This window comes from Stenotrophomonas sp. GQ19, from assembly GCF_059758695.1.
Genome location: NZ_JCAXES010000007.1, coordinates 57320 through 112860 on the forward strand (window position 1 = coordinate 57320; position 55541 = coordinate 112860).

At 68.1% G+C, this 55541-nt stretch carries 52 protein-coding genes and 1 riboswitch (2 of these 53 running past the window's edge); of the genes, 26 read left to right on the plus strand and 26 right to left on the minus strand.

Features of this window, described 5'->3' with window-relative positions:
* A protein-coding gene (locus AC6CHL_RS13820; RefSeq protein WP_447591737.1) for a DEAD/DEAH box helicase crosses the window boundary here: on the plus strand, window positions 1-476 show its end. The gene continues 928 nt to the left of window position 1, outside the view; the window shows 476 of its 1404 coding nt (coding positions 929-1404); its start codon lies beyond the left edge, outside the window; it ends in the stop codon at window positions 474-476.
* A 77-nt stretch (window positions 477-553) separates the two neighbouring features.
* On the opposite strand, the gene AC6CHL_RS13825 is transcribed toward AC6CHL_RS13820, so the two are convergent.
* From AC6CHL_RS13825 to AC6CHL_RS13835, 3 genes are all read right to left on the minus strand, one after another.
* Window positions 554-1684, minus strand: a complete 1131-nt coding sequence (locus AC6CHL_RS13825) for an alpha/beta fold hydrolase (RefSeq protein WP_498294851.1) — start codon at window positions 1682-1684, stop codon at window positions 554-556.
* Window positions 1685-2284: 600 nt separating this feature from the next.
* Window positions 2285-4867 carry a M14 family zinc carboxypeptidase gene (locus AC6CHL_RS13830; protein WP_498294853.1) on the minus strand — a complete coding sequence of 861 codons (2583 nt, stop codon included), beginning with the start codon at window positions 4865-4867 and terminating at the stop codon, window positions 2285-2287.
* A 108-nt stretch (window positions 4868-4975) separates the two neighbouring features.
* Window positions 4976-7621, minus strand: a complete 2646-nt coding sequence (locus AC6CHL_RS13835) for a TonB-dependent receptor (RefSeq protein WP_463602051.1) — start codon at window positions 7619-7621, stop codon at window positions 4976-4978.
* Window positions 7622-7809: 188 nt separating this feature from the next.
* Between AC6CHL_RS13835 and queD the strand changes: the two genes are divergently transcribed.
* The 3 genes from queD to AC6CHL_RS13850 all read left to right on the plus strand — a co-directional run bounded on the left by queD (window position 7810) and on the right by AC6CHL_RS13850 (window position 9916).
* On the plus strand, window positions 7810-8163 hold the full coding sequence (gene queD, locus AC6CHL_RS13840) for a 6-carboxytetrahydropterin synthase QueD (protein ID WP_038690662.1): 354 nt from the start codon (window positions 7810-7812) through the stop codon (window positions 8161-8163).
* A 186-nt stretch (window positions 8164-8349) separates the two neighbouring features.
* Window positions 8350-8706, plus strand: a complete 357-nt coding sequence (locus AC6CHL_RS13845) for a phasin family protein (RefSeq protein WP_038690664.1) — start codon at window positions 8350-8352, stop codon at window positions 8704-8706.
* Window positions 8707-9010: 304 nt separating this feature from the next.
* Entirely contained in the window at window positions 9011-9916 is a 906-nt protein-coding gene (locus AC6CHL_RS13850; RefSeq protein WP_038690666.1) for an Abi family protein, read from the plus strand.
* A gap of 46 nt (window positions 9917-9962) precedes the next feature.
* Here the strand turns inward: AC6CHL_RS13850 and AC6CHL_RS13855 are convergent, their stop codons facing one another.
* Together AC6CHL_RS13855 and AC6CHL_RS13860 are read right to left on the minus strand one after the other, a co-directional pair.
* Window positions 9963-11432, minus strand: coding sequence for a sensor histidine kinase (locus AC6CHL_RS13855; protein ID WP_498294855.1), 1470 nt, complete (start codon window positions 11430-11432; stop codon window positions 9963-9965).
* Window positions 11429-12148 (minus strand): response regulator transcription factor, encoded by a 720-nt coding sequence (locus tag AC6CHL_RS13860; RefSeq protein WP_159495648.1) that lies wholly within the window; start codon window positions 12146-12148, stop codon window positions 11429-11431. The genes AC6CHL_RS13855 and AC6CHL_RS13860 overlap by 4 nt, the downstream gene beginning before the upstream one ends.
* Before the next feature lie 148 nt (window positions 12149-12296).
* On the opposite strand from AC6CHL_RS13860, the gene msrB (AC6CHL_RS13865) reads away from it, so the two are divergent.
* The 4 genes from msrB (AC6CHL_RS13865) to AC6CHL_RS13880 all read left to right on the plus strand — a co-directional run bounded on the left by msrB (AC6CHL_RS13865) (window position 12297) and on the right by AC6CHL_RS13880 (window position 17088).
* The gene (gene msrB / locus AC6CHL_RS13865) at window positions 12297-12803 is read left to right on the plus strand and encodes a peptide-methionine (R)-S-oxide reductase MsrB (protein WP_038690671.1); all 507 of its coding nucleotides are present in this window, start codon (window positions 12297-12299) and stop codon (window positions 12801-12803) included.
* 35 nt (window positions 12804-12838) lie between these two features.
* On the plus strand, window positions 12839-14617 hold the full coding sequence (locus AC6CHL_RS13870) for a cytochrome c biogenesis protein DipZ (RefSeq protein WP_498294857.1): 1779 nt from the start codon (window positions 12839-12841) through the stop codon (window positions 14615-14617).
* 16 nt (window positions 14618-14633) lie between these two features.
* Window positions 14634-15374: a peptide-methionine (S)-S-oxide reductase MsrA gene (gene msrA, locus AC6CHL_RS13875; RefSeq protein ID WP_498294859.1), complete on the plus strand. Its 741-nt coding sequence runs from the start codon at window positions 14634-14636 to the stop codon at window positions 15372-15374.
* A gap of 295 nt (window positions 15375-15669) precedes the next feature.
* Window positions 15670-17088 carry an aminotransferase-like domain-containing protein gene (locus AC6CHL_RS13880; protein WP_498294861.1) on the plus strand — a complete coding sequence of 473 codons (1419 nt, stop codon included), beginning with the start codon at window positions 15670-15672 and terminating at the stop codon, window positions 17086-17088.
* A gap of 15 nt (window positions 17089-17103) precedes the next feature.
* Here AC6CHL_RS13880 and bioD read toward each other — a convergent pair whose 3' ends face one another.
* On the minus strand, window positions 17104-17781 hold the full coding sequence (gene bioD, locus AC6CHL_RS13885; RefSeq protein WP_498295045.1) for a dethiobiotin synthase: 678 nt from the start codon (window positions 17779-17781) through the stop codon (window positions 17104-17106).
* A gap of 74 nt (window positions 17782-17855) precedes the next feature.
* Here bioD and AC6CHL_RS13890 point away from each other — a divergent pair, with 74 nt between their 5' ends.
* Window positions 17856-18338, plus strand: a complete 483-nt coding sequence (locus AC6CHL_RS13890) for a free L-methionine (R)-S-oxide reductase MsrC (RefSeq protein ID WP_038690679.1) — start codon at window positions 17856-17858, stop codon at window positions 18336-18338.
* Complete coding sequence (locus tag AC6CHL_RS13895) at window positions 18335-18703, plus strand: TfoX/Sxy family protein (RefSeq protein ID WP_141058505.1); 369 nt, start codon at window positions 18335-18337, stop codon at window positions 18701-18703. Before AC6CHL_RS13890 ends, AC6CHL_RS13895 begins: the two co-directional genes overlap by 4 nt.
* A gap of 192 nt (window positions 18704-18895) precedes the next feature.
* On the opposite strand, the gene AC6CHL_RS13900 is transcribed toward AC6CHL_RS13895, so the two are convergent.
* Complete coding sequence (locus tag AC6CHL_RS13900; protein WP_498294864.1) at window positions 18896-19558, minus strand: histidine phosphatase family protein; 663 nt, start codon at window positions 19556-19558, stop codon at window positions 18896-18898.
* A 60-nt stretch (window positions 19559-19618) separates the two neighbouring features.
* Window positions 19619-19844, plus strand: a riboswitch (cobalamin riboswitch).
* A 125-nt stretch (window positions 19845-19969) separates the two neighbouring features.
* On the opposite strand from AC6CHL_RS13900, the gene btuB reads away from it, so the two are divergent.
* Complete coding sequence (gene btuB, locus AC6CHL_RS13905; protein WP_498294866.1) at window positions 19970-21811, plus strand: TonB-dependent vitamin B12 receptor; 1842 nt, start codon at window positions 19970-19972, stop codon at window positions 21809-21811.
* 121 nt (window positions 21812-21932) lie between these two features.
* Here the strand turns inward: btuB and gph are convergent, their stop codons facing one another.
* Together gph and AC6CHL_RS13915 are read right to left on the minus strand one after the other, a co-directional pair.
* Window positions 21933-22583: a phosphoglycolate phosphatase gene (gph, locus tag AC6CHL_RS13910; protein WP_038692545.1), complete on the minus strand. Its 651-nt coding sequence runs from the start codon at window positions 22581-22583 to the stop codon at window positions 21933-21935.
* A 189-nt stretch (window positions 22584-22772) separates the two neighbouring features.
* Window positions 22773-23675, minus strand: coding sequence for a LysR family transcriptional regulator (locus AC6CHL_RS13915; protein WP_463600304.1), 903 nt, complete (start codon window positions 23673-23675; stop codon window positions 22773-22775).
* A 97-nt stretch (window positions 23676-23772) separates the two neighbouring features.
* Here AC6CHL_RS13915 and AC6CHL_RS13920 point away from each other — a divergent pair, with 97 nt between their 5' ends.
* The gene (locus AC6CHL_RS13920) at window positions 23773-24411 is read left to right on the plus strand and encodes an NAD(P)-dependent oxidoreductase (RefSeq protein WP_498294868.1); all 639 of its coding nucleotides are present in this window, start codon (window positions 23773-23775) and stop codon (window positions 24409-24411) included.
* Between the two features lie 143 nt (window positions 24412-24554).
* Window positions 24555-25469 (plus strand): MBL fold metallo-hydrolase, encoded by a 915-nt coding sequence (locus AC6CHL_RS13925; protein ID WP_498294870.1) that lies wholly within the window; start codon window positions 24555-24557, stop codon window positions 25467-25469.
* A 419-nt stretch (window positions 25470-25888) separates the two neighbouring features.
* On the opposite strand, the gene dinB is transcribed toward AC6CHL_RS13925, so the two are convergent.
* On the minus strand, window positions 25889-26971 hold the full coding sequence (gene dinB, locus AC6CHL_RS13930; protein ID WP_038690694.1) for a DNA polymerase IV: 1083 nt from the start codon (window positions 26969-26971) through the stop codon (window positions 25889-25891).
* 239 nt (window positions 26972-27210) lie between these two features.
* On the opposite strand from dinB, the gene fabA reads away from it, so the two are divergent.
* Together fabA and fabB are read left to right on the plus strand one after the other, a co-directional pair.
* Complete coding sequence (gene fabA / locus AC6CHL_RS13935) at window positions 27211-27726, plus strand: 3-hydroxyacyl-[acyl-carrier-protein] dehydratase FabA (protein WP_038690696.1); 516 nt, start codon at window positions 27211-27213, stop codon at window positions 27724-27726.
* Entirely contained in the window at window positions 27726-28934 is a 1209-nt protein-coding gene (gene fabB / locus AC6CHL_RS13940; protein ID WP_498294872.1) for a beta-ketoacyl-ACP synthase I, read from the plus strand. Before fabA ends, fabB begins: the two co-directional genes overlap by 1 nt.
* Before the next feature lie 762 nt (window positions 28935-29696).
* Here fabB and AC6CHL_RS13945 read toward each other — a convergent pair.
* From AC6CHL_RS13945 to AC6CHL_RS13955, 3 genes are read right to left on the minus strand one after another with little or no spacing between them, the layout of a single operon-like run.
* Entirely contained in the window at window positions 29697-30374 is a 678-nt protein-coding gene (locus AC6CHL_RS13945) for an HAD family hydrolase (RefSeq protein WP_498294874.1), read from the minus strand.
* On the minus strand, window positions 30371-31075 hold the full coding sequence (locus tag AC6CHL_RS13950) for a pseudouridine synthase (protein ID WP_038690702.1): 705 nt from the start codon (window positions 31073-31075) through the stop codon (window positions 30371-30373). The genes AC6CHL_RS13945 and AC6CHL_RS13950 overlap by 4 nt, the downstream gene beginning before the upstream one ends.
* Window positions 31072-32193, minus strand: a complete 1122-nt coding sequence (locus AC6CHL_RS13955; protein ID WP_498294876.1) for a class I SAM-dependent methyltransferase — start codon at window positions 32191-32193, stop codon at window positions 31072-31074. The genes AC6CHL_RS13950 and AC6CHL_RS13955 overlap by 4 nt, the downstream gene beginning before the upstream one ends.
* Before the next feature lie 155 nt (window positions 32194-32348).
* Between AC6CHL_RS13955 and AC6CHL_RS13960 the strand changes: the two genes are divergently transcribed.
* Window positions 32349-32612, plus strand: coding sequence for a hypothetical protein (locus AC6CHL_RS13960; RefSeq protein ID WP_038690707.1), 264 nt, complete (start codon window positions 32349-32351; stop codon window positions 32610-32612).
* A 120-nt stretch (window positions 32613-32732) separates the two neighbouring features.
* Here AC6CHL_RS13960 and AC6CHL_RS13965 read toward each other — a convergent pair whose 3' ends face one another.
* Window positions 32733-33023, minus strand: a complete 291-nt coding sequence (locus AC6CHL_RS13965) for a DUF3247 family protein (protein WP_137191148.1) — start codon at window positions 33021-33023, stop codon at window positions 32733-32735.
* A gap of 29 nt (window positions 33024-33052) precedes the next feature.
* Window positions 33053-35023, minus strand: coding sequence for a hybrid sensor histidine kinase/response regulator (locus tag AC6CHL_RS13970; RefSeq protein ID WP_463600300.1), 1971 nt, complete (start codon window positions 35021-35023; stop codon window positions 33053-33055).
* A gap of 261 nt (window positions 35024-35284) precedes the next feature.
* On the opposite strand from AC6CHL_RS13970, the gene AC6CHL_RS13975 reads away from it, so the two are divergent.
* Window positions 35285-35854: a DUF3016 domain-containing protein gene (locus tag AC6CHL_RS13975; protein WP_498294878.1), complete on the plus strand. Its 570-nt coding sequence runs from the start codon at window positions 35285-35287 to the stop codon at window positions 35852-35854.
* 30 nt (window positions 35855-35884) lie between these two features.
* On the opposite strand, the gene alr is transcribed toward AC6CHL_RS13975, so the two are convergent.
* Both alr and AC6CHL_RS13985 read right to left on the minus strand, forming a co-directional pair.
* Window positions 35885-36961 (minus strand): alanine racemase, encoded by a 1077-nt coding sequence (gene alr, locus AC6CHL_RS13980; RefSeq protein WP_498294880.1) that lies wholly within the window; start codon window positions 36959-36961, stop codon window positions 35885-35887.
* Window positions 36940-38250, minus strand: a complete 1311-nt coding sequence (locus AC6CHL_RS13985; protein WP_141058517.1) for a D-amino acid dehydrogenase — start codon at window positions 38248-38250, stop codon at window positions 36940-36942. Before AC6CHL_RS13985 ends, alr begins: the two co-directional genes overlap by 22 nt.
* A gap of 149 nt (window positions 38251-38399) precedes the next feature.
* Here AC6CHL_RS13985 and AC6CHL_RS13990 point away from each other — a divergent pair, with 149 nt between their 5' ends.
* Window positions 38400-38879 (plus strand): Lrp/AsnC ligand binding domain-containing protein, encoded by a 480-nt coding sequence (locus tag AC6CHL_RS13990; protein WP_038690714.1) that lies wholly within the window; start codon window positions 38400-38402, stop codon window positions 38877-38879.
* 67 nt (window positions 38880-38946) lie between these two features.
* On the opposite strand, the gene AC6CHL_RS13995 is transcribed toward AC6CHL_RS13990, so the two are convergent.
* Window positions 38947-39114, minus strand: a complete 168-nt coding sequence (locus tag AC6CHL_RS13995) for a lana protein (protein WP_128097454.1) — start codon at window positions 39112-39114, stop codon at window positions 38947-38949.
* Between the two features lie 170 nt (window positions 39115-39284).
* The gene (locus AC6CHL_RS14000) at window positions 39285-39701 is read right to left on the minus strand and encodes a classical arabinogalactan protein 4 (RefSeq protein WP_498294883.1); all 417 of its coding nucleotides are present in this window, start codon (window positions 39699-39701) and stop codon (window positions 39285-39287) included.
* 141 nt (window positions 39702-39842) lie between these two features.
* Between AC6CHL_RS14000 and msrB (AC6CHL_RS14005) the strand changes: the two genes are divergently transcribed.
* From msrB (AC6CHL_RS14005) to AC6CHL_RS14025, 5 genes are all read left to right on the plus strand, one after another.
* A complete protein-coding gene (msrB, locus tag AC6CHL_RS14005) occupies window positions 39843-40310 on the plus strand; it encodes a peptide-methionine (R)-S-oxide reductase MsrB (RefSeq protein WP_038690718.1) in 468 nt (155 codons plus the stop codon).
* 92 nt (window positions 40311-40402) lie between these two features.
* Window positions 40403-41257 (plus strand): flagellar motor stator protein MotA, encoded by an 855-nt coding sequence (motA, locus tag AC6CHL_RS14010; protein ID WP_038690720.1) that lies wholly within the window; start codon window positions 40403-40405, stop codon window positions 41255-41257.
* A 9-nt stretch (window positions 41258-41266) separates the two neighbouring features.
* On the plus strand, window positions 41267-42211 hold the full coding sequence (gene motB, locus AC6CHL_RS14015) for a flagellar motor protein MotB (protein ID WP_038690722.1): 945 nt from the start codon (window positions 41267-41269) through the stop codon (window positions 42209-42211).
* A gap of 377 nt (window positions 42212-42588) precedes the next feature.
* Window positions 42589-43110 (plus strand): hypothetical protein, encoded by a 522-nt coding sequence (locus tag AC6CHL_RS14020; RefSeq protein WP_498294886.1) that lies wholly within the window; start codon window positions 42589-42591, stop codon window positions 43108-43110.
* 14 nt (window positions 43111-43124) lie between these two features.
* Window positions 43125-43400 carry a DUF4031 domain-containing protein gene (locus AC6CHL_RS14025; RefSeq protein WP_038690726.1) on the plus strand — a complete coding sequence of 92 codons (276 nt, stop codon included), beginning with the start codon at window positions 43125-43127 and terminating at the stop codon, window positions 43398-43400.
* A 117-nt stretch (window positions 43401-43517) separates the two neighbouring features.
* Here the strand turns inward: AC6CHL_RS14025 and AC6CHL_RS14030 are convergent, their stop codons facing one another.
* Window positions 43518-44060, minus strand: a complete 543-nt coding sequence (locus AC6CHL_RS14030; protein ID WP_038692549.1) for a DUF6630 family protein — start codon at window positions 44058-44060, stop codon at window positions 43518-43520.
* 138 nt (window positions 44061-44198) lie between these two features.
* Here AC6CHL_RS14030 and AC6CHL_RS14035 point away from each other — a divergent pair, with 138 nt between their 5' ends.
* Complete coding sequence (locus AC6CHL_RS14035; RefSeq protein ID WP_038690728.1) at window positions 44199-44450, plus strand: DUF3297 family protein; 252 nt, start codon at window positions 44199-44201, stop codon at window positions 44448-44450.
* 145 nt (window positions 44451-44595) lie between these two features.
* On the opposite strand, the gene AC6CHL_RS14040 is transcribed toward AC6CHL_RS14035, so the two are convergent.
* From AC6CHL_RS14040 to AC6CHL_RS14055, 4 genes are all read right to left on the minus strand, one after another.
* Window positions 44596-46239: a Na+/H+ antiporter gene (locus AC6CHL_RS14040; RefSeq protein WP_038690730.1), complete on the minus strand. Its 1644-nt coding sequence runs from the start codon at window positions 46237-46239 to the stop codon at window positions 44596-44598.
* Window positions 46240-46352: 113 nt separating this feature from the next.
* Entirely contained in the window at window positions 46353-47003 is a 651-nt protein-coding gene (locus tag AC6CHL_RS14045) for an alpha/beta hydrolase (RefSeq protein ID WP_498294889.1), read from the minus strand.
* Window positions 47000-47794: a dioxygenase family protein gene (locus AC6CHL_RS14050; RefSeq protein WP_498294891.1), complete on the minus strand. Its 795-nt coding sequence runs from the start codon at window positions 47792-47794 to the stop codon at window positions 47000-47002. Before AC6CHL_RS14050 ends, AC6CHL_RS14045 begins: the two co-directional genes overlap by 4 nt.
* A 37-nt stretch (window positions 47795-47831) precedes the next feature.
* Window positions 47832-48242, minus strand: a complete 411-nt coding sequence (locus AC6CHL_RS14055) for a DoxX family protein (protein WP_498294893.1) — start codon at window positions 48240-48242, stop codon at window positions 47832-47834.
* 96 nt (window positions 48243-48338) lie between these two features.
* Here AC6CHL_RS14055 and AC6CHL_RS14060 point away from each other — a divergent pair, with 96 nt between their 5' ends.
* Window positions 48339-49220, plus strand: coding sequence for a LysR family transcriptional regulator (locus tag AC6CHL_RS14060; protein ID WP_498294895.1), 882 nt, complete (start codon window positions 48339-48341; stop codon window positions 49218-49220).
* A 92-nt stretch (window positions 49221-49312) separates the two neighbouring features.
* Here AC6CHL_RS14060 and AC6CHL_RS14065 read toward each other — a convergent pair whose 3' ends face one another.
* Window positions 49313-52264: a bifunctional diguanylate cyclase/phosphodiesterase gene (locus AC6CHL_RS14065; protein WP_463600294.1), complete on the minus strand. Its 2952-nt coding sequence runs from the start codon at window positions 52262-52264 to the stop codon at window positions 49313-49315.
* Window positions 52265-52562: 298 nt separating this feature from the next.
* Between AC6CHL_RS14065 and AC6CHL_RS14070 the strand changes: the two genes are divergently transcribed.
* The gene (locus AC6CHL_RS14070; protein ID WP_038690742.1) at window positions 52563-54683 is read left to right on the plus strand and encodes a M13 family metallopeptidase; all 2121 of its coding nucleotides are present in this window, start codon (window positions 52563-52565) and stop codon (window positions 54681-54683) included.
* A gap of 246 nt (window positions 54684-54929) precedes the next feature.
* Here the strand turns inward: AC6CHL_RS14070 and AC6CHL_RS14075 are convergent, their stop codons facing one another.
* A protein-coding gene (locus AC6CHL_RS14075) for an oxygenase MpaB family protein (protein WP_038690744.1) crosses the window boundary here: on the minus strand, window positions 54930-55541 show its 3' portion. The gene runs 312 nt beyond the window's last position; only the last 612 of its 924 coding nucleotides appear in the window; its start codon lies beyond the right edge, outside the window — the gene reads right to left on this strand; its stop codon occupies window positions 54930-54932.

The following is a 55541-nucleotide window of genomic DNA, read 5'->3' on the forward strand; positions in this document are numbered from 1 at the left end:
TCGACATCAACGAGCTGCCGAAGGTCATCAACTATGACCTGCCGATGGTGGCCGAGGATTACGTGCATCGCATCGGCCGTACCGGCCGTAACGGCTCGACCGGCCAGGCGATCTCGCTGGTGGCCCAGGACGAAGCCAAGCTGCTGCGCCAGATCGTGCGCCTGCTCGACAAGGACATGGACATCCGCGACGTGCCGGGCTTCGAGCCGCAGACCCCGATCCGCTGGGGCAACAGCGCGCCGGGCAAGGCCGAACTGCCGGGTGGCGATCGCTCGCCGCGCAAGCACGCGCGTCGTCCGCATGCCGAGGCCCCGCGCCACGCCCATGCCGGTCCGAAGAAGACCGGTGGCGGCCAGCGTGATGGTGCCGGTCGCGGCGCCCCGCGTGGCGGCCAGCCGCAGGGCCAGCGCCGTGGCGGTGGCAATGGCGGCGGTGGTGGCCGCGGCCAGGGCGGCGGTGGCGCTCGCGCCAGCTGATCCGTTCGCGGACCGGTGAAACAGAAAAAGGCGACGCATCTGCGTCGCCTTTTTCGTTCAGGCGTGGGTAGCGGCGATCACGGCGGAACGTCGCCGGCACGCTCGGCGATCGGTCGCACGTCGCGCACCAGCGTGAGCAATGTCTTGCCCGGCTCCTCGATCATCACCTCGTGCGCGGACTGCTCGAACCAGACCAGTTCCTTGCGCGGTGCCTGCAGAGCCTGGAACCACGTCGCGCCCAGCGCCGAGGACACATTGTGGTCATGCCGGCCCAGCAACAGGAACACCGGCGTGCGCAGCTGGCGCACCGCCCCCATGTCGACGGTCAGCACGTCCGACAGCAGGTACTGCGTCGAAAAATCGTTGGCTTTCCACACACCGGCGACGTCCGCATCGGTGTATTCGGGTGACAGTGTGATCGCAGCGGCCTCGGCATCACCGCCCTTGCGGTTGTGGACCATGCCACCGTAGTAGTTGAGCCACTTGCGCTGCTTGAACAGATCCGCAAGCGCCACCGGCGCGTGGCCCGATGCATACGGCGCCAATGCCAACAGCTCGGCCTCGGCCTCAGCATTGCCGTCCCGACGCGCCCGTTCCAGCGTCCAGGCCCAGCCACGCCGCTCGCTTTCCGGCCCATTGGTGATCTGCCCGATGCCAATGTAGGCGTGCAGCCACTCGGGCCGCCGCTGCGCCAGTTCCAGGCCCAGATAGCTGCCCCAGGAATGCCCGAGAACGAAGATCCTGTCCTTGCCGAATTCGGTGCGCAGCCAGGCCACCATCTCCTCGGCGTCGGCCACCATGCGCTGGCGGGTCATGGTCGGCGCGATGACCTTGGGGTCGTTGGCACCGTAGGTCTTGCCTGCCCCGCGCTGGTCCCACTGCACCACCGTGAAGTACTCCTCCCACCCACGCTGGAAGTACCAGCTGGTGGGCATGGCGACCCAGCCCGGTCCGCCGTGCAGCATCAGCAGGACCGGGTTGCGCCGGTCGTTGCCGCGGATGGAGACCCATTGGTCGATGCCGCCGATGCGGACTTTCTCAAGCCGCTCCACGCCGTTGTCGGCCACCACGCGGCGCATGTCGGCCACGATCCGGACCGCGTCGCCACGACCGAAGGTGCTGGACGCAGGGCTGGCTGACGCCGGCACGGATACGACGGCCACGGCGGCCACGACGACAACCAGAAGACAGGAAACCAAGGCATTCATCAACGCGCTCGAACGAAGGTGCATTGGGTGCCGAGTGTGCCATGCACCCTGAGCACCCACCACTCTGCCCCGGAGGATGACGTAGAACCGACCGTTGGTCGGCTGCTCTCCGTTCGGGCATTGCGATGGCCGGCTCGAGCGGATGGGTGCAGCGTAGAGCCGACCGTTGGTCGGCTGCTCTCCGTTCGGGCATGGAGATAGCCGACCAACGGTCGGCTCTACCTCGGGGGCATTGCGATAGCCGACTCGAGCGGATGGGTGCAGCGTAGAGCCGACCGTTGGTCGGCTGTTTTCCGTTCGGGCATGGCGATAGCCGACCAACGGTCGGCTCTACCTCGGGGGCATTGCGATAGCCGACTCGAGCGGATGGATGCGGCGTAGAGCCGACCGTTGGTCGGCTGCTCTCCGCTCGGGCATGGCGATAGCCGACCAACGGTCGGCTCTACCCGGGAAGCATTGCGATAGCCGGCTCGAGCGGATGGGTGCAGCGTAGAGCCGACCGTTGGTCGGCTGCTCTCCGCTCGGGCATGGAGATAGCCGACCAACGGTCGGCTCTACCCGGGAAGCATTGTCGTAGCCGACCAACGGTCGGCTCTACCGTCAGCCGCGTTGTTTGGTCGGGTTGAGCTGGTTGCCGAAGAAGATGGCGTTCAACAGCAGGCGCTCGGTGCCGTGCCAGTACTTGCGGTGGGCCGGGTCGTCGGCGAACAGGACCACGTTGCCCTGCCCCTGCGGCGATACCAGCAGCCAGGCCGCACCTGCGACGCGGTTGCGGTTGGTCTCGGACAGGTAGCCGTTGACGCGCGGTGTTTCATCCACGCGCACGACCGTGGAGAACGGATTGCGGCTGGGCTTGAAGCGGATGCCGTTTTCCTTGTTGATCGCCAGCTGCGTGCGCGGCAGGCCGAAGCCCAGCGGATGGCTGGTATCCACCTGCGCACTGAGGATGTTGCCGCTCACCCGCTCGATGGCGGCAATGTCGCGCTGGTCGCCGAAGGCACGCCGCGCTGCGTCGGGTTCCTTCTCGTCTTCGCCCAGCACTTCATCGGCCAGCTTCTGTTCGATCGCCCAGCGCGCGGCGGTGCCGTAGGTCACCAGCGACCCGCCCGCGTTGATCCAGCGCTTGAGTGCGGCCACCGCTGCCGCGTCCACGCCGGTGTAGGTGCCACCGGCCAGCACGATCGTGGTGTAGCGATCCAGTTCCACCTTGCCGAGCTGGGCCGGATCAAGCTTGCTGGCCGGCAGCTGCACCTGCTGGTCGAGCACGAACCAGGCCGAGCCGATCTCGGTGGCACTGACGCCCTCGCCCATCACCAGCGCCACGGCCGGTTTGCGCAGCGCCTTGACGCTGTCGCTGCCCAGGTCGATGCCGCTGCGGCTCTGGCCACTGGCCAGCGCCTGCACACGCACACCGGCAGCACGTGCGGCCTCGTCGACCGCCGCCAGCAGCGCCGCGCCGGCCAGCGGTTGCCCGGCCACCGGGATCACCACGCTGCCGCGTGCGAACGCCTGCTCGCCATCGGCGGTGGCGGCGGTGAATGGCTGGAACGCGGCGCGGGTCAGCAGGCCCCGTGCCTGCAGTGCGTACAGCGCGCGGCTGGCGTTGTAGTCGCGCCAGTCCAGCACATAAGCGTAACCGGCCTGCCCGCCCACCACGCCGCCCTGGGCCGGCGCTACCGCTGCCACGCGCTGGCCACCGCCGATACGGCTGCGGCTGCCGGCAAACGCCACGCCGTAGGCCGGTGCGATCGCATAGGAGGTGCTGCCGTAGAACACGTCACCCTTGATCGGCGGCGTGTCGGCGAAGATCGAATGGACCAGCCGGAACTGCGGCTGCGCGGTGGGCACCACGTAGGCGCTGCCCGGCTCGAAGCGCTGCCCCTCCACGGTCACGGCGGTGCTCAAGGCCTCCACCGTGATCTGGTGCTGCAACAGCAGGTCCAACAGCTTGGCGGTCAGGCCCGGATCGTGCGCGTCGCCGAACACGAACGCCTTCACCGGCTGCTGGCCGGCCTGCTTCAGCGCCGACTGGAAGAACTCCTTCTGCAGTTTGAGCAGGCCATCGCGCTCGGTCACCGCGCCGCGGATGGTGCCCAGCCCGGTGGCCACCTGGTTGCGGATGGTGAAGGGGAAGGTCAACAGGCCGTTGACCGATTCCTGCACGCGACCGCGCGAACTGGCCTGTTCCACAGTGACGCCGACCGCGCCGTGGAAGTCCGGATAGGTGGAGCCGTACACCGGCGAGAAGTTGTCGAAGTTCTCGCCCGTGTAATACAGCGAACCCAGCGCATCCAGCGCCTGCGCGTGGTACTTGGCCAGCGTCTTGTTGAAGGCGTACGACGAGGCCGGCAACAGCGGGCTGTGCATGCTCGCCGGCGACGGTTCGAAGTAGTAGGTGCTGTCCTTGCCCATCTCGTGGAAATCGATCTGGACGTTGGGATACCAGCGGTGGAAGTAAGCGATCTTCGGCCGCGTGTCCTGCTGGGTCAGGGCCAGCCAGTCGCGGTTGAGGTCGGTGAAGTAATGATTGGTGCGGCCCTGCGGGAACGGTTCGACATGTTCCTTGTCGACCGGGTCGGCCGAGGCCGGCGAAGAGGCATAGGCGTTGTGCCAGCTGGCCGCGCGGTCGCGCCCGTCCGGATTCTGCGCCGGGTCGAACAGCACCACTGCCTGCTGCAGCCACTGCGCGGTGTCGGCGCTGCGGCTGGCCACCAGGTAGTAGGCGGTGAGCAGCGCGGCTTCGCCGCTGGAGGTTTCATTGCCGTGCACGCTGTAGCCCAGCCACACCACCACCGGGCTGCTGCCGGCCGCGCTCAGCGGCTGGGCCGGATCGGCCAGGGTGACGTGCTGGCGGCGCAGCGTTTCCAGCTGCTGCTGGTTCTGCGCCGAGGTCACCGTGGCGATCAGCAGCGGGCGGCCCTCGTAGCTGCTGCCGATCTGCTCGACCTTGATCTTGTCCGAGTGCCTGGCCAGTTCGTTGAAGTAGGCCACCAACTGGTCGTGCCGCGTGTAGCGGCTGCCGATCTCGTAGCCGAGGAACTGCTGCGGGGTGGGAATGGACGGGTCGAACTCGCCGCCCTGCGGGAAGAAATACGCGCTCTGCGCGAACGCTGGCGCGGCCAGCAACCACAACGCGCCCACCAGCCAGGTGATGGGACGTGACACGACACGATGCAAAGACACAGCAGTTCCCCATGAAGCGGGCCGGCCTCTCCGCCGGCCCCGTTGAATGCGCACGCTCCGGTGCAGCCAGGTGCCGGGCCGGCGCGCGAAGGCGACCGGCCCGCAGGTTCAGAAGCGGTAGTCGAAGCCCACCGTGAAGTAACGGCCGCGCAGGTCGTACTGGCTGAAGTCGTACGGCGCGCGGATACCCGGGAAGGACGCGTCGTACGGCGGTTCCTCGTCGGCCAGGTTCTGGATCTTGGCGTACACGGTCAGCTTCTCGATGCCGGTGTAGGCCAGGTACAGATCGAACTGGCTGTACGCATCCACGCGGTCCTGCACGGCAGTCGCCGCTGCGCTGGCTTTCTGGTCATACCCGCTGGTGTAGTACCAGGTCAGCGCGGTGCGGAAGTCGCCGTAGCTCCAGTCCAAGGTGGTGGTCGCCTTGTTCTTGGGCAGGGTCGCGCCGAGGTTGCTGCCGGCGTAGTCCACCAGCGGGCCACCGACCACCGTCGGGCGACTGTAGTTGCGCACGTGGGTGAAGGCGCTGCTGAGCGCGAAGTCACCGGCGCGCGCAGTCGGGAAGCGCTGGCGCAGTTCCACGTCGAAGCCGGAGGTCTTCAGCTCGCTCAGGTTCTGGTAGCGGTTGTAGACCGCCAGCAGCTTGCCGCGATCGTCGCGCAGCACCGCACCGGGTACATCGTCGGTGACCAGGGTCTGGGTGTTGTTGGTCCCGACCAGGTTCTCCAGCTCGATGCGGTAGTAGTCCACGCTCAGGCTGGTGTTGGACCACGGCGAGAGCACGATGCCGGCGTTGAAGCTCTTGGTGCGCTCGGGCTTGAGGTCGTTGTTGCCCACGGTGAAGAAGGTCGGGTTCTGGCGCGAGCCCGGCACGTCCGGATCACGCGGGTCGATCACGCTGCCGTAGGCGATGCTGGTGCTGTTGGAGTTCTCCGACAGCGACGGCGCGCGGAAGCCCTTGGAGGCGGCGGCACGCACCAGCAGGATGTCCCACGGCTGCCAGCGCAGGCTGAGCTTGGGCGAGAACGCATCGCCGAAGTCGCTGTAGTGGTCGGCGCGTGCGGCCGCCTGCAGCTCCAGGCGCTCGGCCAGCGGCACGTTCACTTCGGCATAGGCGGCGGTGACCTTGCGCTCGCCGTGCACTTCGGCGATGGCCGGGCGGATCTGCAGGCCGGCATCGATCTGCCACGGGTTGTTGGAGTCGAGCTTCTCGCGGCGCCATTCGGCACCGGCGGCGAAGCCGATCTCACCGGCCCAGGTGTGGCCCAGCGCGCCGGAAATCTTCGCGTCCACGCCCTGCAGCACCGACTCGGCCGGACGCAGCGTGCTGATGTTGATCGCGTTGAGCACCTCCGGCGCGGTGGCCGACGGATTGAGCAGGTTGTAGCTGCCGCTGGCCAGCGCATCGGCCAGCGCGTAACGGTTGGCGAAGCCGCCGGACACGGTCTCGCGCTCGCTGCTGCGTGCGCCGAACGCGCCCACTTCCCAGTCCCAGTTCTGCAGGCTGCCGCGCAGCCCGACCAGGCCGCGGTAGGCCTGCGAACGGTTGGTCTTGATGGTCGGGCCGAGGTTGAAGAAGGTGTACTCGATCGGCACCGCGCGGCCGTACGGGTTGTACGGGCTGCTCGCCGGCAGGTTGGACGACACCGGCTCGGCCAGGCCGGTATCGGCGTTGAGCGCGAAGCGGCCGCTTTCCAGGGTGAAGAACGGGCTGCTGCCGAACCAGGAGACACCCTTGATGTCGCTGTAGAGCACCTCGCCGAAGGCTTCGACGTTGTCGTTCACCCGGAAGGTGCCGTTGACGTAGGCCTGGTAGCGTTTGGTCGACGGGATCAGCGTGGTGTACGGCGCCTGGTTGAAACCGCAGGTGTTGCCGGCCAGGCCGTCGATCGGCGCGCTGGCCACCAGCGTGGTGCCCTGCGGGCAGTTACCGCTGGCGTCGAGCATCGGCACCGAGGTGCCGTTGACCAGATAGCGCGCGCCCTTGGCCGACCAGCCGTTCCAGCGGCCACCGGGCTTGTCGGTGTAGATGCCCGACTTGGTGAGGTCGCGCTGGTCCTGGTCCAGGCGTTCGCGGTTGTAGCCTTCCAGGCTGACCAGGATGTTGTAGCCGTCGGCGTCCAGGTCACCGATGCCGCCGATGAACTTCAGGTTCTGCTCGTCCAGTCCGCCCTGATCGGCGGTGCCCAGGCTGCCGCCCAGTTCGGCGCCCTGGAAATTCTGCCGGGTAATGATGTTGACCACGCCGGCCACGGCGTCCGACCCGTACACCGCCGAGGCGCCGTCCTTGAGCACCTCGATGCGTTCCACGGCCACGAGCGGCAGCGCGTTGAGGTTGACGAAGGTGTCCGACAGGCCGCCAGCCGGGAAGCCGTAGTTGGCCAGGCGGCGGCCGTTGAGCAGCACCAGCGTGTTCTTCTGCGACAGGCCGCGCAGGCCGATGCCGGCCGAGCCGGAGGCCCAGCCGTTGTTGGTGGTCTCGTTGTTGGCGTTGCCGGTGTTGGCCGAGATCGAGCGCAGCAGGTCGGCGACGGTGGCCTTGCCGGTCTCCTCCAGCTGCTGGCGGTCGATCACCTGGACCGGGTTGGCCGACTCGGTGTCGGTGCGCTTGATGTTGGAGCCGGTGACGCGCACGGCGGCAAGGGTCTTGCTGTCGCCGGCAGCGGTGGCATCGGTGGCGGTATCGGCAAACGCAGGCAAAGGCGTGGCCAGAGCAGCAGACAGCGCTGCTACAAGAAGGGTGTGCTTGGGCATGAACTTCAGTGGGGTGGTGGACGACAAGTTCCGCAGTAGTCCATGCCTGGCCATGAACCGGCCAATAACATCTCTTCATACGGATATAAGAGAAACTATCATCTCTTCATCCGGATGGATAGATTTGGTTTCGCCTGCATCCATGTCCCGCCCCCACGCCGGCATGGGCCGCCCGCTACAATGGCGGCATGGAAATCTTCAAAGTCTTTACCCTCGAAGCGGCCCACCGCCTGCCCAACGTGCCGCCGGGCCACAAGTGCGCGCGCCTGCACGGGCACTCGTTCCGGGTGGAACTGAAAGTGGAAGGCGAACCCGGCGAGCAGACCGGCTGGATCATGGACTTCGGCGACGTCAAGGCGGCCTTCCAGCCGATCTACGACCGCCTGGACCACCACTACCTCAACGACATCCCGGGCCTGGAGAATCCGACCAGCGAGCGCCTGGCGATCTGGATCTGGAACGAACTCAAGCCGGCCCTGCCGCAGCTGAGCGAAGTGACCGTCCACGAAACCTGCACCTCCGGCTGCCGCTACCGCGGCTGACCTGTCAGTAGCGCGGTAGAGCCGACCGTTGGTCGGCTCCCGACCCATCATCATCGCCCGCAAGCCTACGCAACCCATTGATTGGAAACCGGTTTAACTGAAACAGGACCACAACTGGCAACAAGATGTTGCAATGCAATATTTTCGGCGTATGCTGCATTGCATCAACGTTCTCGAGCCGCTCCCATGGCGTCCGCGTTCACCGATTCCTTCAGCGACTACACCCGCCAGCTGGCCGCCACGGCCACGCGTGCCAATCGGCTCGCACTGGAAAATGCCGAAAGCATGTTCGGCGTGCAGTTGAAGACGCTGGAAAAGAACATCACCGCCACCAGCGGGTTCTTCGGTGAAATCGCGCAGTCACAGGAACCCGGCACGCTGCTGCCCAAGGGCGCGCAGCTGGCCCGCGACAACCTCGCCCGTTGGACCCGTGCCCACCAGGACGTGGTCGACCTGGGGCTGAAAGCCTCCGAGGCGTTCAGCGAGCTGGTCCGGGGTCCGTCCGCGGATGCCCCTGCCAAGGCGGGCGCTGCCAAGCGCTGAGCCACACCCGCATCGAATTTGCGTGGGTCCCTCCCCCCACGCAATCCCAGACCCGACAGAACCCTCCCTCTGTCGGGTCTTTTTTTGGGCGCGGGGCATGGCCGCTAAAGCGCGCCTGAACCGGTGGCACCGCGCGCCGACATTTCATTACTGGCGTCACACTCCTGACGTGTCATTACTTGCGGGTAATCCATGCGATGGCTAGACTTGCCGTAACACACCCGCCACGCCTCTGACGCGATCTTTCGCGCCATGCTCAAATTGGCGGGTTTTTTTTTGCCGCTATCAGGGGGGCGGCGTCAGGATGACTCGATACCTCAAGCAAGCGCTAACGTTTCAGGCGCAGCTGCAACAACTGCAGTCGCGCGGATTAGGCATAGCGGACCTCGACACCGCCAATCGCTACCTGCAGCGCGTCGGCTACTACAGGCTGATGGGCTATCTATACCTGCAACGCATGCCCGGTAGTGACCAATTCTTGCGTGGCGCAACCTTCGAGGAAGCCGTCTCCCTGTATGAATTCGATCGCGGCCTGCGAGATCTCGTGATGGAGGCTGTTGGTCATATCGAGGTAGCAACCCGCACGCTGCTCACCTATCACTTCTCCCATGCCTACGGGCCTTTCGGGCACCTGGATCCCAGGAACTTTTCCTTCTCCCCAGCAGACCACCGTACGTGGGTGGATGGGATCAGCAAGGAGATCTCACGTTCCAAGGAGACGTTCATTCGTCACTATCAGGACACGTACTCCACTCCGGCGTTTCCACTGGTTCCCATCTGGATGGCGACGGAGGTGATGTCGCTGGGATCCCTCTCGCGCTTCTACAAAGCGCTACGGGCGGTGGAGCAGAAGGTGATAGCACGCGATGTTGAGATGGCCGCACCGGTGCTGCAGAACTGGTTGCATGTCACGAGCGTGGCGCGCAACGTGGTTGCACACCACGGACGCTTGTGGAACAAGGAACTTGGCGTCAGCGCGGCACGTCCACGATCTGCCGGCTGGTCTGAGCCAGAAGCACCGTTCCCTCCGGGCCGGGTCTTCTTTCTTCTCCTGCTGCTTCGCCGCCTCCTGAAGCAGACCACGGCAGATGCTGTTCTTTGGCGTGACCGGGTGGACACCCACCTTCAGAAGGGGCTGACCACTGATAGGCATATCAGCGGACTTGGCGCCACACACGCGTGGCAGACACACCGCCTCTGGAGATTGTGAGGGACCATCGCAGCAGGTCCCGTTGGCCAGTTCCGCACACGGTGCGTCAGCGCACCGCCACCGGCAGCGTAAACACGAACAACGCGCCTTCGCGGCTGTCCATCAGGCGGATCTGCCGGTGATGCAGTTGCAGGATGCGATGCACGATCAACAGCCCCAGCCCGCCGCTGTCCGGGCGCGCACTGCCCAGCGCCGGTGGCGTACTGAACAATGACGCGCGGCGCTCGGGCGCGATGCCCGGGCCGGTGTCGGCGATGGCCACCTGCACCTCGCCGTCCTGCGCGCGCAGCACCACCTCGATGCGGCCGCCCTCGGGCGTGTGCCGGATCGCGTTGTCCAGCAGGTTGGTCAGCACCCGCTCGATCAGCCCCAGGTCGGCCACGACCGCAGGCAACCCCGGCGGAATGTCGGCGGTGAGCGTCTGCCGGCGCGCCTGCGCGGCCAGCTCGAACTTCTGGAACACGTCCTGGACCAGGTCGGGCAGCGAGAACGCCTGCAGGTCCAGGCTGACCCCGCCGTGCTCCAGCCGTGCCAGTTCGAACAACGCCTGTGCCAGCGCGCCCACCTTGCGGCTTTGCGCCAATGCGATGCCCAGGTAGCGCTGGCGTTCGTCGGCGCCCAGCGTGGCGTCCTTCAAGGCCAGCGTTTCCAGGTAGCCATGCAGCGACGACAACGGCGTGCGCAGGTCATGGGAAATGTTGGCCACCAGCTCGCGCCGCTGCAGATCCTGTTCGCGCAGCTGCTGCCACTGTTCGCCCAGGCGCTGGCCCATGTGCCCGAAGCTGTGCTGCAGGATCGCCAGCTCGTCGCGCTCCCCGGCCCGCAGCGGGGTGGGTGGCAGCGGCGTGCCGGCACCGGCGGCGTCCACGTCGAAAGCCTGGATGCGCCGGGTCAGCTGGCGCAGGGGGCGGGTCACCCAGCGGAACGCGACCACGCCGGCCAGCAGCCCGACCACCGCCACGATGGCCAGCGACCACAGCGTGGTGCGCAGGGTCGCATTGGCGGCGATGTTGGCCGCCAGCGCCTCGCGCTGCTCGCCCACCAGCACCACGTAGATATAGCCGGCCTGGCGGCCCTGCACCCACAACGGTGCGGCATTGAACACCTTGCGGCCGGTCGCGCTGCGCGGGTCGTCGCCGAGGATAGGCAGGGGCTCGTCGTGCAGCAGCGCCTGCACCGGGGCCAGGTCCACGCGGTCGCGCTTGAGGTGGCCGTCGGGCGCGTCGTGGCCGAGGATGCGGCCTTCGTCGTCGAGCAGGTAGACCTCGACGCTGGGGTTGACCGCCATCAGCTTGCCGAACAGCGCGCGCACTTCGCCGCCGCGCATGCCGCGTGCGTCCATCAGTTCGCCGCTGCGTGCGATGTGCTCGGCCAGCCCGCGCGACAGCCGCTGCACGGTTTCCTGTTCGTGCATGGCGGTGCTGCGCATCTGGATCCACAGCAGCGCGCCGCAGCAGGCCAGCAGCAGCGCGCAGAACACCACCGACAGGCGCTGGGACAAGGTCAGGCGGATCATGCGGCGTCCCCGTCAGTGTCGACCAGCTTGTAGCCCCGCCCCCACACCGTCTGGATGCGCTGCGGCGTGGCCGGGTCGCGTTCGATCTTGTTGCGCAGCCGGTTGATGTGGGTGTTCACGGTGTGCTCGTAGCCGTCGTGCTGGTAGCCCCAGACCTGGTTGAGCAGGTCCATGCGCGAATACACCTGGCCCGGATGCCGGGCAAAGAAATACAGCAGGTCGAACTCGCGCGGGGTCAGTTCCAAGGGGCGGCCTTCCACCTGCGCGGTGCGTGCAACCGGGTCGATGCGCAGCCCGGCCACCTCGGTTTCACCGGCATCGATGCGGGCGTTCTGCGCCATGGCCTCCACGCGCCGCAGCAGCGCCTTCACCCGCGCCACCAGTTCCAGCATCGAGAAGGGTTTGGCCAGGTAGTCGTCGGCGCCCAGTTCCAGGCCCAGGATGCGATGCACTTCGCTGGCCCGCGCACTGGTGATGATGATCGGCGTATAGCGCGCCATCGCCCGGGCACGCTTGCAGATCTCCAGCCCGTCCACGCCCGGCAGCATCAGGTCCAGCACCAGCGCGCTCCAGGGCTGCGCTTCGAGCAGGGCCAGGCCCTCGTCGCCGGTGGCGGCGTGGGTGACCTCATAGCCTTCGTCGCGCAGGTGCATGCGCAGCAGGTTGGCGATATGGACATCGTCTTCGACGATCAGGACACGCTTGGCGCTGCTCATCGGTGCGGGCGGGCCGGTAGGGGGAACAGGCTGCATTGTCGGCCGATCGGGCTCCGGATGTGTCACGGAAAATTTAACCCTGCGTGAGGATTCGTTGACCGGCCCGGGCGCAGCATGGCCGCATCGTTTCCATCCCAGGAGATCGGCCATGCGTTACACCCGTCGCAATGTGCTCGGCATGGGCGCCATGACGGCCGCCGCCGGCCTGTTCGGCCTGACCGCATGCAGCGGCCCGGCACCGGCCGCACCGGCGGCCCCCACGCGCCGTTTCGAGGTGATGCGCACCGACGCCCAGTGGCGTGAACAGCTCAGCCCGGCCGCCTACGCCGTCCTGCGCCGCCAGAGCACCGAACGGCCCTACAGCAGCCCGCTCAACAAGGAGCACCGACGCGGCACCTTCAGCTGCGCCGGCTGCGCGCTGCCACTGTTTTCCTCGTCCACCAAGTTCGACAGCGGCACCGGCTGGCCCAGCTTCTGGGCGCCCCTGCACGGCGCCGTGGAAGAAGACCGCGACACCACGCTGGGCATGATCCGCATCGAGGCGCACTGCCGACGCTGCGGTGGCCACCTGGGCCATGTGTTCGACGACGGTCCACGCCCCACCGGCCTGCGCTACTGCATGAACGGCGTGGCGATGCGCTTCACCGCGGCCTGAGCGCCGCTCCCCCTGCATCCTGGAAGGATCTGACCATGTTCCTGATTGTCCTGGCCTATCTTGGCGGCGTACTTACCATCCTCAGCCCGTGCATCCTGCCGGTGCTGCCGTTCGTGTTCGCCCGCTCGGACCGCCCCTTCCTGCGCAGCGGCCTGCCGCTGCTGGTGGGCATGACGCTGATGTTCGCGGTGGTGGCCAGCCTGGCCGCGGTGGGCAGCCAGTGGGTGGCCCAGGCCAACCAGATCGGGCGCTGGATCGCGCTGGTGGTGATGGCGGTGTTCGCGCTGGCGCTGCTGTGGCCGTCGCTGGCCAACCGCCTGCTGTCGCCGTTCCAGCGGCTGGGCGCGCGGCTCAGTGCTTCGGCCGATGCGGCCAGTGATGCCGGGCGCGGCGGGGTGGGCACCTCGCTGCTGATCGGCATTGCCACCGGCCTGCTCTGGGCACCGTGCGCCGGGCCGATCCTGGGGCTGATCCTCACCGGCGCGGCGCTCAATGGCGCCAGCGTCGGCACCAGCGGGTTGCTGCTGGCCTATGCGCTCGGCGCCGCCACGTCGCTGGCCCTGGCGATCTGGATCGGCGGGCGCGTGTTTGCCGCGCTCAAGCAGCGCCTGGGCGTGGGCGAGTGGATCCGCCGCGCACTCGGCGTGGCCGCGCTGCTGGCGGTGGTCGCGATCGGCATGGGCTGGGACACCGGCGTGCTGACCCGCCTGTCCACGGTGAGCACGGCCAAGCTCGAGCAGGGCCTGCTGGATGTGCTGCCGGGGCAGGAACCGGCCGCGGGCGGTTCGATGATGATGATGGCCGCCAACGCGCCAGCCGGCGCGCCCTTGCCGGTGGAAGGCACCCTGCCCTCGCTGGCCGGCGCCACCGGCTGGCTCAACAGCCCGCCGCTGAGCGCCGAGGCATTGCGCGGCAAGGTGGTGCTGGTCGATTTCTGGACCTACTCGTGCATCAACTGCCTACGCGCCATGCCGTACGTGCGCGAGTGGGCCGAGCGTTACCGCGACCACGGCCTGGTGGTGATCGGCGTGCACGCCCCGGAGTTTGCTTTCGAGCGCAGCCTGGGCAACGTGCAGCGCGCGGTGAAGGACCTGAAGGTCACCTACCCGGTGGCGATCGACAACGACTTTGCGATCTGGCGCGGCTTCAACAACCGCTACTGGCCCGCGCACTACTTCATCGATGCGGAAGGCCGCATCCGTGCGCGCCACTTCGGCGAAGGCAATTACGCGCAGTCCGAGCAGATCATCCGCCAGCTGCTGCGCGACGCCGGCAACACCCTGCCCGACGAACCCGCCCAGGCCATGGCGATGGCCGGCGCCGCGCCGCGCGATGGCATCGAGCAGCAGGCCGACATGCGCAACCTGAAATCGCCGGAGACCTACCTCGGCCACGCCCGCGCGCAGAGCTTCGCCTCCCCCGGTGGGCAGCAGACGGACCGTGCCACCGAGTACACCGTGCCGGCCACCTTGCGCTTGAACCAGTGGGCGCTGGGCGGGCGCTGGACGGTGGGCGAGGAAGATGCACACCTGGACGCAGCCGGTGGCCGCATCGCCTTCCGCTTCCATGCCCGCGACCTGCACCTGGTGCTGGCCCCGGCCGTGGATGGCACCCCTGTGCGCTACCGCGTGCGCATCGACGGCCAGCCGCCGGGCGAGGCCGCCGGGGGCGATGTGTCGGCCGATGGCAGCGGCCAGGTCGGCGAGCACCGGCTGTACCAGTTGATCCGCCAGCGCGGCGATGTTCGTGAACGCACCTTCGAGATCGAGTTCCTTGATCCGGGCGTGCATGCCTATGCCTTTACGTTCGGTTGAGCCCTGGAGGCCTTCGATGAAGATCGCAATGGACAAACTGGTGGCCGGCAGCATCGCGGCGGTGATCGCGGCGATGACCATCACCGCGGTGGTCAGCCTGGATCGCCCGGCGCAGGCGGCCACGGCGCAGGCGCTGGTGACGCTGCCCGCGCCCAGCGCCGCAGCCGAGCTCAAACAGTCCGGCATCCACCGCGCCCAGGTGGTATTTGCGGGCGGCTGCTTCTGGGGCGTGCAGGGCGTGTTCCAGCACATCAACGGTGTGGACAACGCGGTGTCCGGCTACATCGGCGGGAGCGCGGGCGATGCCAGCTACACGCGGGTGGGCAGCGGCGGCACCGGCCATGCCGAGGCGGTGCAGGTCACCTACGATCCGTCGAAGGTGAGCTACGGGCAGCTGATGCAGGTGTTCTTCTCGGTGGCCCACGACCCCACCCAGCTCAACCGCCAGGGACCTGATCGCGGCACGCAGTATCGTTCGGCGGTGTTTGCCGACGATGCCGGGCAGCGCGATGCCACCCAGGCGTATATCGCCCAGCTGCAGCGCGCCAAGGCGTTCCGCGCCCCGGTGGTGACCACGGTCGAGGGCGGCAAGCGCTTCTATCCGGCCGAGGGCTACCACCAGAACTACCTCACCCTGCACCCGGAGTCGCTGTACATCCGCATCAACGACCTGCCGAAGGTGGAGGCGCTCAAGCGCCAGTACCCGGCCCTGTACCGCGACACGCCGCGACTGGTGTCCACGCTGTCGGCGCGCTGAAAGATGCCCCCCGGGTAGAGCCGACCGTTGGTCGGCTGCCGTTGGGGTAGAGCCGACCGTTGCTCGCCTGCCTTTGGGTGCCGGGATACGTGCAGCCGACCAACGGTCGGCTCTACCCGGACGGGGTCGAAAAAAGTGCACGGCGCAACACGGCACCGCCGTGCACGAGGGAAGTCCGGGAGGCGCAGCGGCGGGCCGCACGCGCTGGAAGGAGCATGCTAGGCTGCGCGCAGCAGCGGATACAGAGCCAGCTTCCGGCCATCCGCACGGTTACAGATTGCGGCGGACTCTCCCCATGGCAGCCAACCTTTACCAATCCCTGGCCGATGAAATGGCCGATGCCATCCACAGCGGTCGGTTGCCGGTGGGCACCCGCCTGCCCTCGCTGCGTGGCCTGGCGGCGCAGCGCCAGCTCAGCCTCAACACCGTCATTGCCGCCTATCGCCAGCTCGAAGATGCCGGCCTGGTGGTACCGCGGCCCAAGGCCGGCTTCGTGGTCAGCCCGCGCCTGGCCGAACCGACCCGCTCGCTGCGCCAGGCACCGTCGCTGGCCACCACCCTGGCCCAACAGCTGATGATGGCGCGGGTGCTGGCCGCGCAGCAGCAACCGGGCATCGTCGACCTGGCTTTCGCCGGCCCGCGCGGGCGTCGCTTCTATCCCGGCGACAAGCTGGCGCGCAGTACCGCGCAGGTGCTGCGCCGCGCCGGCATGGTGGAAACCTATGCCCGCCCGAATGCGGCCACCCGCCTGCTGGAGCAGATCGTGCGGCGCGGGCCACGGCTGGGCCTGCACACCAGCACCGAGCGCCTGGTCCTCACCCATGGCGCCATGGAAGCGCTGCAGCTGGCCCTGCGCGCGGTGACGCGGCCCGGGGATGCGGTGGGGATCGAAGCACCGTCCTACTTCAACCTGTACCCGCTGCTCAGCAATCTGGGCCTGAAGGCCATCGAGCTGCCCACCGATCCGCGCCGCGGGCTGGATGTGGATGCCGTGGCCGCGCAGCTGGAACGCGGTGCGCTGCGTGCGATCGTGGCCATGCCCACCGTGCACAACCCGCTCGGTTGCACCATGCCCGTGGCCGAAAAGCAGCGCCTGGCCGCGCTGGTCAACCACTACCGCATTCCCCTCATCGAAGACGCGGTGTATGCCGAACTGCAGTTCCAGGAGCCGCTGGCGCCGCTGCTGAAATCCTTCGATGAAGACGGCTGGGTAATGGTGTGCAGCAGCTTCTCCAAGACACTGGCGCCGGACTACCGCATCGGTTGGCTGGACGCAGGGCGGTTCGCCGCCGACATCCAGCTGCTCAAGTTCCAGTCCACCGGGGCCGAGCCGCGCCTGCTCGGCGAGGCTGTGGGCGCGTTCCTGGAAGCGGGCAGCTACGAGCACCACCTGCGCACGCTGCGCCGCCTGTACAACGACCAGGTGCGACGCGTGCGCGCGTTGATCGCCCAGCACTTCCCGGCCGGCACGTTGGCCACCCAGCCCACCGGCGGCTTCCTGTTGTGGGTGGAGTTGCCGGCCGGCATCGACACTGGCGCGCTGTTCGAACAGGCCCTGGCGCGCGGCGTGGTGTTCATGCCCGGCCAGGTGTACTCACGCGGCGCGCGCTACCGGCATTGCCTGCGGTTGTCGTGCTGCCAGGAACTGGACGCGGCGTACGTGGACGCGATCGCCACGCTGGGGCAGCTGGCCTGCGCCCTGCGCGACGCCTGAGTCCAAGCCCCGCGGTTACAGCTGCAGGCACCCGGCCAGCCCGGCCGGATCGGCCCCGGGCGCAAAGGGCAGGCGGCCCAGGCACGGCATCGCAAGGCGGTCGCGCAGCATGGTCATGTTGTCGTCGATGCGCGCCATCTGCGGGTCGACCTCGTTGCCGATCCAGCCGATGCAGGTGGCCCCGCTGGCCGCGATCGCCGCCGCGGTGAGGCGCGCATGGTTCAGGCAACCCAGCCGCAGGCCCACCACCATCACCACCGGCAGCTGCAGTGCGTGCACCAGATCGGCCTGGTCCAGCGTGGCCGACAGCGGTGCCAGCCAGCCGCCCACGCCCTCCACCACCACCGTGTCGGCCTGTGCGCGCAGCCGCCCGAAGGCCGCCTCGATCGGGTCCAGCGCCAGCTGCACGCCGGCGTCGGCGGCGGCCAGCTCGGGCGCCAGCGGCAGGGGCAGCGCGTACGGGTTGAGGTCGGCGTAGGCCGGCACCGGCTGGCTGGCGGCCAGCAGCGCGGTGGCGTCCTCGTTGCGCCACCCGTGCGCGGTGCGCTCGCAGCCGCTGGCCACCGGCTTCATCCCCACCGCCGTGCCACCACGCTGGCGCAGCGCGTGCAGCAGCACGCAGCTGCTGAAGGTCTTGCCGATACCGGTGTCGGTACCGGTGACATACAGGGCGGGAAGCGGGTAGGCGGTCATCACGGCCGGGATCGGGAAGGAGCGGTGCATTATCGACGGTCCCGGCGCGGCCTGCTGCTTGCTAGACTCCGGGCATGTTCGATACTTCCACGCTCACCGGCAGCAAGCCGGAACAGTACGGCCAGCTGCTGGCCCAGGCCCGCGCACTGGTACACGGCGAGCGCGACCGCATCGCCAATGCGGCCAACCTGTCGGCCCTGGTCTACCACGCCCTGCCGCACCTGAACTGGGTGGGCTTCTACTTCTTCGACGGCACCGAGCTGGTGGTCGGCCCGTTCCAGGGGCTGCCGGCCTGCGTGCGCATCCCGCTGGACAAGGGCGTGTGCGGCGCGGCGGCCAGCCAGCGCGTGACCCAGCGCATTGAAGACGTGGATGCCTTCCCCGGCCACATCGCCTGTGATTCGGCGTCGCGCTCGGAACTGGTGGTGCCACTGGTCCACGGCGATACCCTGATCGGCGTGTTCGACCTGGACAGCCCCTCGCTGGCGCGGTTCGACGCCGACGACCAGGCCGGCCTGGAGGCGATCGCCGCGGTGTTCGTCGAGGCCCTGGGATGAGCACCAAGCTGCGCAACATCGGTCCCAAGAGCGCGGCCTGGCTGCGCCAGGTCGGGTTGCGCACGCCCGAGGAGCTGACCGCGATCGGCGCGGTCGGCGCGTTCGTGAAGGTGCGCCGCGCCGGCTTCAAGCCCAGCCTCAACCTGCTCTACTCGCTGGAAGGCGCGCTGCAGGACTGCCATTGGCAGGAACTGCCCGAAGCACGCCGCACCGAACTGGTGGCCGAATACGAGGCCATCATTGCCGACAAGCCGCTGAAAAAGGCACCCCCGGCGTCCGGCCCGGTCTACGACCGCACCGCCGAACGTCGCGATGATGATGCCGACATCGACGACGTGCCTCCGTTCGACGACGAGACCGCGTAGAGCCGGGCTCTGCCCGGCTGCTCTTACGCAGCAACACCACTTCCAGTACCAGCCGGGCAGAGCCCGGCTCTACGTACATGCAACACCACATCCAGTACCAGCCGGGCAGAGCCCGGCTCTACGTACATGCAACGCCACTTCCAGTACCTGCCGGGCAGAGCCCGGCGCTACGCAGGTGCGCGGCGCGCGTGATCAAGGCTGCTGCAGTTCCAGCAGTTCGCCCCACAGGCGGTCGTCTTCGCGCTCCACGCGCAGCTGCAGGCGGGTGCCGTGGTCGATGCGCAGTGCCCAGCACATTGCCATCGGCAGGCCACACACCTGCGACAGCACCATCCGCAACGGGCCGCCATGGCTGACGATCAGGGTGGGCAGCGGGTCGGGGTCATCCAGCAACCGGTGCAGGCCACGGGCAATGCGGCGCTCGAAGTGGCCCCAGCTTTCGCCGTGCGGCGGCGGGTTGGCGTGCGGGTCCAGGTGGAACGCCGACAGCTCCTGCATCGGCAGCTCATGCAGCGCATGCCCATCCCAGTCGCCGAAGTCGAGTTCGGCCCACTCCTCGTCGGCCACCACTTCCACCCCGTGCGGCAACGCGAGCGCATCGGCAGTGGCCAGCGCACGCTGGCGGGGCGAGCTCACCACGCGTCGCCAGGGCAGCCCCGCATAGCGGGCGCACAGGGCGTCGGTACTGCCGTCTTCCAGCACGGGGTCGGTGCGCCCGTCCAGGTGGCCGTCACGGCCGGTGCTGGCGTGGCGGATCAGGTCCAGGATCACGCCGCTGCCTGCGCGGTGGATGGAGCGGAACGGTGCTGCAACCTCGAAGGGGTCATGGGCATCACATCGTGGAACGAGGGGCATTCTAACCGCTCGCTCCGTGCCACCCCGCCGCGCCGGCTGCCGCAGGCAGGCCTTTGCTCTACACTGCGCGCACTTCCAGGTGACCTGCGGCGCATGCCGGCAGGTTGAAACGGGAAGCCGGTGACGCAGCAGACCCTTGCCTGCCACTCCGGCGCTGCCCCCGCAACGGTAAGCGTGGAAACACCCGGCATTACGCCACTGTGCTTGCGCATGGGAAGGCGCCGGGTGCGATGGCCCTGGCCATCGGCCCGCAAGCCCGGAGACCGGCCTGGAAGACGACTGGTTGCGATGCGGCGGGCATGGCGGCGGCAAGCGGCGCCGTGCGCGTGTCCGCCCACCGTCGATCCATCCCTGCAGCGCGATCATCCCCACCCCTTGCCGCGCGGGCGTGCGCGGTGCATGGAGTCATCGATGAAGCTGCAGATCCAAGTCCTTTCCCTGGCCGTGCTGTCGGCCCTGCCCCTGCTGGCGTCGGCCCAGGACGAGGCCACCGCGCTGGACCAGGTCCTGGTCACCGCCACCCGCACCCCGATCGCCCTGCAGGACAGCATCTCCCCGGCGCAGGTGATCGACCGCGCCGAGATCGAGCGCAGCCAGGCGCCGTCGCTGCAGGACCTGCTGCGTGGCCGCGCCGGCATCAACCTCAACAACAGTGGCGGGCTGGGCAAGCAGAGCTCGCTGTTCCTGCGCGGCACCAACTCGGCCCACACCCTGGTGCTGGTGGACGGCGTGCGCATCAACACCGGCGACCTGGGCCTGGCCATGATCCAGGACCTGCCGCTGGCGCAGATCGAGCGCATCGAAATCGTGCGCGGGCCGCAGTCCAGCCTGTACGGTGCCGACGCGATCGGTGGCGTGATCCAGATCTTCACCCGCCGCAACGCCGGCAGCTTCGCCCCGCACTTCCAGGTGGGTGGCGGCAGCAACGGCCTGCGCGAGGCCAGCGGTGGCTTCGGCGGCAGCGGCGCGCGTGGCTGGTTTGGCACCGACATCGCCTACCAGCACACCGACGGCATCAACTCGTGCCGCGGCGATGCCGCGACCTTCGCTGGCTGCGGTGCCAATGAGCCCGACCGCGACGGCTACCGCAACCTGTCGATGAGCCTGCGCGGCGGTTACGCGCTGACCGATGCGCTGAGCGTGGAAGGGACCGCGCTGCGCGCCGAAGGCGAGAACCACTACGACGGTTACTACAACTATTCGGAAACGCTGCAGCAGGTGCTGGGCGGCAAGGTGCGTTACACCCCCAGCGAGCGCTTCACCCTGACCGCCAACGTCGGGCGTGCCGACAACGAATCGGACAACTACAACGGCAGCACCTGGCTGGGTGCGGCGCAGACCCACCGCAACAGCGCCTCGGTGCAGGCCGACGTGGGCATCGCCGAGGGCCAGCTGCTCAGCGCCGGCGTGGACTGGAGCCAGGACAACCTGGACGGCAGCAGCGCTGGCTACCTGGTCGACAGCCGCGACAACACCGGCGTGTTCGTGCAGTACCAGGGCCGCTTCGGCGCGCACCACCTGCAGGCCAGCGTGCGCAATGACGACAACGAACAGTTCGGCAACCACACCACCGGCAGCCTGGGCTGGGGCCTGGAGCTGGGCAGCGGGTTCCGCCTCAACGCCAGCTACGGCACCGCGTTCAAGGCCCCGACCTTCAGCGACCTGTACGACCCGTGGAGTGGCGTGCCGGGCCTGGACCCGGAAAAATCGAAGAGCGCCAACGTCGGCATCGCCCAGCAGGGCGACGGCTGGCGCTGGGGCCTGGACGTGTATGAAACCCGCATCGACGACCTGATCACCTACGACGCCACCACCTTCATGATGTCGCAGGTGGAGAAGGCGCGTATCCGCGGTGCCGAGTTGACCGGTGGCATCACCCTGGCCGGGTTCGACGTGAACGCCCAGCTCAGCCACACCGATCCGCGCAACCGCACCAACGGCAGCGCGCAGTTCGACAACTGGCTGGCCCGCCGCGCGCAGAACACCGCCCGCCTGGATATCGACCGCAGCTTCGGTGGCTTCCGCGCCGGCGTGACCGCCAACGGTGCCGGCAAGCGCTACGACAACGCCGCCAACACCGTGCGCCTGGCCGGTTACGGCACGCTCGACCTGCGCCTGGAATACGCACTGAGCCGCGACTGGTCGGTGCTCGGCCGGGTCAGCAATGTGTTCGACCGCGATTACGAAACGGTGGCCTGGTACAACCAGCCCGGCCGCGAGTACCGCCTGAGCGTGCGCTACCAGCCGAAATAAGGGATCTGGACGGCGGCACTGCCGCCGTCCCACCCTCGGTAGGTGCCGACCGTTGGTCGGCACAATCATTGAACCTGGTAGGTGCCGACCGTTGGTCGGCACACGTGTCAACCGCCGCCGGTTACAGCACCAGCAATTCCCGCAGATCATCCACCACGGCCACCGCCTCGACGTTGTCCAGATCCAGCCCGCGCGGATAGCCATAGCGCACCAGCGCCACCGGCATGCCTGCATCCACCGCCGCGCGGTAATCGGTGATCGAATCGCCCACCATCAAGGCGGCCTCGACGGCCACCTCGAACTGAGCGGCGATATGCCGCAACGGCGCACCACTGGGCTTGCGTTCCGGCAGCGAATCGCCGCCCAGCACCAGCGCAAACTGATCCTGCAGCCCGAAGTGCTGCAGCAACGGCGCCACCAGCGCGGACGGTTTGTTCGTGCAGATCGCCAGCGTCACCGCGCGTTCCCGCAACGCAGCCAACGTTTCGGCCACACCATCGAACAGGCGCGGACTGCGCAACAGGCAGGCCTCGTAGTGCCGCATGAAACCGGGCATGACCGTGTCCAGATCGATATCACTGCCGGCCGCGGTGAATGCCTGTTCGACAAGCCGGCGCACGCCATCGCCGATCCAGGTCAGTACCGTGGCCTCCGCCACGCGGGGCAACTGCCAGTCCTGTAGCGTGCGGTTCAACGCTTCGGCAATATCGGCCGCGCTGTCCACCAGCGTGCCATCCAGATCGAACACCACCAACGGATACGGATACGACAAGGCAATGCTCACTTCCACAGCAGGGAAGCGCCATTGTACGGAGGTGCGTGTGTGATGCCGATGCACGCCCCGGTAGAGCCGACCGTTGGTCGGCTGCACGCGCCCGCTGCGGTTGCGGTTGCGGCGTGCTGATGCGCGGTTGCCGGATCAAGTGCAGCCGACCAACGGTCGGCTCTACCGGGGCCGCGTTTACAGCTGCGCCAGGAATTCCGGGCTGGCAAAGCGTTCCACCAGGAAATCCAGGAAGCTGCGCATGATCGTTGGCAGCTGCCGGCGGGAGGCATACACCGCGTGGATGCCCAGCCCTTCCACCTGGTAATCGGGCAGCACTTCAATCAACTCGCCACTGCGCAGCAACGGGGCGATCTGGTAGGTGGGCAGCATCGCGATGCCCGCGCCGGCGCGCACCGCTTCCAGCAGCAGCGATGCTTCGTTGGCGCTGATGTTGCCGCCCACCGCCACCGCGATCGCGCGGCCATCGCGCTGCAGGTGCCACACGCTCTTGCCCACGTAGTGGTGGGTCAGGCAGTTGTGCGCGGCCAGCGCGTCGGCCGTGGTTGGCGCACCGCGTTCGGCCAGGTACGACGGCGCCGCGCACAGCACCGAGCGGCACGGTGCCAACCGCCGTGCGATCAGCGCCGGATCGATCGCGCGCGAAATGCGCACCGCGATATCCACGCGCTCTTCCACCAGGTTGACCACCCGGTCCACCAGCAGCAGTTCCACCCGCGTCAGCGGATACCGCTTGACGAAGTCGGCCACCGCGGCGGCCAGGTGGATCTGCCCGAACGACACGCTTGCCGTGACCCGGATCAACCCGTGCGGCTCGGGGTTGTCGGTGGCCAGTTCGCCGTGCAGCTCATCGCCGATCGCCAGCATCTGCCGGAACCGCAGCAGCGCCGCCTCGCCCGGGCCGGTCAGGCTGATCCGGCGCGTGGTCCGGTGCAGCAACCGCGCGCCCAGCCAGCGCTCCACCTCGGCCAGGTAGCGGGTCACCATCGCCCGCGACATGTCCAACGCGTCGGCTGCCGCGGTCAGGCTGCCGCGCTCGACCACCTCCACGAACACGTTCATCGCCGTCATCCGGTCCATTTGATCGATCCGTGCAACAAATTAGCCCGTTATACGCGGTTTTTCGTTCGATTCCAGACGCATACGCTGGCCTTCCTTCCTCAACGGACCTGCCCCCATGAAAATCGCCCTCGTTGGTGCCACCGGCAACATCGGCCGTGAAATCGCCCGCCAGGCTCTCGCCCGCGGCCATCAAGTCACCGCCATCGTGCGCCGTGAAACCGACCTGCCGTCCGAACTGGACGGCGCCCAGCTGGCCGTCGCCGCGCTGGACGACACCGATGCCCTGGCTGCGGTGATCGCCGGCCACGACGTGCTGGCCAGCGCCTTCGGCCCGCGTCCGGGTGATGCCCCCAGCACCGTGACCACCACCAGCGCCGCGCTGGTGAAGGCCGTGCGTCAGGCCGGCGTGCCCCGCTTCATCATGGTCGGCGGCGCCGGCAGCCTGGAAGTCGCCCCGGGCGTGCAGCTGGTGGATACCGAGGGCTTCCCGGATGCCTACAAGCCGGTCGCCCTGGCCGCGCGCGACACCCTGAAGCAGCTGCAGGCCGTGGACGACCTGGACTGGACCTTCTACTCGCCCGCCGCCGAGATCGGCCCCGGCCCGCAGCGCGGTGGCTTCCGCACCCAGGCGACGAATTTCCTGGTCGGCGATGACGGCCACAGCCGGATCAGCTACCCCGACTACGCCGACGCCTTCGTCAGTGAGATTGAAACCCCGCAGTACGTGCGGCAGATCGCCACGGTTGCGTATTGACCGAGCCGCCGATCTGGAGCAGCCGACCAACGGTCGGCTCTACCGGTCCCGGTGTCATGTCGGGGCCGTCTGGTCCCGGTGTCATGTCGGGGCCGTCTGGCCCCGGTGCCATGTCGGGGCCGTTCTGCACAGGAATTCTTGATATGCCGACCTTCTCCCGCACCACCTTGGCCCTGGCGTTGACGCTCGGTACCGCGCTCGGCGTGACCGCACCGGCCATCAGCCACGCCGCCGCGGCCACCGCCGATGCCCACGCGCTGCAGGTGCAGCCGTACCACCCCGGCGACACCGCCCTGTTCTCCGTCGCCTCCACCCTGATCACCGGCCAGCACGACGCGATCCTCATCGACGCCCAGTTCGCCGCGTCCGACGCCGCCCAGCTGGTGCAGCGCATCCGTGCGTCCGGCAAGCAGCTGACCACCATCTACATCAGCCACGGCGACCCCGATTATTACTTCGGCCTGGCCACCCTGCAGGACGCCTTCCCCCACGCCCGCATCGTCGCCACCGCCCAAACCGTCGCCCACATCACCGCCACCCAGGCCGGCAAACTCGCCTACTGGGGCCCGCAGATGGCCGCCGATAAACCCAGCCGCATCGTCATCCCCGACGTCCTCCAGGGCGACACCCTCACCCTCGAGGGCCAGCCGATGACCCTCATCGGCCTCCACGGCCCCACCCCCGACCGCACCGTGCTCTGGATACCCAACCTCCGCACCCTCGTCGGCGGCATCCCGGTGGTCGCCGGCGAACACGTCTGGATGACCGACACCCAAAGCCCCCAATCGCACACCGACTGGCTGACCACCCTGACCACCCTCGCGGCCCTCAAGCCCGTCCACGTCATCCCCGGCCACTACGCCCGCGGTGCCGCACTCGACGCCACCGCCCTCACCTTCACCGCCGATTACATCCGCGCCTTTGATGAAGAAACCGCACGCAGCAAGAATGCGGACGCCTTGATTGCCGCAATGAAAAAACGTTACCCGACCCTGCAGGGCGTGGGTTCGTTGGAGATCAGTGCGAAGGTCGCGAAGGGGGAAATGCAGTGGCCGTGATGGTGTGACACGCGACAGAGAAAAGCGATGTAACGCATCAAAGAAAATGCGCAACGTTGATTATTGTCATGCCACAACAGGACGATGACGGAGTATCGGCAGTCGATTTGGATGCGACCCTACCGAGCAGAAATTTCCAAGCACGATAAGCATGACGTGCACGATAAGCGTCGCGCGTTGCGCAGATGACGCCGTTGCCCGCCCCAACGCGCCGACCGAGTATCAGGGGGTGGTGCGGGTGGGTTGGCGGGACCGTTGGGCGCCATGGATGGCGCCCACGAGCCTCCAGGGATGGATTTACGGCGTGTCCCGCCAACCCACCCGCGCCACCCAGACCCTCATCAAGCACGCACCAACGCACTGGCTCTCAGCTGTTCGCTGTTCGCCTCCAGCTTCTAGCTGTTAGCCACAAGCGAAAATCACTCGCCATCCAGATGATCAAACAGCCCAGGCTGGCTCACCGCCTCGCGCTCGCGGAACCCGCCCAACCCCACCCCCACCAACCGATACCGCGTCTCTGCCGGCAGATCCACCCGCGCCCGCAACGCCAGCGCGATATCGCGCAACTCCTCACCCGATTCCGGCGGCGACTCCGGCGTAAAACTCCGCGTAATGATCCGGAACTGCGACGTCTTCAACTTCAGCACCACCGTGTGCCCCACCCGCTCCGTCTTCCGCGTCGCCCGCCACGTCTTCCCCGCCAACTCCACGATCGCCGCCTCCAGCGCCTCCAACGGCAGATCCTCCGCGAACGTATCTTCCGACGAAATCGACTGCACCGGCTGGTCCGGCTCCACCGCCCGCTCATCGATCCCCCGCGCCCGATTGAACAACCGCGCACCAAACGTCCCGAACCGCCCCTCCAACACCTCCAGCGGCAATGACCGCAGATCGCCCACCGTCACGATCCCCAACTCTGCCAGCTTCCCCGCCATCACCTTCCCCACCCCCGGCACCCGGTTCACCGGCAGCGGCGTCAGAAACTGCTCCACCCGATGCGGCGGCACCACGAACTGACCGTCCGGCTTGCGCCAGTCCGATGCGATTTTGGCCAGGAACTTGTTCGGCGCGATCCCCGCCGACGCCGTCAACGACGTCTCCTCACGGATCTCCCCACGGATGATCGCCGCGATCTCCGTCGCCACCGTCATCCCCCCCTTGTGCACCGTCACATCCAGATACGCCTCATCCAACGACAACGGCTCCACCAGATCCGTATGCCGCAGGAAAATCTCCCGCACCTGCCGCGACACCGCCTTGTAGCGCACAAAATCCGGCGGCACGAACACTGCATCCGGACACAACCGCTCCGCACGCAGCGCCGGCATCGCCGACCGGATCCCGAACACCCGCGCCTCGTACGACGCCGCGCACACCACCGAGCGTGCCCCCTTCCACGCCACCACCACCGGCTTGCCGCGCAGCGACGGATCGTCGCGCTGCTCCACCGACGCGTAGAACGCGTCCATGTCCACATGGATGATTTTGCGCAGAACAGACACGGCGGGAAGACTCGGACCTGGAAGCAGATGCGTAGATGAACAAGATTACAGCCACACGCCTGAGTATGGTCTTTTCATAACAACAACATGCGTTTTTCAAGCTGAAAACACTACGCCGGCGTACGGTTAAAACGTTTGATTGAATCACTTTTCCTCTGCACTCTTGCGCACTTGGTTCCAGCAACACAGCCTGCCCATGGCCGGCTTTACCCGATGGCTTCTTCAGGATTGCGCTTTCCATGACTCGTCTCCACGCGTTCTCGCGCGAACAACTGCTGGCCAGCGCCCGCGGTGAACTGTTCGGCCCGGGCAGCGGTCGCCTGCCCAACGATCCGATGCTGATGTTCGATCGCATTACCGACATCCGCGACGACGGCGGCCCCCACGGCAAGGGACTGGTACGCGCCGAACTGGATATCCGCCCGGACCTGTGGTTCTTCGGCTGCCACTTCATCGGCGACCCGGTCATGCCCGGCTGCCTCGGCCTGGATGCCATGTGGCAGCTCACCGGCTTCTACCTCACCTGGCTGGGCGCGCCCGGCCGTGGCCGCGCCCTGGGCTGCGGTGAAGTGAAGTTCACCGGCCAGGTACTGCCCGAGGCCAAGCTGGTCAGCTACGAAATCGACATTACCCGCGTCATCAACCGCAAGCTGGTGATGGCCCAGGCCGACGCCCGCATGCTGGTGGACGGCCGTGAAATCTACTCCGCCAAAGACCTCCGCGTAGGTCTGTTCACTTCCACCGAGAACTTCTGATGCGTCGCGTCGTCATTACCGGAATGGGCATCACCTCGTGCCTGGGCAACGATCTGGACACGGTCTCCAGCGCACTGCGTGAAGGCCGCGCCGGCATCCGCCACCTGCCCGATCATGCCGAAGCCGGCCTGCGCAGCCACGTCGGTGGCAACATCGAACTGGACCTGGACGCGCAGATCGACCGCAAGGTCAAGCGCTTCATGAGCGATGCCTCGGCGTACGCCTACATCGCCATGCGCGATGCGATCGCCGATGCCGGCCTGGACGAGGCGCAGGTCGCCAATCCGCGTACCGGCCTGATCGCCGGCTCCGGCGGCGGCTCCAGCCAGTGGCAGGTCGAATCGGCCGACATCCTGCGCGCCCGTGGCGTGCGCAAGGTGGGCCCGTACATGGTGCCGCGCACGATGTGCTCCACCGTGTCGGCCTGCCTGGCCACCGCCTTCCAGATCAAGGGCCTGAGCTACTCGCTGTCCGCTGCCTGCGCCACCTCGGCGCACTGCATCGGCGCGGCGGCCGACCTGATCCGCCATGGCGCACAGGACGTGATGTTCGCCGGCGGCGGTGAAGACCTGCACTGGTCGATGAGCGTCATGTTCGACGCCATGGGCGCGCTGTCCACCCGCTTCAACGACACCCCGGCCAGCGCCTCGCGCCCGTACGACAAGGACCGCGACGGCTTCGTCATCGCCGGTGGCGGCGGCATGCTGGTGCTGGAAGATTACGACCACGCCGTGGCACGTGGCGCGCGCATCTATGCCGAACTGGTGGGCTACGGCGTCACCTCCGACGGTGCCGACATGGTCGCCCCGTCCGGTGAAGGCGCGGTGCGCTGCATGAACATGGCCATGGCCAACCTGAGTGGTCCGATCGACTACCTCAACACGCACGGCACCTCCACCCCGCTGGGCGATGTGACCGAGCTGAAGGCCGTGCGCGAAGTGTTCGGCCAGAACGTGCCGCCGCTGTCGTCGACCAAGGCGCTGTCGGGCCATTCGCTGGGCGCAGCCAGCGTGCACGAAGCGATCTACTGCCTGCTGATGATGCGCGACGGCTTCATCGCCGGCTCGGCCAACATCGGCGAGCTGGACCCGCTGGTGGAAGGCTTCCCGATCGTGCGCGAAAGCCAGGATGCGCAGTTGAACACGGTGATGTCCAACAGCTTCGGCTTCGGCGGCACCAACGCAGCGCTGGTGTTCGGCCGGGTGTGATGCCCGGTGGATGCAGTGACAGAAAAACCCGGCCAGCGCGCCGGGTTTTTTTGTGTCCGGATGGGGGCGGTGAGTTTTGGTGGGGAGACGGAGCTGCTGGCAGCCAGGTGACGCGTTTTTCGGGGGCGGTGATGCGTTCGTCGCGCCGGTCAGCGGTGTCGGCGGTCGTTTGGGAACCGACCCTACCGGAGTCCGCGCGACGTGCGGATGGCAGATGTGGCGGGCCGCCAACGTCGTCGACCAACGTGCTGGTGGGCCATCGCTGGTAGGGTCGCTCCCCAGACGACCGCACGTGCCGTGTCCCGACCGATGGTGGGCATGACCCTGGCCGAAGAGGGAGGTTTGCGAGCGTGAGGCCGAGGCGGTCTTCGGCGGCGGTCATGCGTTCGTCGCGCCGGTCAGCGGTGTCGGCGGTCGTTTGGGAACCGACCCTACCGGGGTCCGCGCGACGTGCGGATGGCAGATGTGGCGGGCCGCCAACGTCGTCGACCAACGTGCTGGTGGGCCATCGCTGGTAGGGTCGCTCCCCAGACGACCGCACGTGCCGTGTCCCGACCGATGGTGGGCATGACCCTGGCCGAAGAGGGAGGTTTGCGAGCGTGAGGCCGAGGCGGTCTTCGGCGGCGGTCATGCGTTCGTCGCGCCGGTCAGCGGTGTCGGCGGTCGTTTGGGAACCGACCCTACCGGGGTCTACGTTCCGCGCCCCGGCCGATGGTGGGCCGGACCCTGGCCGGAGACGCTGCTCGCCGGTGGGAACCCCGTTTAACGCAGGTGCGGGAGCAGCAGGGTGTGCGCGTCTGCCAGCGAGTCGACGATGCGGTGGCCCAGGGCGCGCAGGTCGTCGTCGGGGTGCACCAGGTCGGGTACCTGGATCGCGGTCATGCCCGCGCCCACCGCGGCACGGATGCCGGCCGGTGAGTCTTCCAGTGCCAGGCAGCGCGCCGGGTCCTTGCCCAGTTTCTGCGCGGCCAGCAGGTAGATGTCCGGGGCCGGCTTGGGGTGGGCCACGTCGCTGCTGGTCACCACCACCTCGAAGAACGGCAGCAGCCCGGCCGCGGCCAGCTTGCGCGACGCGCGGGGCTGGCGGGTCGAGGTGGCCACCGCGCGCGCGATGCCGTGGTCGTGCAGCAGCTGCAGCAGGTCCAGGATGCCCGGACGCAGCGGCAGGCCTTCCTGCGTGCGCGCTTCGTACAGGTCATGGCAGCGCGCGAACAACGCCGCCACCTGCCCCGCATCGATGTACTGCAGCAACAGGCGCTCGCAGTCGCGGTCGCCCAGGCCGACGAAGCGCAACCAGAAGTCATCGGCGAGCGGCAGCGCCAGCTCGTGCGCCGCCTGCGTCCAGCAGGCGATCGACACCCGCTCGCTGTCGATCATCAGGCCGTCCATGTCGAAGATGACGGCGTCCGGCAGGAACGGCAGCGCGGCAATCGCGGTCATGGCACGTTGAAGAGCGTTTCAAGATCGGCGGCATCCAGGATGCGCCACTGCCCTTCGCCGAGGTCGCCCAGGGTCAGCCCGCCGATGCGGCTGCGGTGCAGCGCCGCGACGTGGTTGCCCACCGCCGCGAACATGCGCCGCGCCTGGTGGTAACGGCCTTCGTGCAGCACCAGCTGCGCCTGGCGCGGCGACTGCACGTGCAGTTCGGCCGGCAGCAGCGGTTTGTCATCCGATTCCAGCAGCAGCGTGCCGCTGGCAAAACGCGCGGTTTCATCGCCACGCAGGTCTTCGGCCAGGGTGACCTCATAGGCCTTGTCCAGGCGCGACTTGGGCGAGACGATGCGGTGCAGCAGCGCGCCGTCGTCGGTCATCAGCAGCATGCCGCTGGTATCGCGGTCCAGCCGACCCACCGACGACAACAGCGGCGAACGTTCGCGGAAACGCGGCGGCAGCAGGTCGTAGATCAACCGGCCCTTGTCCTTGGTCGAACAGGTGTAGTCGCGCGGCTTGTGCAGCATCAGGGTCAGGCCCTGCGGCGGGTCCAGCGGTTCGCCCTCGACCCGGATCGCCTCGTGCGCGACCACGTCATCGGTATACAGCACCTCGCCGTCGGCATCGGTGACCAGGCCGTCGCGGAACATCCCCTGCACCTGCTTGCGGCTGCCATAGCCCAGGTTGGCCAGAAGCTTGACCAGCTTCACGCGCGGCCTCCGCGGCCCCACGACGGCTCACGTTCCCGCGGCGCCCGGACCGGCGTGGCGGTCTTGCTGGCCTTGGTGGCCTGGATCAGCTTGAAGCCGTCGCGCTCGGCGGCTACGCGGACCTGGCCGAAGCTCTCGTTGAGGATCTGCTCGTACGGCAGGTGGCGGTTGGCCACCAGCCACATCCGCCCGCCCGGGCGCAGCGCCTGCGCGGCCACGGCGATGAAGCGCTGGCCGATGTCGGGGCGGTCGGCACGCGAGGGGGTGTGGAACGGCGGGTTGGTCACGATGAAGTCGTACTGCGCCTCGATCCCGGCGGTCACATCCTGCCAGTGATAGGTCAGCGCGGCCGGCGCGCCGAGCGCGTCCAGGTTGGTGCGGGCCAGCGCCAGCGCGCGGCCTTCGGCCTCATACAGGTCCAGCCCGGTCACGCCGGGGCAACGGGCCAGCACTTCGGCGGACAGGTAACCGAAACCGGCGCCCAGGTCGGCACCGCGCCCGGCCAGGTCGGCGGGCAGCTGCTCCACCAGCAGCGCCGAGGCCGGGTCGATGCGGTCCCAGGCGAAGATGCCCGGGCGGCTCTGGAAGCGGCCGCCCAGAATCGCGCGGGGCGCGTCCAGGGTGGCCCAGCGCTTGGCCAGCGCGGCGTCGTGCTGGCCATCGAGCGGCGCGGTCCAGTAGGCGCGGCAGTGGTTCTTGGTGAGCTTGCCGCCCAGGCCGGTCAGCTGCTGCAGGTCGCCTTCGCCGGAGCGGGCGCCTTCGTTGTTGTGCTGGCAGGCCACCACCACCCCGCCCGGGGCGGCCAGCGCCACGGCGCGGGCAAACAGCGCCTTGGCTTCCTCACGCTGGCGCGGCGGCAGCACCAGCACCACTGCGTAGCGGGTGCTGTCGTCGGCCAGCTGCTGCTCGTCGCGGACGGTCCAGCCGCTGGCTTCCAGCGCATCGGCGAACGGCCGGAAGCTCTGCTCGCAGACCAGCTGGGTCGGCTGGGCGTGCTCACGCAGCGGCCAGCCGTCGCGGGCGCGCAGGAACAGCACCGGGCCGGCGGGCCAGGACAGCACGCCACTGGCGAACGGCAGGAACAGGGTTTCCAGGGGAGCGTCGTGCTGGGCAGCCATCGAGAGGGGGCACATCTTGAAAAGAGACCGCCATTCTACCGGTTCGCCCGGATCGCCTCCGCCCGGGCCCGATTTGCGTTTATTCAACGCCATGTTGATGCCCCGGCAACATCCAAACCGTCAGGGTGGAGGCTCATTTGCGATGGAGATGGCTCATGCGTGCATTGTTTGTCGGTGGCGTGGTCGACAACAGCGAGATGGACATCGAGGGCGCCCAGCCCCCGGTGCACTACCCCCAGGACACCGGCGGCGGTCACTCACGCTACCGCCTGCACCAGGTCGGCAAGCAGGCCGACGGCACGGTGGCGTACGCGGTGTATGGCGCGCCGGACATGGCCGACGACGAGGTCTCGCGGGTGGCCGACGAACGCGCGTATGCACGGCGTTTCGAGGCCGAGCCCGAGGTGTTCGTGCACTGATGCGGGGATAAGCGCAGGCGCTGCCGCTTCGTGCCGGCCCTGCGCTTTACGTCGCCGTGCGGGCACTGACGCGCATGGCGACTGGTTCAGCCCAATCACGCCGGTCTGACCGGCGCGGGGTTACTCGACCGGGGGCAGCTGGCGGATGCTGGCGATCCGGTCGAGCCACACCAGGTGCTGCTGCACCGGGGTATCCAGGTCGTCGAGCCGCAGCTGGCCATTGCTGCCCTCGTTCTCCTCGGCATCGCGATACTGCTGCAGGGTGGGCTGCACCGCGACGGTGCCCAGCAGGCGGGTGCCGTCGTCCAGGGTGATCTCGACGTGGGTCTGGCCGCGCAGCTGCGGCAGCAGGGCTTCCAGCGCCGCGATCCGGGCCGGATCGGTATGGATGGTCGGGGCGTAACGGGACATGGGGACTCCTGTGGGGTACGTGTACGGGGTTACCGGCGCTGCTCGGCCAGTACGCTGCGCACGGCCGAGACCAGCTGGGCCACCGAATACGGCTTGGCTACATGCTCCTGGAACCCGGAGGCGAGCGCCCGCTTGCGGTCATCGGCACGGGCCAGCGCGGTGACCGCCACCGCCGGCAGCACCTGCGCTTCCACGCCGATGTCCTCGCGCAGTGTCCGTACCAGTCCGTAACCGTCCATGCCGGGCATGCCGATGTCGGTCAGCAGCACGTCGATGCCTTCATGCCCGCCCCGGTCCAGCAGGGCCAGTGCCTCGCCCGCCGATGCGGCCGCGGTGACTTCGGCGCCCTGCTCCTCCAACAGCCGGCGCAGGTACTCGAGCACTTCGGGCTGGTCTTCCACTGCCAGCAGGTGCAGGCCCTTGAGCGGGAAAGGCTCGATCACCTGTTCCCCAATGGGGCCACTGAACACCTCGCGCAGCGGGCGGCCGTCGGCCTGCGGCTGGTAGCGCGGCAGGCGCACGGTGAACGTGGCGCCGTGGCCGGCCCCCTCGCTGGTGGCCGCCACGGTGCCGCCGTGCAGCTCCACCAGCTGCTGCGCAATCGCCAGGCCCAGCCCGAGACCGCCATGGCGGCGGGTGGTGGTGCCATCGGCCTGGCGGAAGCGGCTGAACAGGTGGCGCAGGAATTCGGGGGCGATGCCGTCGCCGGTGTCGGCCACGCTGATCGACCAGTGGCCGCCATCGCTCGCCAGGGTGACGGCCACGGTGCCTTCGGCCGGGGTGAACTTGATCGCGTTGGACAACAGGTTCCACAGCACCTGCTGCAGCCGCGTGGCGTCGCCCAGCACCAGCGTGGGCTCGTCAGGCAGCGCCAGGGTCATGTGCAGTGCCTTGCCTTCGGCCACCAGTTCCTGCGCCCGCATGGCTTCGGTCAGCTGCGCGCGCAGGTCCAGTACTTCCACTTCCAGCTGCACCTTGCCCAGCAGCATGCTGCTCAGGTCGAGCATGTCCGAGATCAGGCGCTTCTGCGCCATGGCACTGTTGGCGATCACGCCCAGGCCCTTGTACAGCGGGCTGGTGGCGTCCACACGCTGCAGCAGCAGTTCGCTCCAGCCCAGGATGGTGGTCAGCGGGGTGCGCAGTTCGTGCGACAGCGTGGCCAGGAACTCGTCCTTGAGCCGCGCCATGTTTTCAGCGGCACTGCGCGCGGCGCGCTCGGACTGCAGCAGTTCCTCGCGCGCCATTTCAATTTCGCGGCGTTCGGTCACGTCCGGGCTGCTGCCGGCCAGGCCGATGAAATGGCCCATGCGCGAGAAGCGCGGGCGGGCATTCATTTCCAGCCAGCGCCATTGGCCATCGGCACGCAGGCCACGCACCAGCGCATGCATCGACCGCTGCGCCTTCAGTGCTTCCTGCAGCTCGTAATCGAATACCGACGCGTCATCAGGATGGACCAGGCCCCGCCAGACGTTCTCGGGCACGCGCTGTTCGTCGCCGCCGAAGAACTCGCTGAAAGCGCTGTTGACGAAGCGCGCATGGCCCGCTTCGTCCAGCACCCACACCGGCATGGGCAGGCCATCGGCAAGCGCACTGAAGCGCGCCTCGCTTTCAGCCAGTTCCACTTCGATCTGCTTGCGGCTGCTGACGTCGAAGAACACCACGGCCACCTGGTGGTCGCCCGGCTCGCCCACCCGCACCGCTTCCACCGAATACCAGCGGCCCAGCGCACGCGCTTCCAGTTCGAACTGCTGGGATTGGCCGGTCAGGGCCACCTGGCCGTAGATGCGGAACCAGTCCGGCTCGTGGTCCGGCTGCAGCGCGGTCATGCGCTGCCCGCGCGCGTTGGCCAGCCCGGTGTTGCGCTCGAAGGCGTCGTTGACCTCAAGGAAGCGGTAATCCACCGCCTTGTTGTCGTCGAACAGCACTTCGATCACGCAGAAGCCGGCGTTCATCTGCTCCAGCACGCTCCGGTACATCCCCGCATGGGACGCAACTGTCATGAAAGAGGGGCGTTCAAGAGTGGAAGTAGGCAGGCTGGGCAAGGGCGTCAAGGGGGCAACTGGCGAAACAGAGGGACACAGCATCTTCCAGAGGGCGTATTCGTAGCGTCAAGCGCCATGGGTGGGATTGACGTGGCCGACGACGTAGGTGAATTGGCGGCAACCGCCGCAGCGGCTGACGCAATTGGCGATTGTCCCACCGGGTGATCAGGATCACACTGAAAACCTGATCCCGTCTGTGATCGTGATCGAGGAGTCGTCATGAACCGCAAACCGTTGGTGGCCGGTCTGTTGACCTGCCTGTTGGTGATCGGCAGCGCGAACGCCGCGGGGCCCCGTACCGTGACCGACCCCCAGGCGCCCCGCGCCCTGAGCGGCGATGGCCCGGTGAAGGTGTCGTGGACCGACCCGGCCCAGTTCAGCGAGATCCGGCAAAGCACCAACCGCTTCGAAGCCCAGCGCGGCAACTGGGTCCAGCAGTTGGCTACCTACGTCCAGACCAGCGCCGGCAAGCAGCTGCAGCCGGGGCAGACGCTGGATGTGACCCTGACCGACATCAAGCGCGCCGGTGACTACGAGCCGTGGCACGGGCCGCGCGGCAACGATATCCGCATCCTGCGCGACGTCTACCCGCCGCGCATCGCGCTGACCTTCACCCTCACCGATGCCCAGGGGCAGGTGCTGGCGCAGGGCGAGCGCAAGCTGTCCGACAGCGGCTACCTGCACAACATCGGCCTGCAGCGCGATACCGACCCGCTGCGCTATGAGAAGCGGCTGGTGGATGACTGGGTCCGCCGCGACCTGCGCAGCGACGCCACCGCCAGCCGCTGACGGTGGCGCCACGCCGGGCGTGGCGCCCCCTCAGCCGCCCAGGTGCTGGTGCGGTACCCGCTTGACCGCGCACGGCAGCTGATAGGCGCTGACCCCGCACAGCGGCGCCAGCACATCCAGCCGCGGTGACTCACCCCACAGGGTCACCGTGCTGCCTACTCCGGCGTCGGGCAGGTCGGTGAGGTCCACGGTCAGCATGTCCATCGAAACCCGGCCGATCAGCGTGCCGGGCTGCCCGTCGATCTGCACCGGGGTGCCATTCGGGGCGAACTGCGGGTAGCCGTCGGCATACCCCAGGGCGACCACGCCCACCCGGGTGGGCCGCTGCGCGACGAACCGCGCGCCATAGCCCACCGGTTCGCCGATGCCGATCTCACGCACGGCGAAGATTTTCGATTGCATGGTCATCACCGGGCGCAGCCGCTCAGTGAGCACCGAATGGGTGGGCAGCGGGTTGGCGCCGTACAGCATCAGCCCCGGGCGTACCCAATCGCTGCGGACGTCCGGCCAGCCCAGCAGGGCCGGGGAATTGCACAGGCTGGTCTCACCGGCCAGGCCGTCGATGGTGGCGGCGAACAGGTCGGCCTGCTCGCGGGTGCGCAGGCTGTCCAGCTCGTCGGCGCGGGCCATGTGGCTCATCAGCACCATCGGCGCCACCTGCGGCAGCGCGCTCAGGCGGGCGTGCGCGGCGCGGAAGTCGGCCGGCGACAGCCCCAGGCGGTGCATGCCGCTGTCCAGCTTCAACCAGATCTTCAGCAGGGCGGTGGTCTGGAAGGCCAGCACCGCCTCCACCTGCCACGGCGCGCCCACGGCGAACCACAGGTCGTGCTGCACGATCAGCGGCAGCTCGGCGGCGTCGAAGAAGCCTTCCAGCAGCACGATCGGCGTGGTGATGCCGGCCTGGCGCAGTTCCAGCGCCTCTTCGATGCAGGCCACGCCGAACGCGTCGGCCTGGCCCTGCAGCGCGCGTGCGCAGGCAACCGCACCGTGGCCGTAGGCATCGGCCTTGATGGCCGCCAGGGTCTTGCGACCGCCGCCCAGTTCACGGGCAAGCTGGAAATTGGCGCGCAACGCGTCCAGGTCAATCAACGCGCGGGCTGGGCGCATGCTTTGGGCTCACTATGAACAACGGATGCGGCCGTGTGGCCGTAGCGGAAGATATCCAGGCCTTCGGTACTGATCTGCGGCTGGCGCGCGCTCATCAGGTCGGCCAGGTAACGGCCCGAACCGCAGGCCATGGTCCAGCCCAGCGTGCCGTGGCCGGTGTTGAGGAACAGGTTGCGGTACGGGGTGGCGCCGATCACCGGGGTGCCATCGGGCGTGGCCGGGCGCAGGCCGGTCCAGAACTCGGCACGCGACAGGTCGCCGCCGTCCGGGTACAGGTCGCCCACCACTTTTTCCAGGGTGGCGCGGCGGCGCGGCGACAGCGACAGGTCGAACCCGCCCACTTCAGCCATCCCGCCCACGCGGATGCGGTCATCGAACCGGGTTACCGCGACCTTGTAGCTCTCGTCCAGGATGGTCGAGGTGGGGGCCATGGCCGGGTTGGTGATCGGCAGGGTCAGCGAGTAGCCCTTGAGCGGGTAGACCGGCAGGCGCAGGCCGAGCGGGTCCACCAGCGACGGCGAATAGCTGCCCAGCGCGACCACGTAGCGGTCGGCGGTTTCCAGCGTGCCGTCAATGCGCACGCCGGTGATGCGGTCGCCGTCGGTCTGCAGGCCGGCGATGTCCTGGTCGAAACGGAACTCGACGCCGGCGTCCACGCACATCTGCGCCAGGCGCCGGGTGAACAGCTGGCAGTCGCCGGTCTGGTCGCGCGGCAACCACAGCGCGCCGACCAGTTTGTCGGCCACCCCGGCCAGCGCCGGCTCGTGGGCGATGATGCCGTCGCGGTCCAGCACCTTGTAGGGCACCCCGTACTGGGCCAGCACTTCGATGTCCTGCGCCGAGGCGTCCAGCTGCTGCTGGGTGCGGAACAGCTGGGTGGTGCCCAGGTCGCGGCCTTCGAATTCGATACCGGTCTGCTGGCGCAGCTCGTTCAGGCAGTCGCGGCTGTACTCGGACATGCGCACCATGCGCGCCTTGTTGATGGCATAGCGCTCATGGGTGCAGTTGCGCAGCATCTGCGCCAGCCACAGGTACTGGCGCCAGTCCAGGCCGGGGCGGATGGCCAGCGGCGCATGTTCGGAGAACAGCCACTTGACCGCCTTGAGCGGCACGCCCGGCGCGGCCCACGGCGAGGTGTAGCCGAACGACAGCTGGCCGGCGTTGGCGAAACTGGTTTCCAGCGCCGGACCGGGCTGGCGGTCCACGACCGTGACTTCAAACCCGGCCTGCCGCAGGTACCAGGCACTGGTGGTGCCGATGACGCCGCTGCCAAGGACTAGAACGCGCATGTAGCTTCTCCGACCCGATCATTCCCTGCACTGGAGCGTGCCGGGACCATAATTGCGGAAGTATATTCCGCCCAAACCAAGCTTTTGCCCTGTTTTTAGGAGCGATGACAGGATATTGTCGCGCCAACCCCCATGCCTGGATGACGCCGATGGCCGTGCGCCCCCGCGAACTGGACAAGATCGACCGCAAGATTCTGCGCATCCTGCAGGACGAAGGCCGCATTTCCTTTACCGAACTGGGCGAACGGGTGGGTCTGTCGACCACGCCCTGCACCGAACGGGTGCGGCGACTGGAACGCGATGGGGCCATCACCGGCTACTACGCCAAGCTCGACCCGCACTACCTCAAGGCCAGCCTGCTGGTGTTCGTGGAGATCAGCCTGGCCTACAAGTCCGGCGACATCTTCGAGGAATTCCGCCGCGCGGCCCTGAAGCTGCCCAACGTGCTGGAGTGCCACCTGGTGTCGGGCGATTTCGACTACCTGCTCAAGGCGCGCATCAGCGAGATGGCGTCGTACCGCAAGCTGCTCGGCAGCACCCTGCTGACCCTGCCGCACGTGCGCGAATCCAAGAGCTACATCGTGATGGAAGAGGTGAAGGAAACGCTGACCCTGCCGATCCCGGATTGAAGCGGGGCATTGAACGCAGAAGGCGGCGCGCTTGCGCGCACCGCCTGTGGTCATGCAATCCCGCGCGTCAGCGCTGTTGTTTGGAATCAGGGTGACGCTGGTCCGGCTGCTTGCCCTTCTGGTTCTGCTGGTCCCACTGTTGCTGGTTCTGCTGTCCGGCCTTCTGGTGCTGTTGCTGACTGCCCTGCTGTTCCTGCGGCATCTTGCCGCCTTTCTGGTTCTGCTGGTTGGTCATGATTGCACTCTTCTGGAAAACCCTTCGGAATACGCCGCGTTCCGGCGCACGCAAAGGGTCGCGCGGAAACGGTTAAACACAGGCGAAAAAGCGGTGAGATGGCGCGTTGATGCAGCTGACTGTGCGGCGTGGTTTGTGCACCGTTCATGCGCTGCGCCAGTGCACGCCGCTTACGGTCGGATCTGCTGCCCATCGCCACTGGGAATGGCGTCGTAGTACTTGCCGGTGCGGGTATCGAGCACCCGGTTCGGCCCCACCTGTTTGGCGCCGGGAATGATCCGCCCGTGGCGGTCATACACCTTGGGCTGCAGGGTGGGGCCCTGGATCGGTTGCGTCGGGCCGGTGCCCCGCGCCTGGATGGGATGGCTGCGCAGTTGCTGCTGGACCTGGCTGTTGGATTTCACCGGCGCCATCTGCCCGGACAGGCTGTCCACCGGCGCCGGGCGCACCGGAGTGGGCAGCGGCGCCGGCGGCGCCACTACCACCGGGCGGGTCGCGGTGGGATTGGGGGGCGGACCGATCTGGGCCATGCCGATGGCCGGCAGCATCAGGCCCAGCGCGGTGGCGAAGCGGACGAGGCGGGACATGGCAGGCTCCGGCGGGGTGGGTTACTGCACCTTGCACCCACGCAGGTATCAGCACCATGAACGCGCCTGGATCGCCGGGGCGTCGGCTTGAAGCCCGCCATCCCGGCCCAATCTTGAACCCACCCCCGCGAGGAACCGCCGATGACCGCCTTCGATCTCTCTCCCCCCAGCGACGCCCAGCGCGACGCCCTGGTGGCCGGCCTCAGCGCCGACGAACGCCGCGTGCTGCTCCAGCACGGCACCGAAGCGCCGTTCTGCGGCGTGTTCCTGGACAACAAGCAGGACGGCGTCTACGGCTGCCGCCTGTGCGGGCTGCCACTGTTCCGGTCCAGCACCAAGTTCGACTCCGGCACCGGCTGGCCCAGCTTCTTCGCCCCGTTCGACCCGGCCCACGTGCGCGAGATCCGCGACATCAGCCACGGCATGGTCCGCACGGAAATCGTCTGCGCGCGGTGTGACAGCCATCTCGGCCATGTGTTCCCCGATGGCCCGCCGCCGACCCACGAGCGACACTGCCTGAACTCGGTCTCGCTGTCGTTCACCCCGAACGGACAGGCGTATCCGGATCTGCTGCAGCGCGGCGGGGCCGAGGCCCAGCCGGCCGGCTGAATCTGCAAAAGTGTGACATTGAGCGAACGGTCCCCTTCAGAAAACCGGGAACGGGGCCGACATGGAGGTATCCCCTACTCCGCGCCGGCCCCATGCTCATCATCGTTGGATTCCTCATCGTCATCATCAGCGTGCTCGGCGGCTACATCGGCGCGCACGGCAAGCTGGCTGCCTTATGGCAGCCCTATGAGCTGGTCATCATCGGCGGCGCGGCACTGGGCGCGTTCCTGGTCGGCACCCCGTTCAAGACCGTCAAGCAGACCCTGAAAGCCACCGTGGGCGTGTTCAAGGGCCCGGCCTACAAGCAGCAGGACTATATCGACGTCCTGAGCCTGCTCTACGAACTGCTCAACAAGGCCCGCCGCGAAGGCTTCATGGCGCTGGAAGACCATGTGGAGCGCCCGGCCGAAAGCAGCATCTTCGCCAACTACCCCAAGGTGCAGGCCGACCACCACCTGGTGGACTTCATCACCGACTGCCTGCGCCTGATGATCGGCAGCAACATTGAGCCGCATGAGCTGGAGCCGCTGCTGGAACTGGAGCTGGAAAAGCACCATGCCGAAGCGATGCAGCCCTCGGCGGTGCTCAACAAGGTGTCCGACGGCCTGCCCGGTTTCGGCATCGTGGCCGCGGTGCTGGGCATCGTGATCACCATGGGCTCGATCGGCGGGGAAATCACCGAAGTGGGCGCGCACGTCGCCGGCGCGCTGGTCGGTACCTTCTTGGGCATCCTGCTGGCCTACGGCTTCGTCAGCCCGCTGGCCGCAGCGGTGGAAGCGCGCGCCGAGCAGGACAGCCGCATCTATGAGTCGGTGAAGACCGCGCTGCTGGCCTGCCTGCGCGGCTACAACCCGAAGATCGCGCTGGAGTTCGCCCGCAAGACCCTGCCCTCGAACGTGCGCCCGGGCTTCAGCGCCTTCGAGCAGCACCTCAAGACGGTCAAGTAAGGCACCGCCATGGCCGAGAACAAACCCACCGTCATCGTCCGCCGGGTCAAGAAGGCCGGCCACGCTGCCCACCATGGCGGCGCCTGGAAAGTGGCCTACGCCGACTTCGTCACCGCGATGATGGCGTTCTTCCTGGTGCTGTGGCTGATGGCGGCCACCACCAAGCCCGAGCGCGCGGCCATTTCCGAGTACTTCCGCAACCCCAGTCCGCTGGTTGGGCAGAGCTCCACCCCGGCGCCCGGCATGGCCGGTCCGGGCGGGGCCAGCACCTCGATGATCAAGCTGGGCGGCGCCACCGACATCTCGCGCGGCAACAGCAACGACCCGTTCCAGTCCCAGCAGACCGCCAAGCCGATCCCGCAGACCGAACGCGAGCGCGAGCAGCAGCAACTGGAAGCGCTGAAACGGGAGCTGGAAGAGGCCATCAGCAAGAGCCAGGCGCTGGAGCCGTTCAAGGACCAGCTGCTGCTGGACCTGACCCCGGAAGGCCTGCGCATCCAGATCGTGGACAAGCAGAACCGCCCGATGTTCGACATGGGCAGCGCAGCGCTCAAGCCGTACACCCGCGAAATCCTGCGCGAGCTGTCGCAGTTCATCAACCACGTGCCGAACCGGATCAGCATCACCGGCCACACCGACACCACCGCCTACAACGCGGTGCACGGCTACAGCAACTGGGAGCTCAGCGCCGACCGCGCCAACGCCGCCCGGCGTGCGTTGCTGGACGGTGGCATGACCGAAGAGAAGGTGACCCGGGTGGTCGGCCTGTCCTCCTCGGTGCTGTTCGACAAGGCCCAGCCGGACAACCCGATCAACCGCCGCATCAGCATCGTGGTGATGACCAAGGCGGCCGAAGCGGCGGCCCTGGCCGGTGCCGGACAGGAAGTCGCGTTGTCGCCCACCACCGGCGACGCCGACATCCACGCCGCACAGGCCCCGGCGGCGACGCCCTGACCGGGGGGCCGGTCGGGGGTCGGTCAGTCGTGCGGGCCGGTCGGAGGGCCGCACGGCCGGTCGGTGCGCGCCACGTTCGGTTGATGCCTGCACGCCCAGACGATGCACGCCTCGCACGCTGGTAGGGTCGCGCCCCAGCCGACTGCACGCGCATGGGCAGCGTTCGATAGGGGCATGACCTTCAACGGAATGACCGCTTCCAGACGCCATGTCGTTGGAGGCCATGCGTCCCCGGGCGCGGACAGGCTACCGGCAGTCGGTTGGGACCCGACCCTACCGCGGTGGGCCGCATTCGATGGGGGCATGACCGCAATGGCCGACGCCTGCGGCCAACCCCCATTACAATGGGGTCTTTCCACGTACAGATAGATCCCACCATGTCCAAGCAGTCCAAGGCCAAGCGCGACAAGCGCAAGAAGCTGCAGCCCAAGCGCCCGATCAACCGCCTCAACGCCCAGCAGCAGGTGCAGAACCACGCCGTGCTGACCAACGAAGAGGGCCAGGTCGTGGCCGCGATCGGCCTGCAGGGCACCGAATGGCTGCTGGCCATCGGCGGCCAGACCATGGGCAACGCCGACAACCCGATCCCGATGCTGGCCATGCTCAAGCACCTGTCCAACGTGCAGGAAAAGGAAGGCCGCAAGGTCAACCTGGAATACTCGAGCCAGCTGCAGCAGCTGATCGACGACCTGGCCGCCGACGAAGGCAAGACCGCCGACGAGTACCTGACCCAGCTGGTGTCCGAGTTTGAAGGCGTGGAAGGCGAAGAAGGCGAAGACGCCGAAACCGCCGAAACCGCTGCCGAGGCCAGCGAAGACGCCCCGGTGGCAGACGAGGCCGGCACCGATGCCGCCGCCGACGCCACCCCGGCCGCCAGCGACGACAAGCCGCAGGCCTGAGCCACGGCAACCCGGTGACGGTCTATATCGACGATGCGGTCCACCCCTGGCGCGGCGAGCGCTGGGCGCATCTGATGGCCGACACCCTGCCCGAGCTGCACGCCATGGCGGCGCAGCTCGGGATTCCCCGGCGGGCATTCCAGAACCGCCCCAGCGGCGCGCATTACGACGTCCCCGCCCCGCTGCGCCTTCAGGCGATCGAACGCGGCGCACAGGCCATCTCGCGGCACACCGACCGCGCGCTGGTCAAAGCCGTCATCGCCAACGCCCGAAGCCAATACCAGGGGTAGGTGCTGACCGTTGGTCGGCACATCCCTGCCCCGCGCCCGGTGAATGCCCGCCGTTGATCGGCAAACGCATTACCCGCGCCGGCAGGTGCCGACCGTTGGTCGGCACACCAGCCCCACTCAGAACGGGTCCGACCCCGGCCGCACTTCCACGCCCAGCAGCGAGCACAACGCCAGCATGGCGTCATCGTCGCGGTTGAGCGCCATCCAGCCAGCCAGGCCGCCATTGCCCGTATCCACGCTCCACAGCGCGTAGTTGTGCTCGCGCAGGCGGTCGTGCGCGGTGGCCATCAGCGCCGGTGCATCGGTGGCGGCCGCGAAATCCTCATCGTCCAGGTCGCCACCCCAGTCCAGCTGCAGGTTCCAGCGCGCCGCCAGCTCATTGATCGCCGACACCAGCGCATCGGGATCCTCACGGTCCACCTCGAACCCCGACTGCCAGGCAATGGCGGCCATCAGCGGCGGCAGCCAGTCGGCTTCCTCGTCGATCTCCTCGCCGCTTTCCAGCAGCGCCTCGCGCCAGCGGTTGAACTGCTGCAGCGCCAGCTCGTCATCGCCCGGGTTGATCAGCACGAACAGGTTCCAGATCCGCGCCTCGAAGTCGTCTTCGTCGAAATCGCGCTCGTCTTCTTCGAAGTCGAAATAATCGCTGTTGTCAGGCATGACCGGTATTTCCTTGAGGCAGGCGGGCATTCTGCCGTGCAGCGGCGTTGGCAGGAAGCGAAATTCGGCGTGGGCCGCGCCGCGGTTTATCCTGTGCGCCTGGAAGATGGCCGTGGTGGCCATCACAACTGAATGCCCATGAGCGATACCCCTCCCGATCACCTGGCGATCAACCCGACCAGCCCCTTCCACGATGCCGCCGCCCTGGAGCGCGGGGTGGGCATCCGTTTCAACGAGGTCGAGCGCGACAACGTTGAAGAGTATTCGGTCAGCGAAGGCTGGATCCGCGTGCAGGCCGGCAAGGCCCGCGACCGCCGTGGCAACCCGATGACCATCAAGATCAAGGGCACCGTGGTGGCGTATTACCTGGACCAGAAAACCGACGCGTGATCCGCGTTGATGGCCGGCCCCTCGCGGCCGGTCGCCGGGTAGAGCCCCCCCATGGGTGGCTGTGTTCCGGGTCAGGCGTACCTCATATACCCGGCATCGCGACAGCCACCCATGGGGTGGCCCTACCGGTCGAACGCGCCACCGTTCAATCGCGTTGGCGGGTTTCCAGCAGGTCCAGGTTGCGGATCAGCTTGCGCGAGACCTCGTCGGAAATGGTGCCGCGCCGGGTCAACCGGAACAGCTCCTCGCGCTCGGCGGTCAGCCCGGCGCCACGCAGCTGGCGGTAGCCCTGCTCCATGCGCTGCACCTTTTCCGGGTCCGCATCCGGGCCGTCGTCCTTCTCAAGATTGCGCTGGTACAGCAGGCTCACCCGTGAGGCGGCGTCGTTGTAAAGCTGCACGTTCTCGGTGGTCTGGTTCTGCACCAGCTGCTGGCGCATGCGCTCCACCCCGGCCAACGCCGCCTTGGACGCCAGCCGCCGGGCCAGATCCTCGGCCTTGCGCTCGCCCGAATCGGCCGGCAGCTCCAGCCCCTTCAGCAACCGCGGCAATGCCACGCTGGCGCCCACCAGCGACACCAGGATCACCGCCGCCGCCAGGAAGATCACCAGATCGCGCGCCGGGAAGGCGCTGCCATCGGGCAGGAACAGCGGCAGGGTGAGCACGCCGGCCAGGGTGATCGCACCGCGCACGCCGGCCACCGAGGTGGCCACCACGATCCGCCACGACGTGCCCGGCCGCGCTTCACCGCGGTGGCGCGCCCGCAGCACGCTCCAGCGCAGCGACAGCCACACCCAGGCCAGGCGCAGCAGCACCAGCGCCAGGTTGATCACCACCACGTACACCAGCAGCCACCACGCGCTGTGGTGGCCGCTCTCGCTGACTGTCTTGATCGCACGCTCGACGATGCCCGGCAGCTGTTCGCCCAGCAGCACGAACATGATGCCGTTGAAGCTGAACTGCAGCATTCCCCACACGGCCGCGCGTTGCACGCGCATGCTGCCCGACACCCGGCCGGTGAGCTCGACGTAGCTCATGGTGATGCCCGCGGCCACCGCGGCCAGAATGCCCGACGCGTTGGCCTCTTCGGCCAGCAGGTAGGCGGCGAACGGAATCAGCAGGTTGACCAGCAGCGCTGCACCGGGCTCCTCGCCGAAGCGCCGCCACAGCCAGCGCTGGAAGGTCGACACGCCCAGGGTGACGGCCGCGCCGATCGCCACGCCGGCCAGCGCCACCCACAGGAAGGTGAGCGATGCGGTGGCCAGCGAGAAGCTGCCGGTCATCACCGCGGCCACGGCAAAGCGGAAGCAGACCAGGCCGGACGCATCGTTCAACAACGACTCGCCTTCCAGGATGTGCATCAGCCGCTTGGGAATGGGCGCGCGCGCGGCGATCGACCCGACCGCCACCGGGTCGGTGGGCGAGATGATCGCCGCCAGCGCGAAGGCCACCGCCAGCGGCATCACCGGAATCATCCAGTGGATCAGGAAGCCGGCGCCGATCACGGTGAACACCACCAGGCCGAACGCCAGCTCCAGGATCACGCCCTTGTCGCGGAACAGGCCCTGCTTGGGAATGCGCCAGCCGTCCAGGAACAGCAGCGGCGGCAGGAACAGCAGGAAGAACATCTCCGGTTCCAGTGCGTGGCCACGGTTGAACACCCCGGCGATGACCGCGCCCAGGCCGATCTGCACCAACGGCAGCGGCAACGACAGCGGCAACACCCGGACCAGGTAGCCGCTGGCGACCACGGCCACCAGCATCGCCAGGACGACTTCAATGGTATGCATGCATTTTCCAGTGGACGGCGCGAGGGGGGGGAGGCTGCGGGCAGCCGGGCGCCGGAAACTGCAAAAAAACTACCACACCCATCCGCCTGCGCGAACGCCGGGCCTGCCGCGGCTCAGTGGCCGGACAGCAGTTCGCGCGCGGTCCACGCGTTGAAATCGGCCTGCATCGCAGCCGTCAGCGTGTGGTCGGCCGGGTAGCCGTGCAGTGCGTGATCCACACCCAGCGCCTGCAGACGCGCCGCGGCGGCGGTGGCCAGCGCGAACGGCAGCTTGCTGTCCTGCTCACCGTGCAGGATCAACCCGCGCACGCCACGCGTGGCGATGTCGGCGGGAACGTGCGGTGCGATCTCCGGCAGGATGCGCCCGGACAGGATCGCGAACCGGCGTGCCACCTGCGGCGCGGTGAGCGCCACGCTGGCACTCATGATGCCGCCCTGGCTGAAGCCGGCCACCAGCGTGTGCGCGGTATCCACGCCGTGCTGTGCCTGCAGCGCGCGCACGTAGTCGATGAGCAGCAGACGGCTGGCTTCGGCCTGCGCCGGGTCGATCACCGGCCCCTGCGCGCCGAACTGCACGGTGAACCAGCCGAACGCATCCGCCCCGAACGCCAGCGGCGCGCGCGGCAGCACCACCTGCAGGCGCTTATCCAGCCCGTCCGCCAGTGCCTGCAGCGAGCGTTCGTTGCTGCCCACGCCATGCAACAGCACCACCAGCCCGTGCGCCGGGCCGGTGGCGGGGCGCACCACCGCGTGCAGCGTGCTCACGCCGCGGCCCCGTCGAAGCGGTAGATGTCCATCGCCAGAAACCCCGCATCGATACCGGCATCGATGCGCTGCGCACCCAGCGTGTCACTCCCGGCAGCGCCCATGGCCACATGCAGCGGCTGCAGGTGCTCGTCGGTGGGGTGCGCCTGCGCGGCGTGTGGCGCCCGGGCACGGTAGTCGAGCAGCGCGGCAGTGTCGTCTTCCTGCAGGCGCTGTTCGACCCAGCCGATGAAGGGCCGCACGTAGGGCGCTTCCTTGCCGTCCTGGTAGTTGCCCCAGTCGTGCAGGTTGTGGGTGATGCTGCCGGAGCCGATCACCAGCACGCCCTGCTCGCGCAGCGGTGCCAGCGCACGGCCCAGCGCGAACTGGTGGGCCGGTCCCAGCAGCGGCTGGATCGCCAGCGGTACCACCGGAATGTCGGCCTGCGGGTACAGGAAGCGCAGCGGCACCCAGGCGCCGTGGTCGAGGCCGCGGCTGCGGTCCAGCGCGGTCGGCAGCCCGGCCGCCGCCAGCCGCGCGGCGATCTCGCCGGCCAGGGCCGGGTCGCCCGGGGCCGGGTACTGCAGGTCGAACAGCGCCTGCGGGAAGCCGCCGAAATCGTGGATGGTGGGCGGTTGCGCGTGTGCGCCCACTGCCGGCTGGTGGGTCAGCCAGTGCGCCGAGGCCATCACGATGGCGCGCGGGCGCGGCAACTGCGCGGCCAGCGCCGCGAGGCGTTCGCCGACCAGACCGGGGTGGAGCGCGGTCATCGGCGAACCATGGGAGATGTACAGCGAAGGCAGACGGGACATCACAGGCTCCAAGAAAGGATCAACGACGGCGCGGTGCTCAGCGCGAGGCGAGTGTCCACTTGCCGTCGCCGATGCAGAACAGCACCAGCAGCGCCAGCGCCCAGAACGCCGGGTATTCCCAGCCGCCCCCGGCATTGGCGAAGCTGAAACCGTTGGCGCCGTGCACGCTCACGATGGTGCCCAGCAGCAGCGGCACGCCCAGCAGCCCCACCCACCGCGCGTACACGCCCAGCAGCAGCGCCGCGGCAAGGGTGAGCTCCAGCACGAGGGCGACGTAACCGAGGGCGCCGGGCAGGCCCAGCGACTGGAAGTACGCCGCGGTGCCGGCCGGGCTGAACACCAGCAGTTTGGTCAGGCCATGCACCAGGAACAGCACGCCCAGGCCCCAACGCAGCAGGGTGGCGCCGACAGGGGCGAGCGCGGAAACACGGAGAGCGGTGGTAGGCATGGGACACCTCGCGGACTAGGATGGCGACAGGTTATTGCGCTCAGCCGTGGCGATAAATACGATCAGACGACGCTGTTTATTACAGAATCTGAAACAATGGATACCCTCGACGCGATGCGTGTGTTCGTGGCGGTGGTGGAACGCAACGGCTTCAGCGCGGCCGCCCAGGCCCTGGATATGTCCACCGCCGGGGTCACCCGGCAGATCGCCGCGCTGGAAAAGCGCCTGTCCACGCGCCTGCTCAACCGCACCACGCGCCGGGTGAACCCCACCAGCACCGGCGCGGCCTACTACGCGCAATGCGTGCAGCTGCTGGCCCAGTTCGACGCACTGGAAGCAGGCATCGGCGCGCAGGCGCTGGAACCGTCGGGGCTGCTGCGGGTCAACGCCCCGGTCAGCTACGGCATCGCCCGGCTGGGACCGCTGCTGGCCGGCTACCGCGCGCGCTACCCGCAGGTGCAGCTGGACCTGTCGCTGTCCGACCGCCTGGTGGACATGGTGGAAGAAGGCTACGACGTGGCCATCCGCATCACCCGCCAACCCAACCCGGCGCTGATCGCACGCAAGCTGGCCGACACCCACATCACCCTGTGTGCCGCCCCTGCCTACCTGGACGCCCACGGCCGCCCGCAACAGCCCGACGACCTGTCCGACCACGAATGCCTGGGCTACAGCTACTGGGGCGGCGGCGACAGCTGGCAACTGCGCGGCCCGCGCGGCGAGGTGTCGGTGCCGGTGCACGGCGGCCTGCGCGCCAACAACGGCGACGTGCTGCGCGAGGCCGCGTTGGCCGGCATGGGCATCATCCTGCAGCCGGACTTCCTGATTGCCGACGCGCTGGCCGACGGCCGCCTGGAACGCCTGCTGCCGGAGTGGGAGATCGCGCCGATCAGCATCTTCGCGGTATACACCAGCCGCAACCATCTGGCCCCGAAGGTGCGCAGCTTCATCGATTACCTGGTGGAGGCGTTGGGGTGACGGCGGGCGTTTGCGTGTAGAGCAGCCGGGCAGAGCCCGGCTCTACGACATTGCCAACCCCGTAGAGCCGGGCTCTGCCCGGCTGCCTTGCATCAGGTGGCCTCGGCGGTTTCCAACCGCGCGATCACCTCGACCAGCGGCGAGGGGCGGCCCAGCAGGTAACCCTGCACCTGGTCGCAGCCGTGCGCGGCCAGCCACTGATGCTGGCCCGGCGTTTCCACGCCCTCGGCGATCACCGTCAGCCCCATGCTGTGGCCCAGCGACAACAACGCGCGGCAGATCGACGCATTGCGCGGATTGGTTTCCACGTCGGACACGAAACTGCGGTCGATCTTCAGGATGTCCAGCGGCAGGTGCTGCAGGTAGGACATGTTGGAATACCCGGTGCCGAAGTCGTCCAGCGAAATGCACACGCCCTGCTCGTGCAGCCGCTGCATCGTCTGCTTGGCCTGGGCCGGCTTGCGCATCAGGCTGCTCTCGGTCAGCTCCACCTGCAACGCGCCGCGCTCCAGCCCGAACTCCTGCGTTGCGCGTGCGAATTCGGCCACCAGATCGCTGTTGAAGAACTGCACCGCCGACACGTTCACCGCGATCGGCAACGGCCAGCCTGCATCGGCCAACCGCCGCTGCGCCTGCGCCGCCGCCCGGATCACCCAGCGCCCCAACGCCAGGATCAACCCGGTGTCTTCGCACAACTGGATGAACTCGCCCGGCGGAATGAAACTCCCATCGGCCTGCGGCCAGCGCAGCAACGCCTCCAACGCCGCCGGCGTGCCGTCGCTGGCGTGGCAGATCGGCTGGTAGTACAGCTCGAACTCGGTGTCGATCGCGCTGTGGATGCGCCCGGCCAGGCGCAGCCGCTCGGCCAGCCGCGAACTCACCGTGGTGTCGAACCAGGCAATCACACTGCCCTCGTCACGCGCGGCGTGCGCGGCCTGTGCGGCCATGCCGATCAGCTGTTCGGCCGGCACGTTGTCACCCTCGAACTTCACCGCCACGCCGATCCGCGGCTCGAACTGGTGCAGCCAGTCCTGCCCGCGCACCGGCTCCGATACCGTCTGCACCAGCGTATCCAATGCGGTCTGGCGCTCGTGGTCGTCGCGGATGGCGAAGATGAAATCTTCCGCCGGCTGGAAGGCCAGCAGGCCATAGCGCGTGCCCAGCCCGCCCAGGCGCTTGGCCATGGCCTGCAGCACCACATCGCCCACTTCGCGGCCCAGCGTATCGGCCACCAGCTGCAGCCCGCGGAACTGCACGTAGGCGATCGTGTAGCCGCCGCCTTCCTCGTCCAGCTGCGCGGCCAGCGCGCGCGTGTTGAGCAGGCCGGTGGCCGGGTTGTGGGTGGCGTGATACGCCAGGTCGCGCTCGTACGCCAGCCGCTCGCTGATGTCCTCGGCCAGCACCAGGCAGGCCTGGCGCCCGTCGAAATCCAGCCGCGACAGATGCGCGCGCACCTCGAACAGGGTGCCGTCCTTGCGCCGGTGCACGCGTACCTGCGCGTCCTGGGCATCGCCGATGGTGGCGCGCGAAATCGCGCCGCGGATTTCGTCCCAGCCTTCGCGCGGGCGGATATCCAGGATGCTCATCGACAGGAACTCGTCGCGGCTGTAGCCGTACTGCTTCACCGCCGCCTCGTTGACCTCCATGAAGCGCAGTGTGTCCGGGTCGAACACCCAGAACGGGGCGGGATTGCGGTCGAACAGCAGCCGGAACTGGCGCTCGGCCTGCTGCACGCGGGCCAGCGCCTGCACGCGCTCGCTCACATCGGTGAGCGCGCCGATCATGTGCCGCTGCCGGTCCGCCACCGCCACCCGCTGGCCGCGCGCGGAAACCCAGCGCACCGTGCCACCGGGCAGCACCACCCGGAACATTTCATCCAGCACGCCGTTGCCGGCGAAGGCGTTGTCGAACGCCAGCTGCATGCGCTCGGCATCCTCGCGGTGCACCCGCGCGAAGAACGCGGCCACCGGCAAGCTTTCAGTCTCGATGCCGAAGATCTCCCGCGCCAGCGGCGACCAGCGCAGCTGCGAGGCATCCTCGTCCACATACCAGGTGCACACCTTGCCCACCTGGTGGGCCATCAGCAGCTCGGCGTGGCCGGTGCGCAGTTCCTCGGTGAGCGCATCCTGGCTGCGGGTGGCACGGCGCACGCTCACAAACACCAGCGCGAACACACCCCAGTACAACAAGTACAGCGCCACCGACGCCTGCACGTAGGGCCACCACGGGGCCAGCACGTCCGCGCGGCCCAACCCGGCGTACACCGCGATGGGGTACTGACCCAACGTGGTGAGCGTGGAAATCCGCTCGATGTTGTCGATGGCGCTGGTTTCAACGCCCAGCGGCACCACGGCGTCGCGGCGCAGCATCTCGCGCTTGCCGAGCCCGAAACGTTGCCCGGTGAGGCCCACGGTGTCCGGGCTGCGCGCCAGCACGTAGCCCTGCGCATCGGTGATCGAGATGACGCCCTGGTCGCCGGTGTCCATGCCACCGATGATCGATTGCAGCTCACTGGTGTGCAGCCGGCTCAGCAGCCAGCGGTCGTCACCCATGCGCAACGCCAGCGGCAGCACCCAGCGCTGCGCATTGCGTTGCTGCGGCGGCCCCAGGTAGAGACGGCTGTCGCTGCCGCGATTGGTATCCACGGCCCACAGCGGCAGGTACAGGTCGCCGCTGCCACTGGTGAGTGCGCGGCCGTACTGGTCCACCACCACGATGCTGTCCAGCTCGGCATGCCGCTGCAGCACCCCGCCGATGGCGTCGTCCAGCAGGTCCGGCGCCTGCGTCGGGACCCGCTCGAACAGCAATGCGCCGTCCTCGGCGATGCCCAGCATGGCCCGTTCCAGGTTGCGCAGCTCCAGCCGCAGCAGGCGCTGCGAGCCGGTGGCCAACGCCGCGCTCTGGCGCTGCGCGGCTTCCTGGCGGCGCTGGTAATCGTTGGCCAGCGTCAGCGCCAGCCCAACGGCCAGCAGCACGCCCAGGCTCACGCCCAGCCACACGATCGTGCGCAATGGCCGCGCCAAGGCGCGGTTCAACGCGGGCATTGCCGACCTCTCCCGCTGCGATGGGCTGACTTCATGCGTAAACGCTTCCTGGTTTCCCCAAACCTGAGCGGCCGAAGCCCGGGATTCTTGACCTCTGCGTCGCCCCGCCGTGCCTGCACGCGGGCGCGCCCCGAATCCTGTCTGCCAGCATGCACCAGCGCGTGCAGCACGGGAAGAGCCACGGCGGCGGGCGGCGTGGAAAACGGCCACGCTTGGCACAGCCAGGCACGGCTGCAGCGGCAACCCACCCCGTCCCGGGGGGATTAGACTTGGGGTTTCCCCGTTGCCTGAGAAGTCCATGTCCACGCTGCGCCGCCCTACCCTGATGCTTGCCATCGCCGCCAGCCTGTCGCTGGGCCTGAGCGCCTGCGACCGTGAGCCGGCCGCCCCCGTCGCCACCGCGCCGGACAGCCCCGCCGCGGCACCGGCCGCGCCCAAGCCGCAGCTGGGCAGCTTCGGCTTCGATGCGACCGGCATGGACCGCAGCGTCGCCGCCGGTGACGACTTCTTCGGCTTTGCCAACGGCAGCTGGGTGAAGAACACCGAGATCCCGGCCGACCGCTCCAGCTACGGCAGCTTCAATGTCATTGCCGAGAAGACCCTGGCCGACACCCGCGCCATCCTTGAAGGCGCCGCCGCCGACACCAAGGCCAGTGGCGAGGCCAAGCTGATTGGCGATTACTACGCCGCATTCATGGACGAAGCCGGCATCGAGTCGCGTGGCGTGGCCGCGGTGAAGCCGGAACTGGACGCGATCGGCGGCATCGCCGACAAGGCCGCGCTGGCCACCACCCTGGGTGGCACCCTGCGCGCCGACGTCGACCTGCTGAATGCGACCAACTTCTACACCGACCGCCTGTTTGGCGTATGGGTGTCGGTGGACCTGCTGCAGCCGGACCGCAATGCGCCGTACCTGGTGCAGGGTGGCCTGGGCCTGCCCGACCGCGACTTCTACCTGCAGGGCGGCCGCATGGCCGAGCTGCGCAAGCAGTACCAGGCCTACATCGCCCAGGTGCTGCAGTTGGCCGGCGTTGCCGACCCGGCGGCCAAGGCACAGCGCATCCTGGCGCTGGAGACCAAGATCGCCCAGGCCCACGCCACCCAGGAAGAAACCAATGACGTGGCCAAGGGCGCCAATGCCTGGAAGCAGGCCGACCTGAACGCCAAGGCGCCGGGCATGGACTGGGCCGCGTTCCTGGCCGGTGCCAAGCTGGGCGAGCAGCAGGACTTCATCGTGTGGCAGCCCAAGGCCGTGGCGGGCATCTCGCGCCTGGTGGCCACCGAGCCGCTGGACGTGTGGAAGGACTACCTGGCCTTCCACGCGCTGGACCGTGCCGCGCCGTACCTGCCCAAGACCTTCGCCGATGCGCGCTTCGCCTTCCACGGCACCACCTTGAACGGCACCCCGCAGCAGAGCGAACGCTGGAAGCGCGCGGTGGATGACAGCAACCACGCCGTCGGCGAGGCCATCGGCAAGCTGTATGTGGAACGCCACTTCGACCCGGCCACCAAGGCCCGCGCCGATGAGATGGCCAAGAACATCATCGCTGCCTTCGCCAAGCGCATCGACGCGCTGGCGTGGATGTCGCCGCAGACCAAGGCGCATGCCAAGGCCAAGGTGGCCGGGCTGACCGTGGGCATGGGCTACCCGGACACCTGGCGCGACTACAGCGGCCTGGAGATCAAGCGCGACGACGCACTGGGCAATGCCGAGCGCGCCGAGCAGTTCGAGTACCAGCGCAACATCGCCAAGCTGGGCAAGCCGGTCGACCACGGCGAGTGGGCGATGCTGCCGCAGACCATCAACGCGATGAACGTGCCGCTGGAAAACCGCCTGGTGTTCCCGGCCGCGATCCTGCAGCCGCCGTTCTTCGATGGTGCTGCCGACGACGCGGTGAACTACGGCGCGATCGGTGCGGTGATCGGCCATGAGATCAGCCACGGCTTCGACAATGCCGGTGCGCTGTTCGATGAAACCGGCAAGCTGCACAACTGGTGGACGGCCGATGACCTGAAGAAGTTCAACGCCGCCGGCGACGCGCTGGCCGCGCAGTTCAGCAGCTACCAGCCGTTCCCGGGCGTGTCGGTCAACGGCCGCCTGACCCTGGGCGAGAACATCGCCGACGTGGCCGGCCTGGCCACCGCCTACGACGCCTACCAGCTGTCGCTGCAGGGCAAGCCGGGCCAGACCCTGGAAGGCTTCAGCCCCGACCAGCGGTTCTTCCTGGGCTTTGCCCAGGCCTGGCGCAGCAAGGCGCGCGAGCAGGCCCTGCGCAACTCGCTGCTGACCAACGTGCACGCACCGGGCCAGTTCCGCGCGCTCACCGTGCGCAACCTGGACGCGTGGTACCCGGCGTTCGAGGTCAAGGAAGGCCAGAAGCTGTACCTGGCCCCGGACAAGCGGGTCAAGGTGTGGTGATCGGTGTCACCGCGCGACGGTGACACCTGAAAACGGGCGCTTCGGCGCCCGTTTTCGCGTCTGGGGGCGCGGTGAACAGCCGGCGCGCATCGGCGTGGTGTTGAACGCCCGGTAGAGCCGACCGTTGGTCGGCTGCCCTCCGCGACACCCCACGCACACCCGCACGCCAATCCGGGCCGTGCGGCGATGGCGCAGCCGACCAACGGTCGGCTCTACGGGGATGGCGCAGCCGACCAACGGTCGGCTCTACGGGGGAGGCCACTCGGCCAGCACGCTGGCCGGCAGGCCCATCCGCGCGCAGGCACGCGGGGCCAGACCATCCTGCAGCGCGCGCCGGAACAACGGCGTCATCGCGCGCAGCACGCGGGCGGACGTGCGTGCCTGCGCGCGTTGCATCGCCGTGCGTTCCAGCATCGCCTCGGCCCAGTCCGGCAACAACGCCGCACCCGCGCCCAGGAACAGCTCACGCGACAATCCGGCCATCGGCACCGGCAGGCGGATGCCCGACAACACCCCCAGCACTTCGCGCGAGCGCCCATCGAACCGAAGCTGCGGCAGCTGCCGGGCGAAGTACGCGTCCACCTCCGCTTCAGACGCGGGCACCTGGGTGGCGCCCAGTGCCTCGGCAACGCGCTTGTACTCGCGGTAATACTGGTCGGCCACCGCACCGGGCACCTCGCGGCAGTAGCGCCGGCAGCCTTGCAGGAAACCGTAGGCCTCGGTCACGTGGACCCAGGTGAGCAGGGCCGGATCATCGGCTGAATACGCGCGGCCGTCGGCACTGTGCCCGCGCACCTGCGCGTGAATGCGCGTGACCTTGGCCACCAGCGCATCCACCTCGGCGCTGGGCGCATAGGT

Bases quoted from the DNA above. Each gene is read 5' to 3' on its own strand.
- AC6CHL_RS13825 (WP_498294851.1), bottom strand. From the start codon at position 1,684: ATGAATGCCTTGGTTTCCTGTCTTCTGGTTGTCGTCGTGGCCGCCGTG.
- AC6CHL_RS13835 (WP_463602051.1), bottom strand. From the start codon at position 7,621: ATGCCCAAGCACACCCTTCTTGTAGCAGCGCTGTCTGCTGCTCTGGCC.
- queD (WP_038690662.1), top strand. From the start codon at position 7,810: ATGGAAATCTTCAAAGTCTTTACCCTCGAAGCGGCCCACCGCCTGCCC.
- AC6CHL_RS13845 (WP_038690664.1), top strand. From the start codon at position 8,350: ATGGCGTCCGCGTTCACCGATTCCTTCAGCGACTACACCCGCCAGCTG.
- AC6CHL_RS13850 (WP_038690666.1), top strand. From the start codon at position 9,011: ATGACTCGATACCTCAAGCAAGCGCTAACGTTTCAGGCGCAGCTGCAA.
- AC6CHL_RS13855 (WP_498294855.1), bottom strand. From the start codon at position 11,432: ATGATCCGCCTGACCTTGTCCCAGCGCCTGTCGGTGGTGTTCTGCGCG.
- AC6CHL_RS13860 (WP_159495648.1), bottom strand. From the start codon at position 12,148: ATGAGCAGCGCCAAGCGTGTCCTGATCGTCGAAGACGATGTCCATATC.
- msrB (WP_038690671.1), top strand. From the start codon at position 12,297: ATGCGTTACACCCGTCGCAATGTGCTCGGCATGGGCGCCATGACGGCC.
- AC6CHL_RS13870 (WP_498294857.1), top strand. From the start codon at position 12,839: ATGTTCCTGATTGTCCTGGCCTATCTTGGCGGCGTACTTACCATCCTC.
- msrA (WP_498294859.1), top strand. From the start codon at position 14,634: ATGAAGATCGCAATGGACAAACTGGTGGCCGGCAGCATCGCGGCGGTG.
- AC6CHL_RS13880 (WP_498294861.1), top strand. From the start codon at position 15,670: ATGGCAGCCAACCTTTACCAATCCCTGGCCGATGAAATGGCCGATGCC.
- bioD (WP_498295045.1), bottom strand. From the start codon at position 17,781: ATGACCGCCTACCCGCTTCCCGCCCTGTATGTCACCGGTACCGACACC.
- AC6CHL_RS13890 (WP_038690679.1), top strand. From the start codon at position 17,856: ATGTTCGATACTTCCACGCTCACCGGCAGCAAGCCGGAACAGTACGGC.
- AC6CHL_RS13895 (WP_141058505.1), top strand. From the start codon at position 18,335: ATGAGCACCAAGCTGCGCAACATCGGTCCCAAGAGCGCGGCCTGGCTG.
- AC6CHL_RS13900 (WP_498294864.1), bottom strand. From the start codon at position 19,558: ATGCCCCTCGTTCCACGATGTGATGCCCATGACCCCTTCGAGGTTGCA.
- btuB (WP_498294866.1), top strand. From the start codon at position 19,970: ATGAAGCTGCAGATCCAAGTCCTTTCCCTGGCCGTGCTGTCGGCCCTG.
- AC6CHL_RS13915 (WP_463600304.1), bottom strand. From the start codon at position 23,675: ATGGACCGGATGACGGCGATGAACGTGTTCGTGGAGGTGGTCGAGCGC.
- AC6CHL_RS13920 (WP_498294868.1), top strand. From the start codon at position 23,773: ATGAAAATCGCCCTCGTTGGTGCCACCGGCAACATCGGCCGTGAAATC.
- AC6CHL_RS13925 (WP_498294870.1), top strand. From the start codon at position 24,555: ATGCCGACCTTCTCCCGCACCACCTTGGCCCTGGCGTTGACGCTCGGT.
- fabA (WP_038690696.1), top strand. From the start codon at position 27,211: ATGACTCGTCTCCACGCGTTCTCGCGCGAACAACTGCTGGCCAGCGCC.
- fabB (WP_498294872.1), top strand. From the start codon at position 27,726: ATGCGTCGCGTCGTCATTACCGGAATGGGCATCACCTCGTGCCTGGGC.
- AC6CHL_RS13945 (WP_498294874.1), bottom strand. From the start codon at position 30,374: ATGACCGCGATTGCCGCGCTGCCGTTCCTGCCGGACGCCGTCATCTTC.
- AC6CHL_RS13955 (WP_498294876.1), bottom strand. From the start codon at position 32,193: ATGGCTGCCCAGCACGACGCTCCCCTGGAAACCCTGTTCCTGCCGTTC.
- AC6CHL_RS13960 (WP_038690707.1), top strand. From the start codon at position 32,349: ATGCGTGCATTGTTTGTCGGTGGCGTGGTCGACAACAGCGAGATGGAC.
- AC6CHL_RS13965 (WP_137191148.1), bottom strand. From the start codon at position 33,023: ATGTCCCGTTACGCCCCGACCATCCATACCGATCCGGCCCGGATCGCG.
- AC6CHL_RS13970 (WP_463600300.1), bottom strand. From the start codon at position 35,023: ATGACAGTTGCGTCCCATGCGGGGATGTACCGGAGCGTGCTGGAGCAG.
- AC6CHL_RS13975 (WP_498294878.1), top strand. From the start codon at position 35,285: ATGAACCGCAAACCGTTGGTGGCCGGTCTGTTGACCTGCCTGTTGGTG.
- alr (WP_498294880.1), bottom strand. From the start codon at position 36,961: ATGCGCCCAGCCCGCGCGTTGATTGACCTGGACGCGTTGCGCGCCAAT.
- AC6CHL_RS13985 (WP_141058517.1), bottom strand. From the start codon at position 38,250: ATGCGCGTTCTAGTCCTTGGCAGCGGCGTCATCGGCACCACCAGTGCC.
- AC6CHL_RS13990 (WP_038690714.1), top strand. From the start codon at position 38,400: ATGGCCGTGCGCCCCCGCGAACTGGACAAGATCGACCGCAAGATTCTG.
- AC6CHL_RS13995 (WP_128097454.1), bottom strand. From the start codon at position 39,114: ATGACCAACCAGCAGAACCAGAAAGGCGGCAAGATGCCGCAGGAACAG.
- AC6CHL_RS14000 (WP_498294883.1), bottom strand. From the start codon at position 39,701: ATGTCCCGCCTCGTCCGCTTCGCCACCGCGCTGGGCCTGATGCTGCCG.
- msrB (WP_038690718.1), top strand. From the start codon at position 39,843: ATGACCGCCTTCGATCTCTCTCCCCCCAGCGACGCCCAGCGCGACGCC.
- motA (WP_038690720.1), top strand. From the start codon at position 40,403: ATGCTCATCATCGTTGGATTCCTCATCGTCATCATCAGCGTGCTCGGC.
- motB (WP_038690722.1), top strand. From the start codon at position 41,267: ATGGCCGAGAACAAACCCACCGTCATCGTCCGCCGGGTCAAGAAGGCC.
- AC6CHL_RS14020 (WP_498294886.1), top strand. From the start codon at position 42,589: ATGTCCAAGCAGTCCAAGGCCAAGCGCGACAAGCGCAAGAAGCTGCAG.
- AC6CHL_RS14030 (WP_038692549.1), bottom strand. From the start codon at position 44,060: ATGCCTGACAACAGCGATTATTTCGACTTCGAAGAAGACGAGCGCGAT.
- AC6CHL_RS14035 (WP_038690728.1), top strand. From the start codon at position 44,199: ATGAGCGATACCCCTCCCGATCACCTGGCGATCAACCCGACCAGCCCC.
- AC6CHL_RS14040 (WP_038690730.1), bottom strand. From the start codon at position 46,239: ATGCATACCATTGAAGTCGTCCTGGCGATGCTGGTGGCCGTGGTCGCC.
- AC6CHL_RS14050 (WP_498294891.1), bottom strand. From the start codon at position 47,794: ATGTCCCGTCTGCCTTCGCTGTACATCTCCCATGGTTCGCCGATGACC.
- AC6CHL_RS14055 (WP_498294893.1), bottom strand. From the start codon at position 48,242: ATGCCTACCACCGCTCTCCGTGTTTCCGCGCTCGCCCCTGTCGGCGCC.
- AC6CHL_RS14060 (WP_498294895.1), top strand. From the start codon at position 48,339: ATGGATACCCTCGACGCGATGCGTGTGTTCGTGGCGGTGGTGGAACGC.
- AC6CHL_RS14065 (WP_463600294.1), bottom strand. From the start codon at position 52,264: ATGCCCGCGTTGAACCGCGCCTTGGCGCGGCCATTGCGCACGATCGTG.
- AC6CHL_RS14070 (WP_038690742.1), top strand. From the start codon at position 52,563: ATGTCCACGCTGCGCCGCCCTACCCTGATGCTTGCCATCGCCGCCAGC.